The organism is Acinetobacter lactucae (assembly GCF_013344765.1).
In the GTDB taxonomy this organism is placed as follows: Bacteria; Pseudomonadota; Gammaproteobacteria; order Pseudomonadales; family Moraxellaceae; genus Acinetobacter; species Acinetobacter lactucae_A.
Map to the genome: position 1 here is coordinate 1 of NZ_JABVBF010000006.1, position 46,234 is coordinate 46,234.

At 40.1% G+C, this 46,234-nt stretch carries 36 protein-coding genes, 4 tRNA genes and 1 pseudogene; 11 read left to right on the plus strand and 30 right to left on the minus strand.

All coding sequences use genetic code 11. From position 1 onward, the window contains the following. Positions 1-23: 23 nt before the first annotated feature. The 14 genes from HUN22_RS01575 to HUN22_RS01640 all read right to left on the minus strand — a co-directional run bounded on the left by HUN22_RS01575 (position 24) and on the right by HUN22_RS01640 (position 17,711). Positions 24-584: a TPM domain-containing protein gene (locus tag HUN22_RS01575; RefSeq protein WP_174726245.1), complete on the minus strand. Its 561-nt coding sequence runs from the start codon at positions 582-584 to the stop codon at positions 24-26. Beyond that, positions 578-1,660, minus strand: coding sequence for a TPM domain-containing protein (locus HUN22_RS01580; protein WP_174726246.1), 1,083 nt, complete (start codon positions 1,658-1,660; stop codon positions 578-580). The genes HUN22_RS01575 and HUN22_RS01580 overlap by 7 nt, the downstream gene beginning before the upstream one ends. Positions 1,661-1,681: 21 nt before the next feature. Continuing rightward, entirely contained in the window at positions 1,682-2,272 is a 591-nt protein-coding gene (locus HUN22_RS01585; protein WP_002117090.1) for a LemA family protein, read from the minus strand. Positions 2,273-2,401: 129 nt separating this feature from the next. Then, positions 2,402-3,289 carry a metal-dependent hydrolase gene (locus HUN22_RS01590; RefSeq protein WP_025464175.1) on the minus strand — a complete coding sequence of 296 codons (888 nt, stop codon included), beginning with the start codon at positions 3,287-3,289 and terminating at the stop codon, positions 2,402-2,404. Positions 3,290-3,462: 173 nt separating this feature from the next. After that, complete coding sequence (locus HUN22_RS01595; protein WP_125698041.1) at positions 3,463-4,884, minus strand: FAD-dependent oxidoreductase; 1,422 nt, start codon at positions 4,882-4,884, stop codon at positions 3,463-3,465. A gap of 69 nt (positions 4,885-4,953) precedes the next feature. Continuing rightward, positions 4,954-9,429 carry a glutamate synthase large subunit gene (gene gltB / locus HUN22_RS01600; RefSeq protein WP_171254655.1) on the minus strand — a complete coding sequence of 1,492 codons (4,476 nt, stop codon included), beginning with the start codon at positions 9,427-9,429 and terminating at the stop codon, positions 4,954-4,956. 461 nt (positions 9,430-9,890) lie between these two features. Then, complete coding sequence (locus HUN22_RS01605) at positions 9,891-10,772, minus strand: hypothetical protein (RefSeq protein ID WP_174726247.1); 882 nt, start codon at positions 10,770-10,772, stop codon at positions 9,891-9,893. 16 nt (positions 10,773-10,788) lie between these two features. Next, positions 10,789-11,871: a 3-dehydroquinate synthase gene (gene aroB, locus HUN22_RS01610; protein WP_174726248.1), complete on the minus strand. Its 1,083-nt coding sequence runs from the start codon at positions 11,869-11,871 to the stop codon at positions 10,789-10,791. Positions 11,872-11,899: 28 nt separating this feature from the next. After that, positions 11,900-12,469: a shikimate kinase AroK gene (aroK, locus tag HUN22_RS01615; RefSeq protein ID WP_174726249.1), complete on the minus strand. Its 570-nt coding sequence runs from the start codon at positions 12,467-12,469 to the stop codon at positions 11,900-11,902. A gap of 11 nt (positions 12,470-12,480) precedes the next feature. Further along, on the minus strand, positions 12,481-14,634 hold the full coding sequence (gene pilQ, locus HUN22_RS01620; protein WP_174726250.1) for a type IV pilus secretin PilQ family protein: 2,154 nt from the start codon (positions 14,632-14,634) through the stop codon (positions 12,481-12,483). Between the two features lie 63 nt (positions 14,635-14,697). Then, complete coding sequence (locus tag HUN22_RS01625) at positions 14,698-15,225, minus strand: pilus assembly protein PilP (RefSeq protein WP_174726251.1); 528 nt, start codon at positions 15,223-15,225, stop codon at positions 14,698-14,700. An 11-nt stretch (positions 15,226-15,236) separates the two neighbouring features. Next, entirely contained in the window at positions 15,237-16,016 is a 780-nt protein-coding gene (locus tag HUN22_RS01630; protein WP_174726252.1) for a type 4a pilus biogenesis protein PilO, read from the minus strand. Further along, complete coding sequence (locus HUN22_RS01635) at positions 16,006-16,653, minus strand: PilN domain-containing protein (protein WP_174726253.1); 648 nt, start codon at positions 16,651-16,653, stop codon at positions 16,006-16,008. The genes HUN22_RS01630 and HUN22_RS01635 overlap by 11 nt, the downstream gene beginning before the upstream one ends. Then, the gene (locus HUN22_RS01640) at positions 16,653-17,711 is read right to left on the minus strand and encodes a pilus assembly protein PilM (RefSeq protein WP_174726254.1); all 1,059 of its coding nucleotides are present in this window, start codon (positions 17,709-17,711) and stop codon (positions 16,653-16,655) included. Before HUN22_RS01640 ends, HUN22_RS01635 begins: the two co-directional genes overlap by 1 nt. A gap of 161 nt (positions 17,712-17,872) precedes the next feature. Here HUN22_RS01640 and ponA point away from each other — a divergent pair, with 161 nt between their 5' ends. Beyond that, positions 17,873-20,434, plus strand: a complete 2,562-nt coding sequence (gene ponA / locus HUN22_RS01645; RefSeq protein WP_174726255.1) for a penicillin-binding protein PBP1a — start codon at positions 17,873-17,875, stop codon at positions 20,432-20,434. A gap of 15 nt (positions 20,435-20,449) precedes the next feature. On the opposite strand, the pseudogene HUN22_RS01650 reads toward ponA, so the two are convergent. From HUN22_RS01650 to HUN22_RS01690, 9 genes and pseudogenes are all read right to left on the minus strand, one after another. Then, a pseudogene (locus HUN22_RS01650) lies at positions 20,450-21,272 on the minus strand (putative RNA methyltransferase). A gap of 2 nt (positions 21,273-21,274) precedes the next feature. Further along, a complete protein-coding gene (locus tag HUN22_RS01655; RefSeq protein WP_174726256.1) occupies positions 21,275-21,607 on the minus strand; it encodes a DUF7709 family protein in 333 nt (110 codons plus the stop codon). Positions 21,608-21,666: 59 nt separating this feature from the next. Continuing rightward, on the minus strand, positions 21,667-22,785 hold the full coding sequence (mraY, locus tag HUN22_RS01660) for a phospho-N-acetylmuramoyl-pentapeptide-transferase (RefSeq protein ID WP_002116751.1): 1,119 nt from the start codon (positions 22,783-22,785) through the stop codon (positions 21,667-21,669). Continuing rightward, positions 22,786-24,186: a UDP-N-acetylmuramoyl-tripeptide--D-alanyl-D-alanine ligase gene (locus HUN22_RS01665; protein WP_174726257.1), complete on the minus strand. Its 1,401-nt coding sequence runs from the start codon at positions 24,184-24,186 to the stop codon at positions 22,786-22,788. It abuts the gene before it with no gap. Positions 24,187-24,194: 8 nt separating this feature from the next. Next, a complete protein-coding gene (locus HUN22_RS01670; protein WP_174726258.1) occupies positions 24,195-25,694 on the minus strand; it encodes a UDP-N-acetylmuramoyl-L-alanyl-D-glutamate--2,6-diaminopimelate ligase in 1,500 nt (499 codons plus the stop codon). A gap of 3 nt (positions 25,695-25,697) precedes the next feature. Continuing rightward, positions 25,698-27,530 carry a penicillin-binding protein PBP3 gene (gene ftsI, locus HUN22_RS01675; protein WP_031949519.1) on the minus strand — a complete coding sequence of 611 codons (1,833 nt, stop codon included), beginning with the start codon at positions 27,528-27,530 and terminating at the stop codon, positions 25,698-25,700. 11 nt (positions 27,531-27,541) lie between these two features. Further along, entirely contained in the window at positions 27,542-27,874 is a 333-nt protein-coding gene (gene ftsL / locus HUN22_RS01680) for a cell division protein FtsL (RefSeq protein WP_016142872.1), read from the minus strand. Continuing rightward, a complete protein-coding gene (rsmH, locus tag HUN22_RS01685; protein WP_174726259.1) occupies positions 27,874-28,797 on the minus strand; it encodes a 16S rRNA (cytosine(1402)-N(4))-methyltransferase RsmH in 924 nt (307 codons plus the stop codon). Before rsmH ends, ftsL begins: the two co-directional genes overlap by 1 nt. A 258-nt stretch (positions 28,798-29,055) precedes the next feature. Then, positions 29,056-29,661 carry an NAD(P)H-dependent oxidoreductase gene (locus HUN22_RS01690; RefSeq protein ID WP_174726260.1) on the minus strand — a complete coding sequence of 202 codons (606 nt, stop codon included), beginning with the start codon at positions 29,659-29,661 and terminating at the stop codon, positions 29,056-29,058. Positions 29,662-29,783: 122 nt separating this feature from the next. On the opposite strand from HUN22_RS01690, the gene HUN22_RS01695 reads away from it, so the two are divergent. Beyond that, positions 29,784-30,383, plus strand: coding sequence for a TetR/AcrR family transcriptional regulator (locus tag HUN22_RS01695; protein ID WP_174726261.1), 600 nt, complete (start codon positions 29,784-29,786; stop codon positions 30,381-30,383). A gap of 87 nt (positions 30,384-30,470) precedes the next feature. Here the strand turns inward: HUN22_RS01695 and HUN22_RS01700 are convergent, their stop codons facing one another. Next, positions 30,471-31,472 (minus strand): sulfate ABC transporter substrate-binding protein, encoded by a 1,002-nt coding sequence (locus HUN22_RS01700; RefSeq protein ID WP_217488031.1) that lies wholly within the window; start codon positions 31,470-31,472, stop codon positions 30,471-30,473. Positions 31,473-31,871: 399 nt separating this feature from the next. On the opposite strand from HUN22_RS01700, the gene HUN22_RS01705 reads away from it, so the two are divergent. The 8 genes from HUN22_RS01705 to HUN22_RS01740 all read left to right on the plus strand — a co-directional run bounded on the left by HUN22_RS01705 (position 31,872) and on the right by HUN22_RS01740 (position 36,961). Continuing rightward, the gene (locus HUN22_RS01705; protein ID WP_174726262.1) at positions 31,872-32,171 is read left to right on the plus strand and encodes a DUF4179 domain-containing protein; all 300 of its coding nucleotides are present in this window, start codon (positions 31,872-31,874) and stop codon (positions 32,169-32,171) included. A gap of 116 nt (positions 32,172-32,287) precedes the next feature. Further along, positions 32,288-33,796, plus strand: coding sequence for a glutamate--tRNA ligase (gene gltX / locus HUN22_RS01710; protein WP_174726263.1), 1,509 nt, complete (start codon positions 32,288-32,290; stop codon positions 33,794-33,796). A 57-nt stretch (positions 33,797-33,853) separates the two neighbouring features. Then, positions 33,854-33,929, plus strand: a tRNA-Ala gene (locus HUN22_RS01715). A gap of 25 nt (positions 33,930-33,954) precedes the next feature. After that, positions 33,955-34,030 (plus strand) — tRNA-Glu (locus HUN22_RS01720). Between the two features lie 128 nt (positions 34,031-34,158). Further along, positions 34,159-35,580, plus strand: coding sequence for an amino acid permease (locus tag HUN22_RS01725; protein ID WP_016143674.1), 1,422 nt, complete (start codon positions 34,159-34,161; stop codon positions 35,578-35,580). Positions 35,581-35,700: 120 nt separating this feature from the next. Next, positions 35,701-36,600, plus strand: a complete 900-nt coding sequence (locus HUN22_RS01730) for a hypothetical protein (protein WP_174726264.1) — start codon at positions 35,701-35,703, stop codon at positions 36,598-36,600. Between the two features lie 121 nt (positions 36,601-36,721). Further along, a tRNA-Glu gene (locus HUN22_RS01735) sits at positions 36,722-36,797 on the plus strand. Positions 36,798-36,885: 88 nt separating this feature from the next. Next, a tRNA-Glu gene (locus HUN22_RS01740) sits at positions 36,886-36,961 on the plus strand. A gap of 90 nt (positions 36,962-37,051) precedes the next feature. Here HUN22_RS01740 and HUN22_RS01745 read toward each other — a convergent pair. After that, on the minus strand, positions 37,052-37,999 hold the full coding sequence (locus HUN22_RS01745; protein WP_002116860.1) for a hypothetical protein: 948 nt from the start codon (positions 37,997-37,999) through the stop codon (positions 37,052-37,054). Between the two features lie 273 nt (positions 38,000-38,272). On the opposite strand from HUN22_RS01745, the gene HUN22_RS01750 reads away from it, so the two are divergent. Further along, entirely contained in the window at positions 38,273-38,611 is a 339-nt protein-coding gene (locus HUN22_RS01750; protein ID WP_174726265.1) for a hypothetical protein, read from the plus strand. 19 nt (positions 38,612-38,630) lie between these two features. On the opposite strand, the gene HUN22_RS01755 is transcribed toward HUN22_RS01750, so the two are convergent. From HUN22_RS01755 to HUN22_RS01775, 5 genes are all read right to left on the minus strand, one after another. Beyond that, the gene (locus tag HUN22_RS01755; RefSeq protein WP_174726266.1) at positions 38,631-39,587 is read right to left on the minus strand and encodes a cation diffusion facilitator family transporter; all 957 of its coding nucleotides are present in this window, start codon (positions 39,585-39,587) and stop codon (positions 38,631-38,633) included. Positions 39,588-39,718: 131 nt separating this feature from the next. Beyond that, positions 39,719-42,877, minus strand: a complete 3,159-nt coding sequence (locus HUN22_RS01760) for an efflux RND transporter permease subunit (protein WP_174726267.1) — start codon at positions 42,875-42,877, stop codon at positions 39,719-39,721. Then, a complete protein-coding gene (locus tag HUN22_RS01765) occupies positions 42,867-44,075 on the minus strand; it encodes an efflux RND transporter periplasmic adaptor subunit (RefSeq protein WP_174726268.1) in 1,209 nt (402 codons plus the stop codon). The genes HUN22_RS01760 and HUN22_RS01765 overlap by 11 nt, the downstream gene beginning before the upstream one ends. Continuing rightward, positions 44,075-45,484: a TolC family protein gene (locus HUN22_RS01770; RefSeq protein WP_174726269.1), complete on the minus strand. Its 1,410-nt coding sequence runs from the start codon at positions 45,482-45,484 to the stop codon at positions 44,075-44,077. Before HUN22_RS01770 ends, HUN22_RS01765 begins: the two co-directional genes overlap by 1 nt. Positions 45,485-45,541: 57 nt before the next feature. Then, positions 45,542-45,937 (minus strand): cation efflux protein, CzcI-like, encoded by a 396-nt coding sequence (locus HUN22_RS01775; RefSeq protein ID WP_368074570.1) that lies wholly within the window; start codon positions 45,935-45,937, stop codon positions 45,542-45,544. Positions 45,938-46,234 lie beyond the last annotated feature (297 nt).

Sequence of the window (46,234 nt, forward strand, 5' to 3'; positions counted from 1 at the left end):
ATATAGGAATATTACAAGGCGAGTTAATTAAGAATAATCGGAGTATTGCTCAATTCATTGGATTGATCGGGCATGTGTTCGTCATAAAACCGTGACAACACCTCTCCAATTTGTTGTACGCCCATCACTACAGCTTGTTGATATTCTTTTTGTTTAAGCTTTTGTACTATTGCTTCACAAATCTGTTGCCAGACTTGCTCGTTAGTCGCATTTCGAATACCACGGTCAAATATAATTTCTACTGTTCGTTCGCATAAATTTAGGTATAACAATACGCCACTATTTAAGGCGGTATCCCAAACACCTAATTCTGCAAATAATTGCTGTGCTCTTAATCGAGTATTTTGTCTGTAGGCCTGTGACACTGGAATATGGCCTTCAATTACAACCTGTATTTCTCCAACATGCCCATGTTCTGCCTGCTGTACAGCATCAGCAATAATTTGCTTATCTTGTTTTGAAAAATATCGGCTGCTGGCTGGCAAGTAACAAAAATGCTTGAACCAACGCTTTAGGCTAGGTTCTACAGATTCCTCAATTTTGGGCTGAGTAATAATTTGTGTTGTTTCTGATGTTGTTACCATGAGCCTGAAGCACCTCCACCGCCAAAACGACCTCCGCCGCCACCATAGCCTCCGCCACCTCCGCCGAAGCCTCCTCCGCGTCCACCGCCTCCAGAACCACTTAAAATGGCCTGTAAAATAAATTGGGCAATTGATGTAATGAGTAAAAAGAAAATACCAAAACCAAGTAGTACGCTAGTGACTAATCCTGCGCCATTTACGAATCCTGCTACCGCAGCAGCCACACCTGCTGTAGATGCACTAAGCGGACGACCAACAATAAACGAACCCACAATTCCAGCAACAAGGATAAATAAAGCCATTGTCAGCGTTGTCTGCTTGGCTCGCTGTTCTTCTGCAGCTTGATGCTGACGTTCTTTTAAATCTTGGGCAGCTTGCTGTGCTACTTCCGGATCTAAATTTAAAATTCTTCCAATTTCATCAAGGCCTGCATTTAAACCTTGTGCATATTGGGCTTGTTTAAAATAAGGTGTAATTTGGTTTCGAATAATCCGACTCGCTACAATATCAGGCAAAACACCTTCTAAACCATAGCCGGTTAAAATTTGCATACGGCGATCATTTACCGCAACTGCAATGAGTAATCCATTGTCACGTTTAGATGATCCCAATTGCCACTTTTCACCAACACGTAATGCATAATCAAAGATATCTTCTTGGCCAGTGGTAGGAACAATCACGATACCAATCTGCGCTTTGCCTTGTTGGTATAAACTTAGAATTTTTTGATCGAGTTGTTGCTTCTCAGCCTCGCTTAAGATATTGGCTTGATCAATAACAGGCTGGTTTAAAGTTGGCAAACCACGAATTGATTCGCCATCAGCCATATCATTCGCAACTTGGACTTGAGGAGCAGGGCTTGAAGCAGCTTGCCCTTCTAGTTTAGTTACAGTAGCTTGAGTTTGTTGCTTTTGAATAATTTTGCCAGCAACTATTGCGTCTGCCTCATCGTTCGCAGTTGCAATATTACTTTCACTCCATGCCGTATTCTGAAAAAGAACACCACAACAGAGCAAAATTAAGGTCGAAATAAAGACCTTAATTTGCTTTGATTGAAGCAATAGAGTATCTCTCATACGGCACTTCCTTGATTTAAATTAATCAAAAGAAACTTTTGGAGCCTGTTGTGCAGATGCTTCTGCTGAGAAATTGGCTTTAGGATGCATACCAATTACTTTTGCTGTTACTGCCTGCGGGAACTGACGCACGTATGAGTTATAGTCTTGTACCGTTGTAATATAACGATTACGTGCAACAGCTATACGATTTTCTGTGCCCTCAAGTTGAACTTGTAATTCTTGGAATTGAGTATTGGCTTTCAAATCTGGGTAATTTTCCGAAACAGCAATGAGTCGAGATAATGCCCCTGTTAATTGACTTTGAGCCTGTTGATATTTTTCAAGTAAAGCTGGGTCTTCTAAAACTTCTTTATCAACTTTTAAACCTGCAACATTAGAACGAGCCTGGGTCACTTCGGTTAATACTTGCTCTTCGTGCTTAGCATAGCCTTTAACGACGTTTACAAGATTTGGTACCAAATCTGATCGACGTTGATATTGGTTCTGTACTTCAGACCACGCTGCTGTTACAGCCTCATCTTTTACTTGTAGAGTGTTATAGCCACATCCCGAAAATAGTAAGGTACTGGCAAGTGTTGTTGCGATCGCAAATTGTTTCAACGTTTTCATCGTCACATTATCCTCAAGTTTTTCTTTATATTTTTAACCTCTTTACCTGATTGTATGATGAATTTGGCAATATTGTGTTGCTTTTATTTTATTGATTTAAACAACCGGATTTTTAAATCCGGTTATCTATTAGCTTAATCGTTGATCTTTTTCTTGTTCAAAACTTGCCATTTGATATTCTTCTGCTAAAGAGCTCTTCCAATAATTAACCATTCTGCCATAATCTTTTTGACTCGGATGGAAGTCTTTTTTGTAATATGCGAAGTATTCTGGCATTAACTGAACAAGCATCTTAATCAGTAAATATAATCCAAATAAATTCCCTCCAATTTTAGGTAGGCTGTTCCATTTATCTTGCCAAAATAAACGAGTTGTCCCATAAAAAGCGAGACTCGCAAATCCTGTAGTGACACTACGCATCAATAAACGACGGATACGATCATCACCATATACATGTTGATAAACATCAAATGCGACCGAACGATGTTCGATTTCTTCAATTGCATGCCATACCCAAAGTTTTAGCGCGTCTTCATCTAGTGTTTTTAATAACTCTGGATGTTGTAAGACATATCCACCTAGTAAAGCAGTGAAATGTTCAAATGCACAGGTCAATGCCAATTGCAGCTTAGGTGGAATTGTTCTTAAATATTTATCACGCTCATTTAACCAGTTTTGGAAACTGTCCAGATTATAATCATCACGTCGCCAAGCTTCATTAAACTCGCCATGTGCTTTGGAATGCATAGCCTCTTGTCCAATGAAAGCCGCAATTTGTGCTTGTAATTGAGGGTCTGAGACTTTATCACGTACATTACGTACGCTATTTACGAAAAACTGCTCTCCTACAGGAAACGTTGATGAGAGTGCAGTTAAAAAATGAGACATGAGGGGTGAATTTGCAAAATAGTGCCGCTTGATCGCCTTTGGATTAAATTCAAGACGACGCACTGTAATACCCAACGCTTTTCGACGATTTAAATATGATTTTTCTGCCGTCATACCTGCGATGTTCATATTCAACACCTATTGTATTGAAGAAGGAAGTTTCGAGTATGTCGCGAGCTTAAAAAGCTAAAAAGGGCAAAAAAGCTTATTATATTTGCCAAAAACATCAAAGTGACTAATGGTAGACAATAAAAAAGCCTACTTGAAGTAGGCTTTTTTGAGTCTTTTAACAAATGGCTTTATTAAACACCAAGGTAGTCCAAAATGCCTTCGGCAGCTTGACGGCCTTCCCAAATCGCAGTTACGACAAGGTCTGAACCACGTACCATATCACCACCCGCAAAGATTTTCGGGTTTGATGTCTGGAATTTGAATTCTTGCTTTTCAGCTGCGACAACACGACCTGAACCATCAAGATTAATATTCGCGTTACCAAACCAATCTGCTGGGCTTGGGCGGAAACCGAAAGCAAGTAAAACTGCATCAGCTGGTAATACTTCCTCAGAACCCGGAATTGGCTCAGGGCTGCGGCGGCCGCGACTATCTGGTTCACCCATTTGTGTCGTTACCACTTTTACGCCTGTCACTTTGCCATTTTCGCCAACAATCTCGATCGGTTGACGATTGAATAGGAATTTTACACCCTCTTCGTAGGCATTTTTTACTTCACGTGCAGAGCCCGGCATGTTGCTTTCATCACGGCGATATGCACAAGTTACATCGTGAGCGCCTTGACGTAAAGAAGTACGGTTACAGTCCATCGCGGTATCACCACCACCTAGAACAATTACTTTTTTACCATCTAAGCTGATGTATTCACTTGGATCTTTTTCCCAACCTTGGCAACGGTTCACGTTGGAGATCAAGAAATCAAGCGCGTCATAAACACCATCAAGATCTTCACCCGGGAAACCACCCTTCATGTAGGTATAAGTTCCCATACCCATGAACACAGCATCATATTCTGTAAGTAATTCATCAATCGTGATGTCTTTACCAATTTCAGTATTTAAACGGAATTCGATGCCCATACCTGTGAAAATTTCACGGCGGCGTTTCATTACATCTTTTTCCATTTTAAATTCTGGAATACCAAATGTAAGTAAGCCACCAATTTCAGGACGCTTATCGAATACAACTGGTTTAACACCACCGCGAGCTAGAATATCCGCACAGCCTAAACCAGCGGGACCCGCACCAATAATTGCAACTTTTTTGTCAGTCCATTTTACGCCTGACATATCTGGACGCCAGCCCAAAGCAAAGGCTGTATCGTTGATATATTTTTCAGCATTACCAATGGTTACTGCACCAAAACCATCATTTAGGGTACAAGCACCTTCACATAAACGGTCTTGTGGACATACGCGACCACATACCTCAGGTAGCGTGTTCGTTTGGTGGCAAAGCTCAGCAGCTTGGAAAATTTGGCCTTCAGCAATAAGTTTTAACCAGTTTGGAATGTAGTTATGTACAGGACATTTCCATTCACAATAAGGGTTACCACAGCCTAAACAACGGTGAGTCTGATTAGTGACAGTTTCAGATGTAAAAGGCTTATAAATTTCCACAAATTCTGCTTTGCGGACAGTAATATCTTTTTTCTCTGGATCTTGACGTGGTACATCCAGAAATTGAAAGTCATTATTTAGGCGTTCTGCCATGTCTCTCTCCGTGGGTAGGCGCGGATTTCCTTGTTGCCCGCACCTGCCTATGTCTTTGCAGTCGTGGAATTATTGTGGGTCAGCTTGTGTTGTTTTCAAAAGCGTTTGCAAATTAGCAGCTTTTGGTTTCACAAGCCAGAATTTACGGCTGTAGAAATCGAACTCATTGCGGATTTTATAAGCCCAAGCACTACCAGTTTCTTTGATGTGCTCATCGATAATACGCAACAAGAACTCTTTATGATCTTCCATAGATTCTGTTGAAATACGATTTAAATCAATCAATTCGTGGTTGTAGTAATCTACGAAATCATTATCAAGGTCAAGTACATAAGCAAAACCGCCTGTCATGCCCGCACCAAAGTTATGGCCTACTTTACCAAGTACAGTCACAACACCACCTGTCATATATTCACAACAGTGATCACCAGCACCTTCGATTACCGCAAATGCGCCAGAGTTACGAACCGCAAAACGCTCACCCGCTGTACCAGCTGCAAAAAGCTTACCGCCAGTTGCTCCATACAAACAGGTATTACCAATAATTGCTGTGTTTTGGGTTTGGAAAGGCGAGCCTTGTGGTGGGAAAATCGAAATACGACCACCAGCCATACCTTTACCTACATAGTCGTTTGCATCACCTTCAAGACGGATGTGTAAACCACCAGCATTCCAAACACCAAGAGACTGACCAGCTGTACCAGTTAAGTTCATTACAACTGGATGTGCTTCCATACCCAAGTTGCCGTAGCGACGAGCAATTTCACCCGAAACACGAGCACCGATTGAACGGTCACAGTTCACGACGTTGAAGTTGAACTGACCACCAGCGCTTGACTCAATTGCAGGAAGCATTTCAGCAACCATTTTCTCAGCCAATACACCTTTATCGAATGGTGCATTACCTTGTACCTCACAGTACTGTGCTTTACCTTCAGCAGAAGGATGTGAGGTTAACAATGCACTTAAATCAAGGTGAGCATGTTTTTCAGTTTCACCCGGTAATACTTCAAGCAAATCAACACGACCAATTAAGTCTTTCAATGAAGAAACACCTAATGCAGCCAACCATTCACGAGTTTCTTCCGCAATAAAGTGGAAGAAGTTGATGAGCATTTGCGGCTCGCCAATGTAGTGTTCTTGACGTAAATGATCTTGCTGCGTTGCAACGCCAGTTGCACAGTTATTTAAGTGACAAATACGGAGGTATTTACAACCTAAAGCGATCATTGGGGTTGAACCAAAGCCGAAACTTTCAGCACCTAAAATTGCTGCCTTGATTACATCAAGACCAGTTTTTAAACCACCATCAGTTTGTACACGTACTTTTCCACGCAAGTCGTTTACACGAAGTGCTTGATGTGCCTCACTAAGACCCAATTCCCATGGAGAACCCGCATGGTGAATTGAAGAAAGTGGAGATGCTGCTGTACCACCGTCATAACCTGAAATGGTGATGAAGTCTGCATAAGCTTTTGCAACACCAGCTGCAATTGTTCCCACACCCGGCTCAGATACCAACTTCACAGATACCATTGCTTTCGGGTTAACTTGTTTCAAGTCAAAAATTAACTGAGACAAATCTTCAATTGAGTAAATGTCGTGGTGTGGTGGAGGTGAAATTAGCGTTACACCTGGTACCGAGTAACGTAAACGCGCGATTAAACCATTTACTTTACCACCAGGTAACTGACCGCCTTCACCCGGTTTTGCACCTTGAGCAACTTTAATTTGCAATACTTCAGCAGAAGTTAGATATGCAGGAGTTACACCAAAACGACCCGATGCGATCTGTTTGATTTTCGAGTTACGAATTGTACCGTAGCGAACAGGATCTTCACCGCCTTCACCAGAGTTTGAACGACCACCAATCGTGTTCATTGCGATTGCGATTGCTTCATGTGCTTCTGGAGAAAGAGCACCTAAAGACATACCTGCCGAGTCAAAACGAGGCAAGATATCTTCAACCGATTCAACTTGCTCAACTGGAATTGAATTCGTTGTTTTTAACTTAAATAAGTCACGGATTGTCGCTACTGGACGGTTATTTACCAGCTCAGCATATTCTTTAAAGTCTTCGTATTTACCAGACCGAACTGCTTTGTGTAATGAGTTAATCACGTCTGGATTGAACGCATGATACTCTTTATCAAATACGAACTTAAGCAAACCACCTTGATCAATTGGCTTACGATTTGACCAAGCTGTCGCTGCTAATTTTTTCTGGTCTTTTTCAAGGTCAGCAAATGTTGCACCCTGAATACGGCTTGGAACGCCCAAGAAACATTGATCAACAACTTCAGATGACAAACCTACCGCTTCAAAAAGCTGACCACCGCGATAAGAAGCAACTGTAGAGATACCCATTTTTGAAAGAACTTTTAATAAGCCTTTCTCAATACCTTTACGGAAGTTTGCTTGCGCATGGATTGGGTCACCTAAAAGCTCACCTTTAGCGATCAAGTCATTGATCACGTCATATGCAAGATATGGATAAACTGCGGTTGCACCAAAACCAAGTAATACCGCAAATTGGTGCGGATCACGTGCAAAACCAGTTTCAACCATGATGTTTGCATCAGTACGTAAACCAGTTTTAATGAGGTAATGATGTACCGCACCTGTTGCAAGTGCTGCGTTTGCAGGTAATAAACCTTGACGGATATTTTTATCTGTTAAAACGATTAAAGTCTTGCCGTCACGAACTGCTTGTGCTGCTTCTTCACAGATACGTGTGATTGCAGCTTGCAAACCTTCTTCTTCAGCATAGTTTAAATTGATATCAACTGCTTCATAACCCGGACGCTCAATGCTACGGATTTGCTGCATTTTTGAATTTGACAATACAGGGCTAGAGATGATGATACGGTCAGCATGCTCAGGGCCTTGCTCAAATACATTCTGCTCACGACCTAAACAGGTTTCGAGCGACATTACAATTGACTCACGTAGCGGGTCAATTGGCGGGTTTGTCACTTGAGCAAACTGTTGACGGAAGTAATCTGTCACGTGGCGTACTTGACGAGACAATACAGCCATTGGCGTATCATCACCCATTGAACCAACAGCTTCTTGCCCACTTTCAGCAATAGGACGCAATAACTGGTCACGCTCTTCAAATGTCACCATAAACATTTTTTGAGCCGCTTTTAAAGCATCGCCAGTTAAGCCTTTATCGATTAATTGTTCTTCAAGTTCTGGGTTTGCATTTAAACGAATCGCATGATCACGTAACCACTCACGGTACGGACGCATGTTTTTCAAATGCGTACTAACATCTTTAGTATCAAGTACTTTACCTGTTAAGGTATCAACTACTAAAATTTGACCAGGACCTACGCGACCTTTAGAAACTACGTCTTCAGGCTCGTAACCCCAAACACCGATTTCAGATGCCAAGGTAATGTAATCATTTTTGGTAATTACCCAACGCGCAGGACGTAAACCATTACGGTCAAGCATACAGATCGCATGACGACCATCTTGAATAACAAGTCCAGCTGGACCATCCCAAGCTTCCATATGCTTAGAGTTAAACTCATAGAATGCGCGTAAGTCTGCATCTAAAGTTTCTACGTTTTGCCAAGCTGGTGGTACAAGCATACGTAAGGCACGGAATAAATCCATACCACCACCCACCAAGATCTCAAGCATGTTATCTAAGCTTGATGAGTCTGATCCTGTACGGTTAACGATTGGATTAAGCTCAGTAAGACCAGGTAATAATGGGTTTTCAAATTTAGGAGTACGCGCTAACGCCCAGTTACGGTTTGCTGTAATTGTGTTGATTTCACCATTATGAGCAAGGTAACGGAATGGTTGAGCCAATGGCCAACGCGGTAATGTATTTGTAGAGAAGCGTTGGTGGAATACTACGATATGTGATTTTAAACGCTCATCCGCCAAGTCTGTATAGAACTCAGCAATTGCAGCCGGCATCATCAAGCCTTTATAGCTGATTACTGTCGAACAAAGCGTAGTCACATAAAATAATGGATCATTTTGTAATTGTTGTTCTGCACGACGACGTGCCAAGAATAATTTACGGTTAAATTCAACCTCAGTCACACCCATTGGACAGTTCACAATAACCTGTTCAAAAGCAGGGAGAGATTGAAGTGCAATTTCACCTAGTGCATCGTTATTAGTCGGGACAACACGCCAAGCCAGTACGCGTAAGCCTTCTGCCTCAATTTCTTTATTTAAAATATTTTTAGAATGTTGCGCTAATGCCGGATCAATATTTAGAAATACCGTACCCACAGCAAAAATCTCACTCAGTGTAATATCACTCAGTTTTTTTGCTTCATCACGAAAAAATTGCTTTGGCATCGCCAATAATAAGCCGCAACCATCTCCCGTCTTGCCATCTGCGGCAATACCACCACGGTGCGTCATGCAACTTAAACTGTGAATCGCGGTTTCTACAAGATGATGACTTGATTCACCCTTCATATGGGCGATCAGTCCAAAACCACAGTTATCCTTAAACTCATCAGGCTGATATAAACCTTGAGCGGGAGCTACAGTATTAGGCGATGGCATGTGCATAGCGTACCCTTCTTTCAATAAGGCTCTTTCGAGCGTCAAACAAACAACTTCTTTTTGCGATAGTGCCTACGGATGATTGTTAGCTCAATGTTTCGCAAAAAAAAATTTTGGGCTGATAAGCCAATATACGCTGTTCCATTTTTACGTACACTGGTTTTTGCTAGAAAAATGTTTTGACTTATTTCGCACTCTTTTAAAGCAGTTCGACCCCACAACTCTGCATAGAATTCACTCTTTTGAGCGCCAAAATAGTTTACAGCATATTAATAAGCACAAGAATAAAGCAAAAACTATGCCAATGTAATTTTTGTAGGGTAAGTGTTTATATTTATTAAAAATAGCTAGGTTTTATTCGCGTTATCATTTTAATAAATGACTAAATATGCACCACAGATGATCAAAAAATATATCTATTCCCTGTTTTTGCACCATACTTGTGCAACATGGACATGTATTTAATTACCTCTCGTGCCCTCATTTGTTACATTCTTCGCAGAAGCTTCAGTTGCGCGATTTTGTTGAGCCTTTTTAGCGGTATCAGTGGCAGAATTAGACTGATGTACATCAACAACATTCCCCTCAGCATCTCGACGAATAATTGTTGTTCGAGTTGTAGAATTAGTTACTGGAGCAGTTACTTTAGGTTGTGCATTCACAGCTCCTCCTACACTAGCCCCTATGAGTAAAGACTCATCAATTTTAGGCAAGGCAGCTGGACGTAACCGCACTTCATAAGTTTGGCTAATTCCACCTTTCATCTCATCTGCCCCTAAATCATTGACTAATGGTGCATAGGTCGAGAATTGTTGTGGTTGTGGTTTAATTGACTCAGGCAAATCAAGATTCAGTTGCGTTAATTGCTGAATAGCATCTTCAGAACGTTTAAATACACCATTAGTAAGAACATATTGTTCAGATTGCTTATCTCCACTTAAACGGAAGTAAATAAATTTATTACGATCGGTACGATTCTTTAAAAAGTTTTTAATAATATCTTCATCAGACGCGCGGAAAAGCTCAAGCGTCCATTGTTTCTTGTTTTCATTAATGAACTTTGTACCACGGAACTCAGGCTCGTGCTGACCAGAAGCAACCGTACGGGTTGTTAAATCAAGAGGCCTAACTTCATCAGCTAAAGCCCCTAAGTTGGCCGTTGTTGCTACTTTTTCTGGTTGAATTTGCACTGGCGTATCTGAATCAGCTGCTTTTTCAACCTCAACAAGCTTCTTACTATCGGTCATGACCCAGAAAATAAAAGCCAGAAACAAGCAGACAATACCACCCACCAACCAGATATATTGTTGAACATTCTGCCAAAGTGTACGTGATACAGTCATGTGTTACCTTAATTTATTATCCGTGTTGATTCGCCAAAATAGCTTGTTTCATGAGCTCAACATCAAAGTCTTTCGTAATTACTGCTTGTCCTAGTTGCTTTAACAATACCAAACGTAATTGACCATTAAGGACTTTTTTATCATGCGCCATATATCCAAGGAATTCATCCAATGGAATTTTTGGACATGATATCGGCAAATTAGCGCGTTGAATAATTTTTTTTGTACGCTCTACATCATCGCTTGAAATCCAACCCAAACGTTGCGATAAATCAGCTGCCATTACCATACCCGTCGCTACTGCTTCACCATGTAACCAAGTACCATAACCAAGGTAAGATTCAATAGCGTGACCGAAAGTATGACCAAAGTTCAGTAGAGCTCGTTCACCCTGTTCTTTCTCATCATTAGCAACAATACGCGCTTTATGAGCACATGAACGATAAACGGCTTCTGCTAAGAGGTCAGCATCTCGCCCAATCAACCCATCCATATTCTGTTCTAACCAAACCAGAAAATCAGCATCGCCTAACAATGCATATTTAATGACTTCTGATAATCCAGCAGACAACTCTCGATCTGGCAAAGTATTGAGTTGAGCCATATCAGCCAAAACAACTTGAGGTTGCTGAAACGCACCCAGCATATTTTTACCGAGCGGATGGTTAATTCCGGTTTTACCGCCCACACTTGAGTCTACTTGTGAAAGAAGCGTAGTCGGAACCTGAACAAAATAGACGCCGCGCTGGAAACATGCCGATGCAAAGCCAGCCATATCACCAATAACACCACCACCTAAAGCTAAAATCGTACAATCACGATTAAAACCAGCTTCAAGTAAAGCATCAAAAATTAAATTTAGATGTTGAATATCTTTATATTTTTCACCATCTGGCAAAATACAAGTCGCTACAGTTTTACCCAAGCCTTTTAAAGCTTCTTGATAATGAGATAAATATAAAGGAGCAACCGTTTCATTACTCACAATCATGACCTGTTGACCATGAAGATAAGGCTCAAGCAACTGTTTAGGATCAAGTTGACTGCCAATAAAAATAGGATAACGGCGTTCGCCTAATTCAACATGTAAAGTTTGCATGAGTTTATAAAACCACAAGTAAGTTTGGCTATTTTAGCGGGTTGGACAAAATAAGTTGCAAAATCTTTTGAGCAAGATCACGAGCAGCACCCTGATTGGTTTCAATCGTGTAATGCGCAACTTCACGATATAAAGGGTCACGTATTTTTAACAAGTCTCGTAATTTTTCTTCAGGGTTTTCAACTTGTAATAGAGGTCTATTTTTATCGCGGTAGGTCCGCTGTAATTGTAATTCTACAGGAGTGTAAAGATAAACAACGATACCACGTTGCTTTAGAAATTCGCGATTGGGTGCTTGAGTAATCGCCCCCCCTCCTGTCGCTAACACCAAGGCCTTACGGGAAGTCAACTCATTTAACACTACAGTTTCACGAGTACGGAATCCAAACTCCCCCTCTTTCTCAAAAATCCAGGGAATAGTGGCACCTGTTTTGCGTTCAATTTCATGATCGCTATCTAAAAATTCACGCCCTAATAGTTCGGCTAAATGACGTCCAACGGTTGTTTTTCCTGCCCCCATGGGCCCTACCAAATAAATATTTGGCAGGGTTTCAAACGCTTTGCTTGGCAAGGCGCCACCTATTTCAATTGCTTTCATTAAAAAATATATTAATGATTTCTCACCAAAGTGTCATTAACAATTCGTGGCGTAATGAAAATCAGCAACTCTTGTTTATCATCTGATTTCTGATCTTTCCTAAATAGGCGTCCAATTCCCGGTAAATCTCCAAAGAAAGGAACTTTTGTTTGAGAGTTAAGGGTTGTCTGCTCAAAAACACCTCCAAGAATGACCGTTTCGCCATTATTCACCAATACATTCGTCTTGATATTATTTTTATTTAGGATCAATTCACCATTAGGAGCAGCACCCGAAACTGAATCCTTTGAAATATCCAATTTCATTTGAATTTTACCATCAGGAGTAATGCTCGGAGTAACATCCAAACTTAAAAGTGCATCTTTAAAAGAGGTACTTGCTGTAGCACCAGCAGCAGAATTAGTTGTGGTTTGATATGGAACCTGTTGACCTGTTGCAACTTTTGCAGGTTGTTTATCTGCAGTCATTACTTTAGGTGTGGAGATCACCTCACCATAACCATCAGCTTGTAGTGCAGAAAGTTCGAGATCAAGCATAAAATCAGACATACTGATTAAACTAAAAGCTATGCTACTAGCTCCAGCTGATGTAACCCCCAAATCTACATTTAAATTATCTGGTCGCTCAATCGTGTATTTCCCTTCATCATCTGGCTCTCGTAAATTCCACAAGGTCGTTTCGCTACCACCAACTAACAAATTATTATTGTTAGTAATCCCTTGCGACAATATGCCCCATTTAACGCCGAGTTCTTTGGTAAAAGAAGTAGAGGCTCTTACAATACGTGCCTCAACCATAACCTGCTTAACCTGTACATCCAACAGATCAATCATTTTACGAATTTGATCAATCGACTGAGCCGTATCGTTAATAATTAAGGTATTGGTACGGTCATCTTGAGTAATCGTTCCACGTGGACTCAATAAACTCCCTACGTTATTACCTAAACTATCAACACCAGTATTTAAATTAGTAGAAGTTGATGTCCCGCCAGCAGAAGTTCGTTGTAAACCATTGCTATTATTTGAACCTTGAGTAATTAAGCCCATAATATCCTGAGCCTGCGCATATTTCAGTTGAATATACTCAGTTTGCAATGGAGCCAGCTTGACACTCTGCGCAACAGCTTTTGCTTCTTCTTCTTCTGCCTTGATTAGTTCCGCAACTGGAGCAATCCAAATTACGTTTCCATTTCTACGTTTATCTAAATTTTTAGTTTTTAAAATAATATCAAGTGCTTGGTCCCATGGAACATCTTTTAAACGCAAAGTAATATTACCTTGAACGCTATCAGCCGCTACCATATTAATGCCTGTGAAATCAGCCAGTAACTGTAAAACGCGACGAACTTCAATATCTTGAAAATCAAGAGAAAGCTTATTACCCGAGTAATTAGGAGTCTTATATAAAGAGGTTACATTTTTATCCTGAGGGCGCTTTAAGCTAATAGTCAATTTATTTTCCGCTTGATAAGCCATGTATTCATAGCTACCAGTGGATTGAATCGTAATAACGCCATTACCTTTTTCGTTATAAGATTCAATAGTCGAAACAGGAGTCGCAAAATCATTTACATTTAAGCGTTTAGCTAAATGTGTAGGAATTTTAGAACCCAATGTTCTCACTACGACCTTGCTACCTTGTTGTTGAACATCAACAGGGGTATTACTTCCATCTAAGTCAATCACAATAAGGCCTTCACCTTGACCACCCCGCTGAAAACCAATATTTGAAACACCTTGAGGTTGCGTCACACGTGTTGGTACAGGCTTAGCTACAGCTTGAGCTGAATTAATTTTTAAAATAAAAGTATTGCCTTCAATACGAGTTGTGAAAGCACCTGTCTCTCTTAAATTTACAGTTAAACGTGAACGCTGATCATCAGAGCTCACATCGACCGAGCTCGCCTCATTTGTTCCAATCGCTACTTTTGACTGTGTTAAATTCTGCTGCGCTTTATTAAAATCTAAAATTAAGCGTGAAGGGTTTTCGAGTTGATAGGCTTGTGGTTGCGGCGGTAAACCATTAAACATCACTCGAATTTCTGTACCCTGACCTGCTATTTGAGTCGGTACAATATTGGTCATGCTGACCTGTGCAGATGCAACCTGCATAATTGCAATCGCTACAGCCCCCATCGAAAACTGACTGAATACGTGATTCATTGTCTAACCATCCCCAATTAAATAATCTTTAAAAATAATTTTTTCTTTGTTATTCCCTAAACTCTAGGGTGCGGGTCCAATTAACACTAAGGTTCTTGGTCTCTCCACATAGCCTTCTCGTCCATCAGGGACAATTTCCACCAGATCGATCTGAGTCGGACCAATATGAGTAATTCGACCTTGATTCATCCCAATGTAGTTCCCCACCTGCACTCGCTCAATTTGTTGATCAGGTGTTTGAATAAGAGCCATGACTTGCCCACGGTTGCTACGCATACTTCCTTTCATATTTAAGGATTCTAATGCATAGCTTTCGAGTGGCTGAGGGGCTCGTGAGAAATTCGGATACACTCGTTTTCCTGCCATAATTTTGAGCTCAGCAGCAAGTGAGCTTGGTAAAAATGGGCTCTTTAACTGATGGGCTGCATAATTAAACTGTGGCACAGGCGTAAAAACAGGTGCTGGCTCTATAGCTTGTGGTGGTTGATTACGTATATCAGCCATTTGCTGATTTACAGCATCGATTCTTGAGTCACATCCAACTAAAGCTAAGCCCATCCCCAGAGAAAGTAAAATTTTCTTCAGTTTCATTAATTATCCCCCTACTTTCGCTTTGACTTCTTGATAGAAGGAATATTTACATTATGGCTATCGGAGGTGTTGGCTTGTGTCTCACCATTTATCCCTTGTGGGTCATTATTATTTTGGTTGTCACTTGCTCCCATATAGCGATAAGTTTTTGCTTTAATAGCGTAATTAAGAACAGGAATATCTGATTTACTATCTTTCACAGGAGCAGCTTCAACGACAAAATCGTGCATCGTTACAATACGCGGTAATGCGGCAATACTGCTGACAAAAGCACCAAAAGCGTGATAATCGCCTGTTGCCTCAATCGTAATTGGCTGTTCAATAAAAATTTCCTGCTTCACTTCATCTTCTAAACGGATATTTTTAAACTTCAGACCAGAATTCACTCCCGTTAAGTTAATATCTTCAACTAAACTTGGAATTTCGGTTTCTTTTGGCAATTGTTCTAACTGCTGATTGAAGTTGGCTTGCATCTCTTGAAGTTGAAGCTGATATTGCTGCAAGTTACGTAATTTTGAGTCTTTCTCTCGAAACTCATTTAATAAATTACCTTCTTGTGCCTGAGCATTATCAATTGCTTGTAGCTTTGGCTGAATAGCAACAAAATACCCCAAAGCCAATACAGCAAAGAAAATAAAAATCCAACACGTAATTTTCACAGATAATGGCCAGCTACCATAACTGTTCATATCGAGTGTGTTAAATTGCTGAAGAAATTTTTCTAAAGTGATCTTTTTTTTCTTAGATGGAGCTTGTTCTAAAGACAACTCATGAAGTTCATCAGGACTCATTCGCTACCTCCTTATCCGTACTTGCAGACGCATTGGCAGTATCATCTGTTGTAGTCACTCCCATTTCCCCTACATCAACAGTAACAACAAAACTGCCATAGTTATCTTCAACTCTAGGAAGCAAAGAACTTACAGGCTTGTCTTTTTTCTCTTCAGGCGCCAAAAAAGAACTCATAAAAGCGTTGCGATACCATGGTGATGCTTCGAGATTACGTAATAACTCTGCAACTGTATTTGGACTTTCCGCTTTACCTTCAATCGTAAATTTATCTCCAGTTCTACTAAATTTAGTCAAATACATGGCTGCTGGAGTCACACGCACCAATTCATCCACCAAACGTACAACGATTGGACGCTGGCTTTGCAATCCCTGAATAAGTTTCATACGTTCAATAATTGCGTCACGCTGTTCTTGCAAACCATTTAAGGTTTTAAGCTGTTGATCTAGATTCTGGTTTGTACTGATAATGAGTTGATTCGCTTGTTCTTGATCACTGAGTTTTTGATTCAAATAAAACCACCCAGAAAATACAGTGGTTATCCCCAAAACAACGACCCCAAAACATAAAATAATAAATTGTTTTTTACGCTGCTCCCGAAGCCCATCACGCCAAGGGAGTAAATTAATTGTTGCCATTAATCAAAACTCCTTAAAGCTAAGCCACACGCCACCATTAATGAGGAGGCATCATTTTCAATTTTTTGAATATCGACTTGAGGAGAAAAACCCATTTGTAAAAACGGGTTGGCAATAGTGACTCGGTAACCAAGTTTTTGTTGCAACAATTTAGCGAGGCCTGGAATGTTGGCATTGCCACCTGCTAGCAAAATATGATCTATTTCATTGAATTGGGATGAAGAGAAGAAAAATTGTAGTGATCTCGCGGCTTGCTGCACTACAGCATCTAAAAATGGCTCCAAGATTTCGATGTCATAATCATCTGGCAAAGAACGTTCTTTTTTCGCCCGTCCTGCTTCTTCTAAGGACAAACCATAACGGCTTTGAATTTCGAGAGTAAGCTGTTTACCACCAAAGACTTGTTCACGGGTATAAATGATTTTGCCATTTTGCATAACCGATAATGTGGTCATGGTATGGCCGATATCTAAAATGCCAATGGTATTTGCACCCATGGGTAAGCTATCAGCAAACACACTAAAAGCACGCTCGACAGCATAACTCTCAACATCAGCAAGCTTAGGCGTTAAATCTACCAGTTCCAGTACTTCTACTCGTGTTTCAACATTTTCTGTTCTTGTTGCAACTAAAAGTACATTTACACGATTTGGATTTGGCAGCCGATCTGGTAAAACCTCAAAATCAAGGCTCACCTCATCCAAAGGGAACGGTATATACTGCTCCGCATCTAATCGAATCTGAACTTCACGCTCATCATCGTTCATATCTGCATCCATTTCGATGGTTTTATGAATAACCGTCGATGTTGGAACAGCAATTGCGGCGTTAGTGGTTTGGGGATTTGCTAAATTCATCGCCCGTTCCAAAGCTTCTGCAACTGCTTCTGGATTTAAGATATTTTTTTCAACTACACTGTTCTCTGGTAAAGGCATTAAAGCATAGCTTTCCACCCAATATTTACCGTTCTTAACAGAGAGCTCTAACAACTTAACAGAAGTCGAACTAATATCGACACCCATTAACCCCTTATTCGGTTTACGATATAACCTGAGCACGCTATTGTCCTATTATTTTTTTATCCCCAAAAAAAATTACAAACCAATAATCTCGGTCTTTATTTTTACACGGATACAATATCTCATCTAACAATCCGCATGTCTAAAGGCTATACTGACCACAATTAGTTTGTATTCGATCTTATTAAAGCTTACTTATCATGAAAAAGCTATCCAGTTTGGGCTTCGTGCGTCCAATTTTTTTGATCATTATTATTATCTTAGTCTCACTTCCGATGGGCTTTTATGGCATGTATCTCTATATCGCCCCATCGCTTCCAGAAATGAGTTCACTAAAAAAAGCTCCGCTTTTAAAACCACTACAGGTCTATACATCAGATAACCAACTGATTGCGGAGTACGGTGGTAAGCTTTCTATTCCAGTTGAATACAAACAAATTCCTCCTGCTTTCATCCATGCATTTTTAGCAGCAGAAGATTCTTCTTTCTTTGAACATAGCGGGATTAGTTTTAAGGGATTAGGTCGAGCTCTGAGCGAAAGTGTGACGGGTTCAGATGTGCAAACTGGTGGTTCAACAATCACCATGCAAGTTGCAAAGAACTATTATTTGAGTCCAGAAAGAACTTTAAAACGTAAAATAACCGAAATCTTTTTGGCTCGAAAAATTGAGCAAAATTTGTCGAAGGAAGAAATTCTCAGTTTATATGTGAATAAAATCTTCTTAGGAAAAAATGCGTATGGTATCGCGGCGGCAGCCAAAATTTATTATAACAAAAGCATTAATGAACTGAGCGTTGCCCAAATGGCAATGATCGCTGGTTTGCCAAAAGCACCATCTAAATACAATCCAGTAGTTAATCCAGAACGCGCTCTCGAACGACGAAACTGGATTTTAGGCCGTATGTTACAGCTTGGTTATATTTCTCAAGCAGAGTATCAAAAAGCAGTTGCCGAGCCGATCAATTTAAATATGCCCAATCGGGATTTAAATAATATCCACCCATATGCAGGGGAAATGGTTCGTTCAGAACTTGTAAAGCATTTTGGTGAACAAGCGATTGATTCTGGTTATAAAGTCTACACAACAATTAATGCTAAACGCCAAGCGATTGCAGAAAAAGCTGTGCAAGATGGCCTTGAAGCATATGATCGTCGTCATGGCTGGCGTGGTGCAGAAGCACATGATAAACCATTAACTGAATTTAGAGCCTATGCCAACACTTATCCAGCACAAGTCACTAAGGTAAATAGCAGCTCTTTTGAAGCATTAATGCAAGATGGCTCAACCGTTACTGTTCAGTGGTCAGGCATGTCATGGGCACGTCCCTATCGTAGTGCAAATAGTGTAGGTGGGGCTCCTTCACGTGCATCTCAAATTGTTAAAGTTAAAGATATTGTTCGTTTACGCCCAAATGATAATAAAACAGCATGGTCTTTAGTTCAGGTTCCAAAAGTTCAAGGTCAACTCATTGCCATCAATCCTAACGATGGTTCAATTGAAGCAATTGTAGGTGGTTATAACTTCTACCAATCAAAATTTAACCGCGCGCTACAAGGTTGGCGTCAACCTGGTTCCACAATCAAGCCATTCCTCTATGCTTTAGCATTAGAAAGAGGTATGACACCGTATAGCATGGTGAATGATAGCCCTATTACGATCGGCAAATGGACACCGCGAAACTCTGATGGGCGTTACTTAGGTATGATCCCATTACGTCGTGCTTTATATTTGTCTCGTAACACCGTATCAGTAAGACTTCTACAAACCGTAGGGATTGAACGTACTCGCCAATTATTTATGGATTTTGGTTTACAAGAAGATCAAATTCCACGTAACTACACCATTGCCTTAGGTACTCCTCAAGTATTACCTATTCAAATGGCAACTGGTTATGCAACGTTTGCAAACGGCGGCTATCGTGTGCAACCTCATTTCATTCAACGTATTGAAGATGCTTACGGTAAAGTCATTTATGAAGCTAAACCAGAATACGCATGTATTCCATGTATTAATGCACCTGACACAACAGATGATGAGCAAAAACCTAAAACGACTGATGATGAAGTCATCGAAGTTACCAATAAAGATGTAGAACAAAAAGAAAACGCAGCTAAGCAGCTTAATCTTAAACAGACTGACAAAAACAACAGTCAGTATCGCCAAGCTCAACGTATTTTAAAATCAAGCTCTGCTTATGATATGGCGAACATCTTACGTGATGTAATTGAGCATGGTACAGGTCGTGCTGCACTTAAAATTGGCCGTAGTGATTTAGGTGGTAAAACAGGTACTACAAATGATGCAAAAGATGCATGGTTTGCAGGCTTCAACGGCAAGTTAGTGACTGTAGCATGGGTTGGATTTGACCAACCGACTACGCTTGGCCGCCGTGAATATGGTGGTATTGCTGCATTGCCGATCTGGATTAACTTTATGGGTCAAGCATTGCAAGGTACGCCAGCAGCTTGGGTTCGTTTAGATAAAGATGCTCAAGGCCCTATTTCTCGTGACAAACAACAAACCGTTACTGAAGTAGGCGATAAGAAAACTTATCGTGCGGCTCCACCATTAGCGCGTCCACTCTATCGCCCAGCACCACCACAACCAAAACTGAGCAATGACGATGACTTTTCTGATTTACCAGGTGAAGAAATTGTTATCCCATCTAAGGCTGCACCTCCTGCTATGAAACCTTCACAGGAGCCTGCGCCTAAGCGTGAAAAAGATGAATTAGAAAATCTGATTAATCAAATTGAATAATAGAAAAAGCCATCCTTAGATGGCTTTTTTATTGCGCTTCTGAAAGACATAAATTTGAAATGATGCTGTTACTTCTAATTGCGCTTGCTGCTCTAACTGCAAGCGACGCTCAGGAGAAGCTTTGTAAGCATAAGGCGTCATAGCAATCAGATTTTTTAAGGCCTGCTGATCAAGCACAAACGGCGCATCAATAATTTGCTCTCGCTTTAGCTCAAATAAATCTTGCAACTGCTCCACAAACTTTTCTGGTGTGTGAGGATTCACTTGCTCAAAAAGAGCCTCGCGCATAGCATACAAGTGTTCAGAGGCAGGTGTAACAACTATTAAATAACCATCATCTTTTAAAACACGCACAATTTCCGTTTGTGGAATCGGACTAAACAAACTAGTACAGGCATCCATACTCCGATCTAACACAGGTAAAGTCGCACCAGTTCCCACGACCCAAGTCACCTCATTATTCAGCTTTGCTGCACGCTGCACCGCATTTTGCGATATCAACACCAACGCACTGCTCAACCACTTGCTGCATAGCACTTGTATAGTAGCCCTCACCACATCCGATATCGAGTATCGCTTTTACATTGAGTTGCTTTAATAAGGTGACTACAGCCTGCTGTAAAGGCAGATAATAACCACCTTGTAAAAAAGCTCGTCGCGCATCTACTGACTCGGGTGTATCACCCGGGTTTTTACTATGTTTATGTTGCACAACGTGTAAATTGACATAGCCTTGTTTAGCCACATCATAACTATGTCCTTGCTCACATCGCCAAGTTCTTTCACTTAAATTCAAGAACTGACGACACACAGGACACATTAGAATTTGCTTAGTCACGTTTAATTATTCTCTTGTTCTTTTTGTTGTAAATAAGCCTTAGCGTGCACTCCAACAAAGGTACGGCCTGCATTTGTACCACTAATCCACTCATCTACCTGAAACAAATCAAACAGACCTACTTTGACTAAGGTTGGAATTGCGATCTTTAATTCCTCTTCAATCTGTCCTCTTTGCCCTGCATTATATAATTCAATATTGTGCAGCATTGTGGCTACAGTTCCTGTTTGAACCTGACTTCCATCTTTAAGTACGACCTGAGGCAATACTTCGCCCTCACCAACCACTTTTTGATTAATTACAGATAATTGGTCTAGACCAGCAACTTTTGTCATTCATCTCTCCAATAAAAAAAGCCAGTAGAACTGGCTTTATATTGACACTAAAATAAGATCTATCGCAATTTTAAAGTCATTAGACCTAAAACTACTAATATAATTGTAATAATCCAAAAACGAATCACAACTTGCGTTTCTTTCCAGCCCTGCTTTTCATAGTGATGATGCAGTGGCGCCATTAAGAACACACGTTTATTACGCATTCGCAAAGAGCCAATTTGTAAGAATACAGATACTGCCTCCATTACAAATACACCGCCCATAATTGCAAATACGATTTCTTGGCGAACCATAACTGCAATTGTTCCAAGCATCGCACCCAAAGCTAAAGCACCGACATCACCCATAAACACTTGAGCAGGGTGCGCGTTATACCAAAGGAATGCCAAGCCTGCACCAATCATGGCAGAACAGATTACTACGAGTTCAGATGTATATTTCACATATGGAATATGTAAATAGTTAGCGAAACGGATGTCACCAGACAAGTAAGCAAATACACCTAAACCTGTTGCTACCATGACGACCGGCATAATTGCCAAGCCATCTAAACCATCCGTTAAGTTAACTGCGTTAGAAGCACCATTAATCACCAAATAGGTAAATACAATAAATGCCAAACCTAAAGGAACAATTGAGAGCGGAATTGAAAGATTCTTAAAGAATGGAATCAATAAATCCAGCATGTTTGCCGTATGTTCTGCATTGGACTGTTGAGTTGCGATTAAATATAACGCAATACCAGCCCCAAGGGATGCAACAGAAGTCCAGAAAAACTTCTTACGTGCAGGTAAACCCGCATTGTCTTTATAGCGAATTTTAATCCAGTCATCTGCCCAGCCTACAGCACCAAACACAACCATTACACCAAGCACAATCCAGACATAAGGGTTAGATAAATCAGCCCATAGCAAAGTACTAATACCAATTGAAAGCAGAATTAAAATTCCACCCATGGTTGGTGTACCCATTTTTTTAGCATGATTTTCAGGAGCAAACGAACTTACTGCCTGACCGTATTTTAACGCTTGTAATTTACGAATCATGATCGGTCCAAGGACCAGACCAATGGTCAGTGAAGTTAATACACTGAGTAAAGAACGTAATGTTAAATAACGAACGACCTGAAACGAGCTGTGATAGCCCGCAAGTTGTTCAAACAACCATAACAGCATTTAAAGTTTCTCCATCAAATCAGCCATCAACGTTTCCATATGAGTAAAGCGAGAACCTTTAAACAGGAAACTCATGGACTGGGGTTGATGTGTTTGGATTAGATTGATTAAAAATGGAAGCGCCTCAGCTTGTGTCTGAAATGCTTTCACTTTATTAGAATGAGAGTCTGCACCCTCGAGAGCTGCTGGAGCGAACTGTCCAACTGCAATAATATGATCTAAAGGAAGCTCGGCAAGATCACGACCCAAATCATGATGCTCTTGCCAACTGCTATCACCTAACTCTCCAATATCCCCCATGACCATCACTTTTATGCCTTGTTGCTGCAACAACACTTGTGCAGCAGCGCGCATAGAAGTCGGATTGGCATTGTAGGTATCATCAATAAATAAGTAAGGTGATTTATGAATAAAGTTAAGACGACCTTTGGCTCCCTGAGCTTGCTCTAAGCCTTGGACAATATCTTCTAGTCCAATACCAATCGCTAAAGCAAAAGCTACAGCTGCGGTCGCATTTTGAACATTATGTTCACCCGCAAAAGGAAGTTTAACTGCACTAGTACCTTGCGGTGTATGAAGGTTAAAATTCGTTGACTGAGGCAATAATTCCACATCTGTTGCATAGACATCGCCCCCTGCACCAAATGTAGAAATATGATGAGCTTTTGCAGCATCAAGAATCTCAGCAGTGAAGTCATCTTGTTGCGGCACGATTGCAACACCATTTGGTAAAATATGACGATAAATTTCCGATTTAGCGCGGCAAATACCTTCACGGCCACCAAATTCGCCTAGATGAGCTGTACCAATATTTAAAATACCTGCAACATGGGGCTGAACGAGTTTTGATGTGTAATCAATCTCGCCTTGATGGCTTGCACCCAACTCCATCACCGCATATTGATGTTCCTTGCGAAGCTCGAGCAACATCATCGGTACACCAAGGTCATTATTTAAATTGCCTCGGGTGATTAGCGTCGGTGCCAAGCGCGACAATATACTTCCCAGCATTTCTTTGGTCGTAGTTTTACCACTACTCCCCGTCAAGGCAATTACCTTTAATTGTGAGTTTTGCTCACGGCGATAAGCGCCAAGTTGTCCTAAAGCCAATCGGGTATCAGTAACAACGAGTTGTGCAATATCTACATCTAGCGGACGTTCAACAATGGCGATTTGACAACCATTCGCTGCAACCTGAGCTACAAAGTCGTGTGCATCAAAACGTTCACCTTTTAGTGCTAAAAAGGCATCCCCAGTTTCCGCATGACGCGAGTCCGTCAAAATACGTTTAATTTCAGTTTGAGGGATCTGGTCTTTATGCCAGTAGCCCTGTGTTGCCTGTTGTAATTGTTGAGCGGTCCACGGTTCCAAAGGCACGGTACTGGTGGTTGAAGTATGCATAATTTGTCCTATTGTGCAGGGTAAGCAGCGTCTACAGTATGGTGTTGCGCAGCAATCGCTGATTGAACTTCAACAACATCATCAAACCAGTGACGCACGCCATTAATTTCTTGATAATTTTCATGTCCTTTACCAGCAATCACAACAATATCACCAGTCTGAGCCTGCTGTGCAACAAATTTAATTGCTTCACGGCGGTCATGAATTTCATGCATACGGTGCCCTGAAAAATCGATTCCTTGCTTCATGTCAGCAAAAATTTGCTCAGGGTCTTCTGTTCTTGGATTATCCGAAGTCAAAATAACTGGATTTGCGCCATCCAGAGCTGCTTGAGTCATGAGTGGGCGCTTACCGCGATCACGGTCCCCGCCACACCCAAATACGGCCCAAAGTTGATTAGACACATGACGTTTTAATGTTTTAAGCACTTGAATTAATGCATCTGGTGTATGTGCATAATCAACAACAAATAAACGCTCACCATCACGAATAACTTGCATTCGGCCAGGTGCACCAATCAATTTAGGCACAAAACTAACTAATGCTTCTAAATCAAAGCCTGCTTGCTCAGCAGCTATAAGTGCTGCAACCAAGTTTTCGACATTAAAGTGGCCCAACAATGGACTTTGCACAGCAAAAGAACCTTGCTGGCTTACTAAATTAAATGTCGCTCCTGCCAAACTGTAACTTAGGTCAGTAATATAATAATCAGCAGTATTTTGTGTCAGTGAATACGTTAAAATTTTCGGTTGAGCAGGATTTTGCTTTGCCGCATTGATCATAAGAGCAGCATGCTCATCATCTAAATTAATAACGGCTACTTTTAAAGAACTAAAACGGAATAAAAGAGCCTTAGCTTCTGCATAAGCTTCTAAAGTCCCGTGGTAATCCAGATGATCACGACTCAAATTGCTATAAACAGCAATCTCAATCGCACAACCATTTAAACGGCCTTGTTCCAAACCATGTGAACTTGCTTCTAAAGAAGCAAAAGTTGCACCTTGTTTTGCATAATCATGCAATGCATTTTGCAGTTGTAAAGCATCAAGCGTCGTGTGAGTTGATGGTGTTAAGTCTGGCAAAATACCATTGCCTGTAGTGCCCATCACAGCACAGCGCTGTTGTTGTGAGCTAATTAATTCAGCCACTAGACGCGAAATTGTGGTTTTACCATTTGTACCAGTCACTGCAATAATACGCACTGGTGTTACGGGATCTATAAGTTGTAAATAACGTTCTTGCCATTCACCCATACGTTGACGCACATCAGAACACACCCACTCATTCGCTACGCCTAACTCAGTCTCGCTAATAATGGCAAGTGCACCATTCCCTAAAGCTGACTCAGCAAAAGCGCGTGTTCTTTCAGGTTGGCTATAACTGGTCAAAGCGATAAAGATCTGACCTGATGCCACCTTACGACTGTCTAAACTAAAGCCTTGAAAAGGCTGTTTAGACCACTGTGCATCGATCTTGACTGGATTAATTTCTTGGAAAGAAACAGACATAGCTTACCTGCGAATAGGATTTTCTGGAGTATCAAGGGGCTTATCAAGCGGTACATTCATTAAGCGCAATGATTCTTGCATAATGCGTGCAAAAACAGGGGCTGCAACCAAACCACCGTAATAACGGCCTTGTGGATTTTCAACAACGACAATAACTGCTAATCGAGGGTCACTAATCGGAGCTACGCCTGCAAATAAAGCACGGTATTCATTATTTGAATAACCTTTACGGTCTGCTCGAAGTTTATGAGCAGTACCTGTTTTACCACCAACACGATAACCCGGAATATTAGCTTGCTTTGCAGTACCACCCGGCATCGTCACTTGCTCGAGCATGAGCAAAACCTGATCAGCAATTTTTGGAGCAAGAACTTGCTCACCTTTAGGTGCTTGATCGAGCTTATGCAAGCTTAGAGGCATTTTTACGCCATGGTTTGCAAGCATTGCATAGCCTTGCGCCAACTGAAGAATAGTTGCATTTAGACCATAACCATAAGCCATGGTCCCAAGTTGAGAAGAGTTTAATTTGCTTACAGGAAGTACTAAACCAGAGCTTTCGCCAGGGAACTTCACAGCAGAACGTTTACCAAAACCAGCACGATTAAAGAAGCTTGGTAATGTTTCCTTAGGAAGTGACAACGCAATTTTTGCCGAACCCACGTTTGAAGATTTGATAATGACGCCACTGACAGTCAAAGCACCATAATTGTGGGTATCACGGATAGTATGCCAGCCTAAACGCATTGAACCTGGTGAAGTGTTAACAATAGTATTTGGGGTATATTGTCCAGTTTCGAGTGCGGCAGAAACTGTAAAAGGTTTCATGGTAGAACCCGGCTCGAACATATCAATCGCACCGCGGTTACGCATGGCATCTTTATTAGATAAACCGTTTTTATCATTCGGGTTATAAGACGGCCAACTTGTCATGGCCAGAATTTCGCCTGTTTTAACATCTACAGCAATAGCTGTCGCCGAACGGGCATTATTTGCAACACCAGCAGCCGTTAACTCACGGTACATAATATATTGCAAACGAGAGTCGATACTTAAAGTGATGTTTTCGCCCGGCTCACCTTCACGAATAACTTCTGAAACTTTTAAGCGGTTACCACGTTTATCACGAATAATTTTTTGTTCGCCATCTACACCAGACAGTTGTTTATTCAACTGCATTTCCAAGCCTTCAATCCCTTGGCCTTCACTATTGGTTAAACCAATAATCTGAGCGTTTGGCTGCGGTTGTGGATAATAACGCTTATACGTTTTCTCAGCATAAACGCCTTGGAAGTTACCCTTTGTAATGAGATCGGCCTGTTGTGGCGGCACTTCTTTTTTCAAAACCAAATAACGAGACCGTGGACGTGCATTCATCTGTTTTTTTAGGTCTGCACGATCTAAACCAACCACATCCGCCAACTCATCAAGGTTTAGGTTTTTATCTGGTAATTGTCGTTTTAACTTACGATTATTTGGATCTTTTTTTAGTTCCGCTGTAATTTCTTCATATAAGTGCTTGGTATCGAAGTAATCACGTGGATCAATGACAATTTTCATAATCGGCGTACTAATTGCCAAAGGCACGCCATGACGGTCGCTAATCACCCCACGCATTGCTTCAATACGTTCTGTACGCAAAATATTGGCATTGGCCTTGTTTTGTAAAAAGTCTTTATTAATCACTTGCACATAAAATGCACGTGCAATTAATACAACAAAACAGAGCAGTACCGTTGCCCAGAGCAGATAAAACCGCCACATATCAAAGGCAAGAGTTGGTTTTTCCGAAATAGACTGCTGTTTTTTCCGTGTTTGCTTTGTTCGCTTATCTACCATACAGCAAGGCCTTACTTATTTTGCTCTGAGGTCATCGGTAAAGAAATTACCACCGTTTCTGCAGCAGGTGGCGAAAACATGCGTAGTTGGGTTACAGCACGCGTACCAATCTGTGCTGTTGCACCGAAGGTTTGTTGCTCAATAAGCAAACGTCCCCATTCAGCATTGAGATCATCACGTTCACGCATATAAGAGCTAAGCTCTCTATAATCATGACGATATTCAAATACTTGAAACACCACCATCATGGCACTGATAAAAACAAGCGCCACTAATACGGTGTATACCACAACTTTTTTCACCACTTTATTTTCGGTGGTTTCAATTTCATCACTGCTTTTCATTACGCGCCTTTTTGTTCCAAGCGTTCAGCAACCCGAAGCCATGCACTACGTGAACGTGGGTTCGCTTTTACTTCTTCTTCACTCGCACGAACCCGTGAAATTTTCTTTAACCTTCTTGTATCTACCTGTTGCTGTGGCATTCCCCAACCAAAATCTTCTGCCAAAGTCGATTCTTTTTGAATAAATTGTTTGATCAAGCGATCTTCAAGGGAATGAAAGCTAATCACAGACAAACGTCCTTTTGGTTTTAGTAAGTCTACAGCTTGCGGTAAAAATACTTCAATATCATCTAGTTCTTTATTAATAGCAATACGAATTGCCTGAAATGTACGTGTTGCCGGATGCTTATGTTTTTCCCATTTTGGATGAGCTGTTTTAACAAGTTCTGCCAACTGGGCTGTCGTATCGAGTTTTCCAGCCTGTTTAATGGCTTTCGCAATACGTCGACTATAACGTTCTTCGCCATATTGATAAATAATATTTGCTAATTGTTCTTCTTCAATTTCAAGTAACCACTCAGCTGCGGTTAGTCCCTTAGAATTATCCATTCGCATGTCTAGCGGACCATCCTGCATAAAACTGAAACCACGTTCAGCTTGGTCGAGTTGAGGAGATGACACTCCCAAGTCAGCCATAATGCCATCAACACTCATCACACCAATTTCCTGCATTTTTTCTTTAATATCAGCAAAACTGGCATGAATAATGGTAAATCTCGGATCTTCTTGCGCCAAAGCAGCCGCAACTTCCAAAGCTTGAGGATCTTTATCAAATGCATATACTCGTGCATTTTCATCAAGTTTCGAGAGCAATAAACGTGTATGCCCACCTCGTCCGAAGGTTGCATCGATATACACCCCTGTTGTGCGATCTGCCAATAAGCTCTCAATGGTCTCGGAAAGTAAGACAGAAATATGCGACATAGGTGTTAAATCATAGCGTTAAAATGTAACTGCACATTATCACCTTGTTTATGACCAACGCCAAACGGCTTTTTGTAGGAAAATATTAATTTTTCATAGATAAAACCGTTTTGTTAGCACTTTTTAAGCAAAATAAGAAACCAAGAATAATTTTTTATAGCTAAATACGAATTTATAAAAATTATTATTAACCGCTTTACCTAAAAAATTCTCTTTTTCCTTTACGCTTATTCCGTTAGGGACTCTCATGGATTTACATTAGGACGAGATGAGCTGGCAATCTTTTTTGGCATAGCTACCGATTTGCTTTAACCATTTTTGCCTTTGGTCCGAACTTGCTCCACGCACTGTTCCAATATAATTAACTTTGACTCTACTGACCCCACAAAATTGCAAAGTCGCTTTTTTAAGTTGACGAGTACTTGGTTCACCATAGTACCAACGATAAAACCAGCCCGGCTGATCTAGAGTAGTAATGAGTCGTGCTGATTTGGAGTGTAAATGGCCAATAACTCGATTACTGTTTTCTTGGTAACTAAATACAAGATTTGGTAAAAATAGTCGGTCAATAAAACCTTTAGCTATGGCTGGAAGTCCTCCCCACCAAACTGGAAAGAACCATACTAAATGATCAGCGGCTTGAATTTTTTCCAACGCATTCATTAAATCAGGTTCCAGATCCATACGTTTCTCATAACCATATTTTAAATTAGGCTCGAAATCCAACTTCGCAATTTCTATGAGATCTACATGAACACCTAGTGTTTTTACATGCTCCACATAGTTGTGAGCTAATGCGTGATTAAAACTGATATCGGATGGATGACCATTAATAACTACAATACGTTTAGAAAGTTGAGACATATATCGCCTTTATTGCTGTACATTCAAATATCAATTGATATCTGGAATAAATAAGTAGCGAAAATATCTTATAAAAATTAAGATAACAAGTGATATCTCAACTATTATGTGATCTGGCTCTTATGACTCTTTCTCGCAATGAAAAACAGGTACAAACTCGACAGCATCTCATTGAAGCTGGGTTTGCACTCATTTCTGAATATGGTTATAACGCAGTATCAATCAGGAATCTTTCTAAACAAGCAGGTTATACTCAAGGTGCCTTTTACTCTAATTTCAATAATAAAGAAGCGTTTTTACTTGAGCTGATGGAACTTCAATTCGCTAAAGAAAATTTACAATTACAAGAAATATTTACCAGTGCTCCTTCAAATACTGAGCAATTAATCAATTCACTGCGCCAATGGCTAACAGCTTTTTTTACAAACGATGAATGGCTTAAGATATCAATAGAACTACAACTATTTGCTGCACGTGATCTTACATTCGCCGAGGAGTATCAAAAGGTTTGGAAAACTCATCAGCAAGAAATAACCAAGATCATGAAACAATTTTTTTCTTTAATGCAGATGGCTGAGCCTGATGACTATGATTGTATTGTTATAGAGCTTGTATCATTAAGTTATGGGCTAGCTTTACAATATATGATTTTTAAAGGTGATGTAGACCACTACATCAATATCTTTATCAGCACCTTATTAAAAAGATTGGGTAATTTCTAAATTAATCAAAAATTAGATGTGAAAATCTTAAAATTCAAAAAAGCCGCTTAATTATTAAATAAGCGGCCACATAGAAAACTTAGTTAATTACTGCTTGCCATCGTAAATTTGATCGAAGACAGCCCCATTTGCAAAGTGAGTTTTTTGAGCTTTAGCCCAGCCACCAAAAACATCATTAATGGTGAATAATTTAATTTTTGGGAATTGTGCTGCATATTTAGCAGCCACTTGCGCATTGCGTGGTCGGAAATAATGTTTAGCAGCCAACTCTTGTCCCAATGGTGAATATAAAAAGTTCAAATAGCCTTTTGCTAATGTTCGGTTGCCATCTTTATCTACGGTTTTATCTACAATTGCGACAGAAGGCTCTGCCAAAATTGAAATTGATGGGTAAACGATTTCATATTTATCTTTATCAGGTCCTTTAGTCGCCAATAAAGCTTCATTTTCCCATGATAATAAAACGTCACCAATTCCACGCTCAGCAAATGTTGTTAGCGAACCACGTGCTCCCGAATCCAGCACTTTTACATTGTGATAAAGTTTTTTAACTAACTCACGAGCCTTGGCATCATTTCCGCCCGGTTGTTTTAAAGCATAACCCCATGCCGACAAATAAATCCAACGCGGTGCGCCCCCTGTTTTAGGATTAGGGGTGATAATTTCCACACCTGATTTTGTTAAATCATTCCAGTCGCGTATATTTTTTGGATTACCCTTTCGTACTAGGAACACGACAGTTGAAGTATACGGGGCAGAATTATTCGGAAATTCTTTTTGCCAATTTGGCTGAATAAAACCAGCTTTCACAATCTCATCAATATCATTTGCTAACGCTAACGTTACTACATCAGCTTCAAGTCCAGTGGCTACTGCGCGAGCCTGTTTACCAGATCCACCATGTGACTGTTTAAATTCAACATCTTGCCCTGTACGCTGTTTCCAAAACTTACCAAATGCTTGGTTATATTCTTGATAAAACTCTCGAGTCGGATCATAAGAAACATTTAAAAAAGAGGTAGCTGCCTGAGCTGCTGTTACCGCCATCCCCATATACAAAGCGACAGCCAGTATTGATATTTTTTTCATTTACAAAATCCATCATTCGTTTTAGTTTTACTATATTTTTAATTTTATTTTTTACAATCAATTACTTATATTTATATCTTTTTTACTAATCTTTTTTAAATATATAACTTACAATGTCTAAGTTATTCCATTTTTGAAAATTTTTGTAATTATTCTTACAACTTATTTAGGACCTTCACTTTATCTACACATTAATTTGTTAAATAATGAAGCGTAAAGGATACATATGGTTTACATTTGAGTCGACCAGATTAAAATATAGGTAAATTTTGTAAAAAGTGTGACACAGTTCAACTTTTTTATTAAGATTTATGTTTAAATCGTAGCATTACCGTAATTTTACATTTTGTTAAATTCATAAAATAGATGAAATGTAATAAACAGAGGGGATGATTAACAATGAAAACTCATTATGGAAAAGCGTTAAGCTTAAGTTTGGTGCTGGGTTTGGCATCACAGTTCTCAGCTGCAGCTGTACTTAAAGAGACTCCAAACAAAACTGTTTCAGATAAACAGACTTCACTTATTGAAAAAGCTCTAGATCAGCAGAAACGTAACCCTATTGTGTTACCTTCTACAAATGATGAGCTCAAAGTACTCAATACGATTCGTGTTACACCAACTCAAAATTTTCTTGCTGCGCAACACGAACGTTTTTCACGTTTTGTTCAAGCAATCTTCCAACCACATGCTTCTTAAAACCTGAAACATCCCCTCTTCGTTTCAGTTTTAGCCCAGACTGACGTTAAATAAAACGTCAGAATACTGGGCTTTTTCGTTATAATAGTTTCAATTTTTATTCTGACCCTTTATCTATGAAAGTTCGTACTCGTATTGCACCTTCCCCTACTGGTTTTCCTCATGTCGGCACAGCCTACATTGCATTATTTAACATGTGTTTTGCGAAACAACATGGCGGAGAATTTATTTTAAGGATTGAAGATACAGACCAACTTCGTTCTACACCAGAGTCTGAAAAAATGATTTTGGATTCATTACGTTGGTTAGGTTTGAATTGGTCTGAAGGTCCAGATGTAGGTGGTCCGCACGCACCATATCGCCAATCTGAACGTATGGGAATTTATAAGCAATACGCATTAGAACTTGTTGAAAAAGGTCATGCTTTTTACTGTTTCGCAACAGCAGAAGAACTTGATCAAATGCGTGCTGAACAACAAGCACGTGGCGAAACACCAAAATATGATGGCCGCGGTTTAAGACTTTCTCAAGAAGAAGTGACTCGCCGTCTTGAGGCGGGTGAACCTCATGTCATTCGTATGAAAGTGCCTGAAGAAGGTGTTTGTAAATTTAATGACTTGCTACGTGGAGAGGTTGAAATTCCTTGGGCACAAGTCGATATGCAAGTCCTTCTTAAAACAGATGGCTTACCAACTTATCATTTAGCTAACGTTGTTGATGACCATTTAATGGAAATCACTCACGTATTGCGTGGTGAAGAATGGCTTCCATCTGCACCGAAGCATCAATTGCTTTACCAATATTTTGGTTGGGAAATGCCAACACTTTGCCACATGCCATTGCTACGCAACCCAGATAAATCAAAACTATCTAAACGTAAAAACCCGACATCGATTAACTACTACCGCGACATCGGTGTATTACCAGAAGCCTTGTTAAATTATTTAGGCCGCATGGGTTGGTCAATGCCAGATGAAAGAGAAGTTTTCACATTACAAGACATGATGGATAACTTTGATATTCAGCGTGTATCACTAGGTGGACCAATTTTTGATGTTGAAAAGTTGAACTGGCTTAACGGTCAATGGATCAAGGGGTTAACTCCAGGTCAATTATTAGACCGTTTATTAACTTGGAAGAGTGACCGCAGCACTTTAGAAGATATTGCTGCCGCTATTCAACCACGAATTAATCTACTTTCAGAAGCTGTGAATTGGGCTGGTTTCTATTTTAACCATATGCCACAAATTACTGCTGAAATGTTTGAAAGTAAGAAATTGACTCAAGAGCAAGTTCGTCAAAGTTTGCAATTTGCAATTTGGCGTCTTGAAGGTCAGTTTACTTGGAATAATGACACCGTTAGCCAAACCCTAATGGATCTTGCAAATCAAATGGGTATTAAATTACGCGATTTCATGCCAGCGTTCTTTATCGCAATTGCTGGTTCAACGAGCTCAACACCAGTGATGCAGTCGATGGTAACACTTGGCCCTGATTTAACATTTGCTCGCTTACGCCACGCATTAGAAATTGTGGGTGCACCAAGCAAGAAAGAAGTGAAAATTTGGGAAAAACTTAATGAGAGTTTAAAATTGCCGAAAAATGAAGCAACTAGCGAAGTTTAATTCATTTTTTTGTTGACGTGTGAGCGCATTCCCCATAAGATTGCGCTCACACAAACTGGGGTCATAGCTCAGTTGGTAGAGCGCTACAATGGCATTGTAGAGGTCAGCGGTTCGATCCCGCTTGACTCCACCACGCTCCTTTGTGTTTGCCTCATCAAGTCCCTATCGTCTAGAGGCCTAGGACATCGCCCTTTCACGGCGGTAACCGGGGTTCGAATCCCCGTAGGGACGCCATATTCTGCTTTAATAATTATTAAAAGACTCTATCGTCACCTTACTGTTTATTCTTTATCTCTTTCCAGATTGCACATTTATCTATTTTATCTAAAATAGCGTCTTTCTTAATTCTCTCAATGTGTAATATGCAGCCATCTGACAATCAACTAGATGCTCATCAGCATCAGAACAGTACTGCACCTTTAAAAAGAGCCATGAGTACTCGCCATCTTGTGATGTTATCACTGGGCGGAGCGATCGGAACTGGTTTATTTTTAGGTTCAGGGGAAGTCATTTCACAAACTGGAGCTATTGGCGCAATTATTGCCTATATTCTTGGTGGCGCGATCGCTTACATGGTTATGCTCTGCCTAGGAGAACTCGCTGTACACATGCCTGTTTCAGGTTCTTTTGGTGCCTATGCCAAAAAATATATCAGTCCAAGTACTGGCTATATGATTTCTTGGATGTACTGGCTCACCTGGACTGCAACGCTTGGAACCGAATTCACTGCCGCAGCATTACTCATGCAAGAATGGTTCCCACAGATTTCAATGTGGATCTGGACAATTATCTTTGCGGTTACTATTTTTGGCTTAAATATTAGTTCAACTCGTATTTTTGCTGAGTCTGAGTTTTGGCTAGCCCTCGTTAAGGTCGTTACGGTCATTGCCTTTATTGTGCTCGGCTTATTAGCAATTTTTGGTTTAATTCCATTCCATGGTGCTCAAACTGCTCCGCTATTTAGCAATCTGACAGCTCAAGGCTGGTTCCCTCATGGTTTAATTCCTATTTTTACGACCATGTTAATTGTTAATTTTGCTTTTTCAGGAACCGAATTAATTGGTGTAGCAGCTGGTGAAACCAAAGATCCGGCTCAAAATGTACCAAAAGCAATTAATGCCGCGATCTGGCGCCTACTTATTTTCTTTGTCGGCACCATCATTGTTATTAGTGCTTTACTTCCTTTCCAACTTGCGGGTTTAGGCGGTGACGGTGTAAGTAGCAGTCCTTTCGTTACAGTATTTAATTATATTGGCATTCCATATGCGGATGACATTATTAGGTTTGTAATTATTACAGCCCTGCTTTCAGCAGCGAATTCTGGCCTATATGCAGCTTCACGTATGATGTGGTCACTATCAGAACAAAAATTGCTACCTAGCGTATTTGCCACCCTATCAAAAAGTGGAACACCAATCGTAGCTCTAGTGGTAACCATGTTCGGTGCAATTCCAGGTTTGTTATCAGAGCAGTTTGCACCTGAGACTATTTTTAAGAATCTGCTTGGTGTAGCGGCTTTTACCATGGTTATTGTGTGGATGAGCATTTGCTTAAGTCAGTTCAATTTCCGCCGCCAATGGTATAAATCAGGCCATACGGTTAAAGATTTACAATATGCTGCTCCTCTATTCCCTATTGTGCCAATTTTAGGTTTTGTTTTCTGTTTCATTACTTGCTTGAGTATGGCAGCTGACCCTGAAATGCGTGCTGGTTTTGTAGGCTGTCTTATTTTTACAGCTTTATGTTATGTCAGTTATTTTATTTTTTATCGTAATAAAGAATAAACCAGCCCTTATTCAATTAAAGTGTAGCAAAAAGCTACACTTTTTTTTGCCTACATACTGGTTTTAAACAACATCACGTTGTAGATTGAAATTCATATTAAAAACAATTCCTTGTATAGAATGAAAATTATATTTATCCACGGGATGAATCAACAAAACTACACAGCACATCGCTTGAAAGAGCATTGGTTAAAAGTGTTTAAGCTCGGCCTAAAACAAATGCCTTGCAAAGTTAACGTGCGTGATCTTCATATTCATATGCCATTTTATGGCGATCTAATGACTAAATATCAATTAAGCAATCAATTAGACCTTAACACGTTATTACCTAAATCATTTATTAGTAATTATTTTCCTATTAATTTGCACCAAAGTAATCCTCCAGCTAAAGAACACACTCCATTTATTCCGTTGTTGCCACCAGCAACGGACCCAGCTGAAAAAAGCTTTTCAGAACGTCTTTATCTCACCTCTCAACTCGTAAAAGATCGGGTACTCAAAGAGTTGGTTGTTCTTTTAAATAACTTCCCTAAATTACATGAGAGCTTAATTCAACAGTTTCTAATTGAAACTTATATGTATTTGTCTAATCCTGAGTTTATGCAAGAAGTGAATGAGCGGATTTTAAAGAAAATGCGTGAAAACGAAGATTATATTATCGTTGCTCATTCTCTCGGTTCAGTTATTGCCTTTAATCTTCTTTCGAACCCTGCATATCGGTTTTCAATTAAACGATTTATAACGCTAGCTTCCCCTTTATCCTTTCGTGTGATTCAGAGTAAGCTTCCGAGTCCAATTTCTAGACCATCATGTATTTATGGTGATTGGTTTAATTTTTACTCTCAGGATGATTTTTTGACTGCATTTCCCTTATGTGAAGCACCATTTAATTTCGATCCTTCTATTATTAATCAGAAAATTTACACTTTCGCTAACCAACCCCATGAGATTTTAGGGTATCTACAGCACCCCTCGGTTATAAAGGCAATTATTGAGCCTTTTCAGAAAAAAGAAGGCTAAATGTATATATTTTCTACAATTTGAGTTATTTTTAATCGCTTAACTGTTTTTTTTAATATTTCTTCAGAAAACTATTTGACACTTTTATTAAATCGACCTAATATACGCCCACCTCTGAAACGTCCCTATCGTCTAGAGGCCTAGGACATCGCCCTTTCACGGCGGTAACCGGGGTTCGAATCCCCGTAGGGACGCCACTAAATTCGAGGAAAAGCAAAGATTAATTATCTTTGCCGAGAATTTAGGCAAGCAGTTTACTGCACGCAGGTAACTAGCCTCATATAAGTCCCTATCGTCTAGAGGCCTAGGACATCGCCCTTTCACGGCGGTAACCGGGGTTCGAATCCCCGTAGGGACGCCAAATTCTAAAAAGCCACTGCATAACGTCAGTGGCTTTTTTCTTGCCTTAAAAATGAAAAGCTAATCAATAATTAGCTTTTCATATGTTCAATTACCCTGCGATTCCTACTTGTACTTCAAGACGACCCGACTGTACTCGAAGTCCCCTAATTTCAAACTGATCTACTAACTGCTGCACAAGCTCCCGACTTTCTCTCAAAATATTCAAGCCCGGTAAAATACTAAAATCAGTCAAACTGAGAAGCTTTTCAACCATCCATGAGCGGTTATTAATAAAGTCAATAAATCCTGCTTGTTCTAGGTCAATAAACCACATACGGTGACCATCTCGTTGAATGCCGGGGATATCACCAATCAAGTGATTAATGAGTGATGGAATCGGCAACATATTCACGACTTCAAAACCAACTCGACCAATACGACGCACCGCCCAATTTGACAAGGTTCCTCCATGCCGAATCTGAACATCGAGACTTTCATCCATCTGGCGTAGGCGCAAGAATTTTTCCTGCCCAATACGACATTCCAATACCTTAAAATCCAAACTTAAACGATACATGAAACGATGGTAATGCCCATCGATCTCGACTTGGAAGCTATCGTTGCCACACTTAATTTTAATATCATCAATTTCAGAACGGTCAATGCGCTTACGGATTTGATTATTTAATAACATTTCGGGCAAGTACAACGTTAAGGTACTTTTTCCTAAAAAAGTTCGCGCCATAATCAACGCGACTTGGCGTGCTGTTTCACTGGTTTCAGACACCATATCTCTTACAGTCCCTGCTGCCAGATTTGTCATGCCGACAACTCCACGTCTCGTATGAGTAGTGACTTGATCGAGCGCGTCCAAAGCAGCATCAGCAACCTCTGCAATATTACGTGTCGTGTCGCTAGCAAACCCAACTGCATCTTGGGCATGTTGTAATGTCTTATGCAGTAATCGACGAGATAATGACGGTTTAGCGGTATCTGGGGTAGCTAAAACCGATGCTGTCGTTGTAGGCTGCGACTTATTGTCATCTTGTTGACCCAAGTCCTTCTCTCCTTTTTATATTTATCCCACATCCTATTCGAGTATTTAAGCTCATTTATTGTGCTAATCACACTTCATTTTTCTGTAGATTAGCATGCTCTACAACATTATTTTATTTTTTATGTGTACGGATAAATCATCTGTTTTTTATATTTCTTTGTTTATTCATAAGTAATTTTTCTGCTAACTCAACGCATTTCCTCGATATCTTACAAATTTTTTTCTTTCTGCACATTTCCGTTAGAATAGATTCAAACTAAATGTGGAGTTCCCATGCAATATCGTTGCCCTAAATGTCAAAGTGTTAAAATTATGCCTGTGAGCCAAGGCGTTAACAGCGCGAAACCCGTCGTTCCTAAAAGTCTGGTTATCTTGATTCCTGCAATTTTTGTGCTTTTGCTCTTAGTAGTGATTAGCATTTTTATGTGGATTTTTGGCAATGGTGCAGGTAGTTCTCTTCAAATTGCAACTGTAGTCGCTTTTGTTGTTACTGTAGGAGCTGGTTTTATGTTCTGGCGCGATTTGCCTGATTTCAAATTGTCTATGCAAGCATTTATGCAGTCACAAAAACACTGGAAATGTCGTGACTGCAATCACGAATGGGAAATTTAAAAAAAGTATTCACATCAGCTTAGTGCTGATGTGAATGTTCTTTGTCAGTCTCATCATGTTCATGTGAAGCATGTTGAGCAACATGCTGACAATTAATCTCGGCATCATCCTCAATTTGCAATGTCACTTCGCCAATACCATGCTCATGGGAAAGCATTTCAACAGCATCTTGATAAAGCTTGGTACGATCAGCGTCAGGTGCAAATAAATGCACAGTTAAATGGATGTTTTTAGAAGTAATCGCCCATACCTTAAGTTGGTGAATACTTTCAACACCATTTAAAGAAAGTAAATCAGCACGTAACTTTTCAATATCGACTTCCTCTGGTACGCCTTCGAGCAAAATATTAATACTTTGTTTAAGCAAGACCCATGTTCTCGGTAATACCCAAAAACCAATCAATACTGCAATAATTGTATCGACCCAGTACCAGTTGGTGAAGTAAATCACTATCGCACCAATAATAACGCCAACCGAACCTAGCGCATCACTCAATACTTCTAAATAAGCCCCTTTCACATTTAGGCTGTTATTAGCACTCGACATGAGGATTTTCATTGAGATGAGGTTAATCACCAAACCAAGGGTTGCCACAATGAGCATACCCACACTTTGAATTTCAGGTGGCTTAGAGAAACGGATATAGGCTTCATATAAAATATAAATCGCCACCACGAAAAGCATGAGCGCATTAAATAAAGCCGCTAGAATTTCAAAGCGCTGATAGCCAAAGGTACGTTTATTATCGGCGGGACGTTTTGAAATCTGAATTGCAACCAAAGCAATTGCAAGAGCAGCTGCATCGGTAAACATATGCGCAGCATCGGAGAGTAATGCCAAACTTTGCGTGATTAAACCAGCAACGACCTCAACAATTAAAAATGTTGAGGTAAGCGCTAAAGCAATCATTAATTTCTTAGCATTACCTTCAGTCACTACAGCATGACTATGATCATGACCATGTTGTCCACCCATTTTGCGGACTCCTTATTATTTATCTTTATGGTGAGGTAAAAGTAACGATGGATACAGCACTACTTTTACCTCTTTCAAACACTTTTTTGAATTGACGCTGTCATTAAAAAAGATATCTCAAAACGATGACATTATGAATGCTCAGCGCTTTTCGCTTTGCTTTCATTCATCCATCGATAAATGACCGGTAATAAAACCAAAGTTAATATCGTAGATGAAATAATGCCACCGATTACGACCGTTGCCAAAGGTCGTTGCACTTCGGCTCCAGTTCCTGTTGCCAAAGCCATCGGAATAAAACCAAGTGAAGCTACGAATGCTGTCATTAATACTGGACGTAATCGTAATACCGCTCCTTTCCAAGTTGCCGCATGAACATCTAAAGTTGTTCTCAGCTCTTTAATAAACGTGAGCATGACCAAACCATTTAATACTGCAACACCCGATAAAGCGATAAACCCAACCCCAGCAGACATGGAAAGTGGAATATCCCTCAACCATAAAGCCACTAATCCACCAGATAAAGCGAAAGGAACTCCACTAAATACAAGTAAGCTGTCTTTAAAATTACTAAATACAGCCATGAGCAACACAAAGATCATGATGAGCGCCATCGGTACAACGATTTGCATTCTTGCCGTGGCAGAAGCAAGATTCTCAAACTGCCCTCCATAGCCTAACCAGTAACCGCTAGGTAGCTTTTGCTGTGCCAGTTTACTTTGCATCTCTTGTACAAAAGACCCAAGGTCACGATCACGCACATTTGCCGTCACAATAACTCGGCGCTTACCATTTTCACGGCTCACTTGAGCAAGGCCTAAAATATTCTCAACCTTTGCGACGTCTTGTAACTGAATCAGACCTCCATTTGGTAAGCGAATCGGTAATTGTGCGAGTTGCTGAGGTGTACGCATGTTTTCCTGTAAGCGAATCATGAAATCGAAACGTCTATCACCCTGTAAAATTTGCCCTACACTCTGTCCACCAATACTCGCAGCGACAATATCCTGAATAGACTTGACTGATAATCCATATTGGGCAGCCAGTGCATGATCAACATCTACATTCAGTAATGGCAAACCGTCAGTCTGTTCAACTTTGACTTCACTAGCACCTGGAATGCTACGTAGTTGTTGAGCTATTTTTTCCGCTTCCTGATTGAGGACCTGCATATCGTCCCCAAAAACTTTCACTCCAATATCACTACGTACACCTGAAATAAGCTCATTAAAACGTAATTCAATCGGTTGTGAGAATTCACTGTTATTACCAGGAATCTGGTTCACGAATTGCAGCATTCTGGCACGCAATTCATCTATTGTTTCTTTAGGATTAGGCCATTCATCATGTGGTTTTAATAAAACAATACCATCGGAAATATTTGGAGGCATGACATCGGTAGCAACCTCGGCTGTTCCTGTTCTTGCAAAAATGGCTTTAATTTCGGGAAAAGCTTTCAGTAACTGCTTTTCCACATTCTCCTGAATCTTAAGCGACTCTTCTATGCCAGTGCTCGGTGCACGCATGAGTTGCAGTGCAAAATCACCTTCACTTAACTGAGGTGCAAATTCACTACCCACTCTTGTTGCAATAGCGCTTGTCAAAATCAAGATGCTGACAGCCGCTGTTACAACAACATATCGAAAGGCATAAGTCTTATCGAGTAAACTTGCATAGCCTTTTTTCAAGGCAATCATCCAACGGCTTTCTTTTTCCTTCACTTCCCCCGTAACAAACAAGGCGACAGCTGCCGGAACAAAGGTTACGGATAAAATAATTGCTCCCAATAACGCTAGCACAACAGTCATTGCCATAGGATGGAACATTTTTGCTTCTACACCTGCTAAAGCAAAAATTGGTAGGTACACGACCATAATAATGATCTGACCAAATATTAATGGTCGTCGTGCCTGCTTAGCTGCTAGAAAGACTTCTGTGAAGCGTTCTGAGCGTGTTAATAAGCGACCTTTTAAATGCTGCGCTTCAGCCAAACGCCGAATACAGTTTTCAACAATAACAACTGCTCCATCAACAATAATCCCGAAGTCCAAAGCCCCCAAGCTCATCAGGTTGGCACTAATTTTTTGTTCTGCCATGCCTGTTAAGGTAAAAAGCATTGCCAATGGAATAATACAAGCGGTAATTAAAGCGGCACGAAAATTTCCTAAAAAAATGAAAAGGATAACGATGACTAAAATCGCCCCTTCAATCAAATTCTTGGCTACTGTTTTAATCGCTTTATCTACGAGATTACTACGATCATAGACTGTCTCAATCACAACACCCTGAGGGAGTGATCTCTGAATTTCCTGAACTTTTTGATCAATCGCTTTGGCAATGGTTTTACTGTTTTCACCCATCATCATCATGGCGATACCTAAAACAGTTTCCTGCCCATTATAGGTAGCACCACCTGTACGCAAATCATGACCAATCGATACTGAGGCCACATCGGCAACCCGTATAGGTAAACCATTTTTAGTGGCGACCGTAACGTTCTGAATATCTTGTATCGACGTCAGCATACCCGGAACACGAACTGTGAGCTGCTGGCCATTCTCTTCAATAAATCCAGCACCACGGTTTTCATTGTTATTTTGAAGAGCATCTTGTAAATCAGTGAGTGGAATCTGCAACTGTTGTAACCGCGTCAGATCTGGAGAAACGACATAAGTTTTGTTATATCCACCAATGCTATTAACCTCGGCTACCCCTTGTACGCGTTGTAACTGAGGACGAATAATCCAGTCTTGAATTTCACGCAGATCCATCGCGCTATAGGCTGAACCATCTGCTTTTTTAGCATTTGGCTCTGCTTTTACCACCCATTGATAAATCTCACCGAGTCCAGTTGAAATTGGAGACATTTGCGGATCAATGCTATCGGGTAAAGCACTCTTTGCTTCTTGTAAACGTTGGTTAATTAGCTGCCTTGCCCAGTAAATGTCAGTGCCATCTTTAAAGATAATCGTGACCTGAGAAAGACCATATCTGGAAATTGAACGAGTCTGTTCCAGATTTGGAATACCAGACATGGCATTTTCAATCGGGTATGTAATCCTTTGTTCAACTTCCGGCGCAGTAAAACCATTGGCCTGACTATTGATTTGTACCTGTACATTGGTGATATCAGGCACGGCGTCAATTGAAAGTTTTTGGTAGCTATAAATTCCAACACCAATCCAAGCGATGACAAACATCATGACCCAAATGGCATTATTAATTGAAAACTGAATGATCCGATCAAACAAACCTTCAGCCTCTGGCAAATCAGGTTTATTAATGTCCATGCTCAGCCTCTCCTTTTTCAAGTTCCGACTTCAGCAAGAAACTACCTTGGGCCACATATTGCTGTTTTTCAGTAATTCCGGATTTAATCTCTACCCATTGTGCATCTGAAGAATAATTACCTAACTCAACTGCAACAGGAGCAAAATGAATTTTGTCCTTCTCTTGTTTTGCAATAAAGACGACATTCTTGCCATCAATCTGTTGTATCGCTGTCTTGTTAACTCGTAATACAGTCGCTGCATTATTTTGTTTCAGTAACACATTGACCATTAAGTTAGGACGTAATTCTTTTGAAGGTGTGAGTACCTTGGCACGAACCTGTAGACGACCAGTTTGAGTATCTGCTTCTGAAGTTAAACTTTGTACCTGTGCTTTAAAAATATTGTTCGTTTGTAGCGATTTAAATTCAATTTCCTGATTAGGCTGAATATTGGTATTTGCACTTGGTAGCACAAATTCAACCCATAACTGATCTAGGCGATCAATAACAAATAACTGTTTTTCAGGACCAATTTGCTCACCAATTACAATATCTTTATTACTAATTACACCGCTTAAAGGCGCCGTTAAAACATATCGACCTTTACTTGAGCGAGTTGCTCCCAATGCACTTAAACGGCTATTTGCAGCCTGTACCTGAATTTGAGCCTGACGATAAGCATTGTAAGCACGTTGATAATCTTGACGTGCTGAAACACCCTGTTCCCACAATTGTTTTTCACGCTGATAATCTTGCTGGGCTAATGTCAGTGCTTCTTGTGCCATACTTAAGTTAGCTTGCTGATCGACCAAATCTGGGACAAATAAAGTCGCAAGTGCTTGCCCTTTTTCAACTTGTTGCCCCAGTGCAACATTTACGCTATCTACTCGGGCAGAAAACGTTGAAGAGACATGTGCTTGCTGGTCTGTATTTACGACAAGTTTGGCAGGATAAGAGAGATTTTGCTCAACTTCTCCACGTCCTACTTGCTCTAACTTCACACCATATTCAACCAGTTGCTTAGAAGTCAGATTTAAACTTCCTTCCTCTTTTTCAGACTCTTCATGCCCCGCTTCAGCTTCTGTATGTCCTTCTTCACTTTTCTCGGTATTAGGCTGTTTTTTTCCTGAGAAAAATAACCAAGCACTTACAGCAAGACAGACAATCAGGAGCAAAATAGCAATAAGCCATTGGTTTTTCATTTTTTTAATTGACATTACTCTGCCCCTCCAACTGTCGGCAACTTATAGGTGTCTTGCCATAAATTTTGATTGATTTGATTTAATGCATCCCCAGCCATCACCATATTTGGATCGATGCCGAGAGCTAAACTTTCTGCCTCAATTGCTTTTTGCCATGCAGATTTAAGGAGTTGAACTTTTTTCAACCTTTGTTCTTGTAATTGCAAGGTAGATTGCTGAACATCAGTAATTGCATATTTACCGGCTTTGAAACCAAGTAACATTTTCTCCTGTACCGTCTCTGATAAAGGAATCTGTTGCTCATTCATTAAGTTATATTGCTGCTTCAAACCAGCCAACTCGTACTGTAGAGTACGAATAGAATTCAGACTTTGCTTTTTATAAAAACTTTGCTGCTGGTCAATTAAATCAAGTTTGCTTTGGGCAACTTTCAAGGCATATTGTTGGCGATTAAAAATATTTAGGGGAACTGCAATACCTACTCGAATCTGATTTTCAGTACTATTTGTATCTGCAGTTTTACTACGAACCACCCCCATATTTACCGTAGGCGTAGGGCGATTTTTTGCTTTTAAGTAATTAATTTCAGAATTTTGCTGTATTGCTTGAAGCCTCATAGACTGTTCTAACAAATTCTGTTTTAAGTATTGATCGATATCACCTTCATTTTTTAAAGGCCACGCACTTTTTATATCTGGACGTAAGGTAAAGTTATCTTCAGTCTCACCCCATAAGTTCGCCAATTTTCGTTTGGCACTACTTAGTAATAATTCAACTTCCTGATATAAACGTTGATTTTCAACATGCGTCATTAAAGTCCGATCGAAATCAACCTGAGCAATACTTCCTGCTTGAAAGCGTAACCGAGTTGCATCGAGAAGGTTTTTACTCGTTCTTAATTGAGCTTTGGCAACTTCGTGTTCAAGTTCTAAAGTTGATACTTGTGACCATAAATATTTTACTGCCAGCTTGAGTTGAGCGTCATACAAAACCTGATTTAACTCAACTTGATTTTGCTGAACACTTGCCAGTTTTTTTGCTGCAGAACGTACACCAAAAATATCTAGCTTTTGCGAGATCCCGAGTTCTAACTCCTGATCTTTTCCAGATTTAAAACCCGTTTGCTGTACAGAAACCGTCGGGTTTTCCCATAGCCGGCTCTGTTTGATATTACTCTCTGCAATATCTTGTTGAGCTTGCCAAATTCCTGTTTGAGTCTGAAACTGCTTGACCTGATCTAACACTTGGTCAAATGTTAAAACATTCTGTACGTGCTGCGGTTGAGTATTCTCAGCAAGGTTTTGATTTGAACTCGCCGCAGTGGTAACCGCACTAGTTGAAAGTGCAACAGCAATAACTAATGATTTAAGTACCCAAGACGTACTCAGGCTAACGAAACGTTTTTCGTATAAAAAAATAGACATAAAATAACCCTATGAAATAAATAATATTTCTGGTGGGCTAATTTTCGGCTACCCCACCTATAGCAGGGTTAAAACAGGAGGTGGGTCTTGTTTAGAGATATGAGGGGATTTATAAGAATTGGACCAATAATATTGTTGTTTTGGCTCAGATGATTGTATTAACGGCGAAACAATTTTTTCTTGTGCTTCTACAATCACAACATGAAAACACGAAGATAAATGGTCATGATGATCGGACAAGCTTAAGGGAGCTTTATGAGTAGTCCCTACTACATCAGTCTTTTCAGTATGGCTATGTTGAGAAGCTTCATAACTCAACGCTGCATGATGACCAAAATGATGTAATGCTTTTTCCTGATTTTCATGGGCGCAAAATGCTGCTGCCACATTCCATAAACTTTGGAATATAAGCAAACAGAACAAGACGGACATGAAAAGTGCAGAACGTGGCAAAACAGCACACCATTAAACTAAAAAGTTGAACAAGGGCACTATAGCAGGCTCATAGCATGTAATAAAATTACATCTCTGAATGCCTACATAGAAACTATACGGAACAAGTTGTATTAAAGATAAATAAGCCATTAAAAATGTTTATCTTTATTAACAGGAAACTAATTATCAAATAATTAGTTTCCTACAAAATAAAAATTATTTACGTTTACAAGTTAAATGAGGATTCTTACTTTTTTCCGCTTTAGCTTTTGTTTCTTGCTGAGACTTAATATTCTTTTCGAGAAATATTAATCC

Excerpts from the sequence above, each read along its gene's own strand:
- HUN22_RS01575 (WP_174726245.1), bottom strand. The coding sequence starts at position 584 with ATGGTAACAACATCAGAAACAACACAAATTATTACTCAGCCCAAAATT.
- HUN22_RS01580 (WP_174726246.1), bottom strand. The coding sequence starts at position 1,660 with ATGAGAGATACTCTATTGCTTCAATCAAAGCAAATTAAGGTCTTTATT.
- HUN22_RS01585 (WP_002117090.1), bottom strand. The coding sequence starts at position 2,272 with ATGAAAACGTTGAAACAATTTGCGATCGCAACAACACTTGCCAGTACC.
- HUN22_RS01590 (WP_025464175.1), bottom strand. The coding sequence starts at position 3,289 with ATGAACATCGCAGGTATGACGGCAGAAAAATCATATTTAAATCGTCGA.
- HUN22_RS01595 (WP_125698041.1), bottom strand. The coding sequence starts at position 4,884 with ATGGCAGAACGCCTAAATAATGACTTTCAATTTCTGGATGTACCACGT.
- gltB (WP_171254655.1), bottom strand. The coding sequence starts at position 9,429 with ATGCCATCGCCTAATACTGTAGCTCCCGCTCAAGGTTTATATCAGCCT.
- HUN22_RS01605 (WP_174726247.1), bottom strand. The coding sequence starts at position 10,772 with ATGACTGTATCACGTACACTTTGGCAGAATGTTCAACAATATATCTGG.
- aroB (WP_174726248.1), bottom strand. The coding sequence starts at position 11,871 with ATGCAAACTTTACATGTTGAATTAGGCGAACGCCGTTATCCTATTTTT.
- aroK (WP_174726249.1), bottom strand. The coding sequence starts at position 12,469 with ATGAAAGCAATTGAAATAGGTGGCGCCTTGCCAAGCAAAGCGTTTGAA.
- pilQ (WP_174726250.1), bottom strand. The coding sequence starts at position 14,634 with ATGAATCACGTATTCAGTCAGTTTTCGATGGGGGCTGTAGCGATTGCA.
- HUN22_RS01625 (WP_174726251.1), bottom strand. The coding sequence starts at position 15,225 with ATGAAACTGAAGAAAATTTTACTTTCTCTGGGGATGGGCTTAGCTTTA.
- HUN22_RS01630 (WP_174726252.1), bottom strand. The coding sequence starts at position 16,016 with ATGAGTCCTGATGAACTTCATGAGTTGTCTTTAGAACAAGCTCCATCT.
- HUN22_RS01635 (WP_174726253.1), bottom strand. The coding sequence starts at position 16,653 with ATGGCAACAATTAATTTACTCCCTTGGCGTGATGGGCTTCGGGAGCAG.
- ponA (WP_174726255.1), top strand. The coding sequence starts at position 17,873 with ATGAAAAAGCTATCCAGTTTGGGCTTCGTGCGTCCAATTTTTTTGATC.
- HUN22_RS01655 (WP_174726256.1), bottom strand. The coding sequence starts at position 21,607 with ATGACAAAAGTTGCTGGTCTAGACCAATTATCTGTAATTAATCAAAAA.
- mraY (WP_002116751.1), bottom strand. The coding sequence starts at position 22,785 with ATGCTGTTATGGTTGTTTGAACAACTTGCGGGCTATCACAGCTCGTTT.
- HUN22_RS01665 (WP_174726257.1), bottom strand. The coding sequence starts at position 24,186 with ATGCATACTTCAACCACCAGTACCGTGCCTTTGGAACCGTGGACCGCT.
- HUN22_RS01670 (WP_174726258.1), bottom strand. The coding sequence starts at position 25,694 with ATGTCTGTTTCTTTCCAAGAAATTAATCCAGTCAAGATCGATGCACAG.
- ftsI (WP_031949519.1), bottom strand. The coding sequence starts at position 27,530 with ATGGTAGATAAGCGAACAAAGCAAACACGGAAAAAACAGCAGTCTATT.
- ftsL (WP_016142872.1), bottom strand. The coding sequence starts at position 27,874 with ATGAAAAGCAGTGATGAAATTGAAACCACCGAAAATAAAGTGGTGAAA.
- rsmH (WP_174726259.1), bottom strand. The coding sequence starts at position 28,797 with ATGTCGCATATTTCTGTCTTACTTTCCGAGACCATTGAGAGCTTATTG.
- HUN22_RS01690 (WP_174726260.1), bottom strand. The coding sequence starts at position 29,661 with ATGTCTCAACTTTCTAAACGTATTGTAGTTATTAATGGTCATCCATCC.
- HUN22_RS01695 (WP_174726261.1), top strand. The coding sequence starts at position 29,784 with ATGACTCTTTCTCGCAATGAAAAACAGGTACAAACTCGACAGCATCTC.
- HUN22_RS01700 (WP_217488031.1), bottom strand. The coding sequence starts at position 31,472 with ATGAAAAAAATATCAATACTGGCTGTCGCTTTGTATATGGGGATGGCG.
- HUN22_RS01705 (WP_174726262.1), top strand. The coding sequence starts at position 31,872 with ATGAAAACTCATTATGGAAAAGCGTTAAGCTTAAGTTTGGTGCTGGGT.
- gltX (WP_174726263.1), top strand. The coding sequence starts at position 32,288 with ATGAAAGTTCGTACTCGTATTGCACCTTCCCCTACTGGTTTTCCTCAT.
- HUN22_RS01725 (WP_016143674.1), top strand. The coding sequence starts at position 34,159 with ATGCAGCCATCTGACAATCAACTAGATGCTCATCAGCATCAGAACAGT.
- HUN22_RS01730 (WP_174726264.1), top strand. The coding sequence starts at position 35,701 with ATGAAAATTATATTTATCCACGGGATGAATCAACAAAACTACACAGCA.
- HUN22_RS01750 (WP_174726265.1), top strand. The coding sequence starts at position 38,273 with ATGCAATATCGTTGCCCTAAATGTCAAAGTGTTAAAATTATGCCTGTG.
- HUN22_RS01755 (WP_174726266.1), bottom strand. The coding sequence starts at position 39,587 with ATGGGTGGACAACATGGTCATGATCATAGTCATGCTGTAGTGACTGAA.
- HUN22_RS01760 (WP_174726267.1), bottom strand. The coding sequence starts at position 42,877 with ATGGACATTAATAAACCTGATTTGCCAGAGGCTGAAGGTTTGTTTGAT.
- HUN22_RS01765 (WP_174726268.1), bottom strand. The coding sequence starts at position 44,075 with ATGTCAATTAAAAAAATGAAAAACCAATGGCTTATTGCTATTTTGCTC.
- HUN22_RS01770 (WP_174726269.1), bottom strand. The coding sequence starts at position 45,484 with ATGTCTATTTTTTTATACGAAAAACGTTTCGTTAGCCTGAGTACGTCT.